Annotated in this window: 50 protein-coding genes (2 of these 50 running past the window's edge); 44 read left to right on the plus strand and 6 right to left on the minus strand. The window is 48.5% G+C overall.

Annotated features, from left to right (window positions below):
• From MKY42_RS16175 to MKY42_RS16280, 22 genes are all read left to right on the plus strand, one after another.
• Nucleotides 1–1237: the 3' portion of a PucR family transcriptional regulator ligand-binding domain-containing protein gene (locus tag MKY42_RS16175; protein WP_339852562.1), read on the plus strand. 386 nt of this gene lie to the left of the window's left edge; the window shows 1237 of its 1623 coding nt (coding positions 387–1623); its start codon lies beyond the left edge, outside the window; it ends in the stop codon at nt 1235–1237.
• A 294-nt stretch (nt 1238–1531) separates the two neighbouring features.
• Nucleotides 1532–3037, plus strand: a complete 1506-nt coding sequence (gene pucL / locus MKY42_RS16180; RefSeq protein ID WP_090898160.1) for a factor-independent urate hydroxylase — start codon at nt 1532–1534, stop codon at nt 3035–3037.
• Nucleotides 3034–3414, plus strand: a complete 381-nt coding sequence (gene uraH / locus MKY42_RS16185; protein WP_339852566.1) for a hydroxyisourate hydrolase — start codon at nt 3034–3036, stop codon at nt 3412–3414. Before pucL ends, uraH begins: the two co-directional genes overlap by 4 nt.
• Nucleotides 3415–3454: 40 nt before the next feature.
• The gene (locus MKY42_RS16190) at nt 3455–4303 is read left to right on the plus strand and encodes an amidohydrolase family protein (RefSeq protein WP_339852568.1); all 849 of its coding nucleotides are present in this window, start codon (nt 3455–3457) and stop codon (nt 4301–4303) included.
• Nucleotides 4304–4330: 27 nt separating this feature from the next.
• Nucleotides 4331–4861, plus strand: a complete 531-nt coding sequence (locus MKY42_RS16195) for an amidohydrolase family protein (protein WP_339852570.1) — start codon at nt 4331–4333, stop codon at nt 4859–4861.
• Nucleotides 4858–6171 carry a Zn-dependent hydrolase gene (locus MKY42_RS16200; protein WP_090898169.1) on the plus strand — a complete coding sequence of 438 codons (1314 nt, stop codon included), beginning with the start codon at nt 4858–4860 and terminating at the stop codon, nt 6169–6171. The genes MKY42_RS16195 and MKY42_RS16200 overlap by 4 nt, the downstream gene beginning before the upstream one ends.
• A gap of 6 nt (nt 6172–6177) precedes the next feature.
• Nucleotides 6178–7419 carry an alanine--glyoxylate aminotransferase family protein gene (locus MKY42_RS16205; protein ID WP_339852575.1) on the plus strand — a complete coding sequence of 414 codons (1242 nt, stop codon included), beginning with the start codon at nt 6178–6180 and terminating at the stop codon, nt 7417–7419.
• Nucleotides 7413–9008 carry a gamma-glutamyltransferase gene (ggt, locus tag MKY42_RS16210; RefSeq protein WP_339852578.1) on the plus strand — a complete coding sequence of 532 codons (1596 nt, stop codon included), beginning with the start codon at nt 7413–7415 and terminating at the stop codon, nt 9006–9008. The genes MKY42_RS16205 and ggt overlap by 7 nt, the downstream gene beginning before the upstream one ends.
• Before the next feature lie 107 nt (nt 9009–9115).
• Nucleotides 9116–10438, plus strand: a complete 1323-nt coding sequence (locus MKY42_RS16215) for a 5'-deoxyadenosine deaminase (RefSeq protein ID WP_090898178.1) — start codon at nt 9116–9118, stop codon at nt 10436–10438.
• Nucleotides 10439–10554: 116 nt separating this feature from the next.
• Nucleotides 10555–11748, plus strand: coding sequence for an XdhC family protein (locus MKY42_RS16220; RefSeq protein ID WP_339852580.1), 1194 nt, complete (start codon nt 10555–10557; stop codon nt 11746–11748).
• Nucleotides 11714–12358: a nucleotidyltransferase family protein gene (locus MKY42_RS16225; protein ID WP_339852583.1), complete on the plus strand. Its 645-nt coding sequence runs from the start codon at nt 11714–11716 to the stop codon at nt 12356–12358. Before MKY42_RS16220 ends, MKY42_RS16225 begins: the two co-directional genes overlap by 35 nt.
• A gap of 310 nt (nt 12359–12668) precedes the next feature.
• Nucleotides 12669–13583 (plus strand): FAD binding domain-containing protein, encoded by a 915-nt coding sequence (locus MKY42_RS16230; RefSeq protein WP_339852586.1) that lies wholly within the window; start codon nt 12669–12671, stop codon nt 13581–13583.
• 81 nt (nt 13584–13664) lie between these two features.
• On the plus strand, nt 13665–15998 hold the full coding sequence (gene pucD / locus MKY42_RS16235) for a xanthine dehydrogenase subunit D (RefSeq protein WP_339852589.1): 2334 nt from the start codon (nt 13665–13667) through the stop codon (nt 15996–15998).
• Complete coding sequence (locus MKY42_RS16240; RefSeq protein ID WP_090898189.1) at nt 15995–16498, plus strand: (2Fe-2S)-binding protein; 504 nt, start codon at nt 15995–15997, stop codon at nt 16496–16498. Before pucD ends, MKY42_RS16240 begins: the two co-directional genes overlap by 4 nt.
• 258 nt (nt 16499–16756) lie before the next feature.
• A complete protein-coding gene (locus tag MKY42_RS16245) occupies nt 16757–17704 on the plus strand; it encodes a YafY family protein (RefSeq protein ID WP_179264824.1) in 948 nt (315 codons plus the stop codon).
• A 66-nt stretch (nt 17705–17770) separates the two neighbouring features.
• Complete coding sequence (locus tag MKY42_RS16250; protein ID WP_090898195.1) at nt 17771–18337, plus strand: DinB family protein; 567 nt, start codon at nt 17771–17773, stop codon at nt 18335–18337.
• 86 nt (nt 18338–18423) lie between these two features.
• Nucleotides 18424–18900 (plus strand): EVE domain-containing protein, encoded by a 477-nt coding sequence (locus MKY42_RS16255; RefSeq protein ID WP_090902330.1) that lies wholly within the window; start codon nt 18424–18426, stop codon nt 18898–18900.
• A gap of 583 nt (nt 18901–19483) precedes the next feature.
• Complete coding sequence (glpX, locus tag MKY42_RS16260; RefSeq protein WP_079695983.1) at nt 19484–20560, plus strand: class II fructose-bisphosphatase; 1077 nt, start codon at nt 19484–19486, stop codon at nt 20558–20560.
• A 259-nt stretch (nt 20561–20819) separates the two neighbouring features.
• Complete coding sequence (locus tag MKY42_RS16265; RefSeq protein ID WP_090898198.1) at nt 20820–21866, plus strand: LacI family DNA-binding transcriptional regulator; 1047 nt, start codon at nt 20820–20822, stop codon at nt 21864–21866.
• 36 nt (nt 21867–21902) lie between these two features.
• On the plus strand, nt 21903–23075 hold the full coding sequence (locus tag MKY42_RS16270) for a Gfo/Idh/MocA family oxidoreductase (protein ID WP_090898201.1): 1173 nt from the start codon (nt 21903–21905) through the stop codon (nt 23073–23075).
• A 166-nt stretch (nt 23076–23241) separates the two neighbouring features.
• Nucleotides 23242–23970 (plus strand): ThuA domain-containing protein, encoded by a 729-nt coding sequence (locus tag MKY42_RS16275; RefSeq protein ID WP_090898204.1) that lies wholly within the window; start codon nt 23242–23244, stop codon nt 23968–23970.
• A 113-nt stretch (nt 23971–24083) separates the two neighbouring features.
• On the plus strand, nt 24084–25190 hold the full coding sequence (locus MKY42_RS16280) for a Gfo/Idh/MocA family oxidoreductase (RefSeq protein WP_090898207.1): 1107 nt from the start codon (nt 24084–24086) through the stop codon (nt 25188–25190).
• Nucleotides 25191–25275: 85 nt separating this feature from the next.
• On the opposite strand, the gene MKY42_RS16285 is transcribed toward MKY42_RS16280, so the two are convergent.
• Entirely contained in the window at nt 25276–26094 is an 819-nt protein-coding gene (locus MKY42_RS16285; protein ID WP_090898210.1) for a radical SAM protein, read from the minus strand.
• Nucleotides 26091–26678 (minus strand): bifunctional transcriptional activator/DNA repair enzyme AdaA, encoded by a 588-nt coding sequence (locus tag MKY42_RS16290; protein WP_090898213.1) that lies wholly within the window; start codon nt 26676–26678, stop codon nt 26091–26093. Before MKY42_RS16290 ends, MKY42_RS16285 begins: the two co-directional genes overlap by 4 nt.
• A gap of 183 nt (nt 26679–26861) precedes the next feature.
• Here MKY42_RS16290 and MKY42_RS16295 point away from each other — a divergent pair, with 183 nt between their 5' ends.
• The 3 genes from MKY42_RS16295 to MKY42_RS16305 all read left to right on the plus strand — a co-directional run bounded on the left by MKY42_RS16295 (nt 26862) and on the right by MKY42_RS16305 (nt 29570).
• On the plus strand, nt 26862–27842 hold the full coding sequence (locus MKY42_RS16295; RefSeq protein WP_339852603.1) for a Gfo/Idh/MocA family oxidoreductase: 981 nt from the start codon (nt 26862–26864) through the stop codon (nt 27840–27842).
• 24 nt (nt 27843–27866) lie between these two features.
• Nucleotides 27867–28583, plus strand: coding sequence for an SAM-dependent methyltransferase (locus MKY42_RS16300; RefSeq protein ID WP_339852606.1), 717 nt, complete (start codon nt 27867–27869; stop codon nt 28581–28583).
• 93 nt (nt 28584–28676) lie between these two features.
• Entirely contained in the window at nt 28677–29570 is an 894-nt protein-coding gene (locus tag MKY42_RS16305; RefSeq protein WP_339852609.1) for an NAD-dependent epimerase/dehydratase family protein, read from the plus strand.
• A gap of 364 nt (nt 29571–29934) precedes the next feature.
• On the opposite strand, the gene MKY42_RS16310 is transcribed toward MKY42_RS16305, so the two are convergent.
• A complete protein-coding gene (locus MKY42_RS16310; RefSeq protein WP_090898225.1) occupies nt 29935–30945 on the minus strand; it encodes a LacI family DNA-binding transcriptional regulator in 1011 nt (336 codons plus the stop codon).
• Between the two features lie 407 nt (nt 30946–31352).
• On the opposite strand from MKY42_RS16310, the gene MKY42_RS16315 reads away from it, so the two are divergent.
• From MKY42_RS16315 to MKY42_RS16375, 13 genes are all read left to right on the plus strand, one after another.
• Nucleotides 31353–33143 carry an L-fucose isomerase gene (locus tag MKY42_RS16315; protein WP_339852612.1) on the plus strand — a complete coding sequence of 597 codons (1791 nt, stop codon included), beginning with the start codon at nt 31353–31355 and terminating at the stop codon, nt 33141–33143.
• 41 nt (nt 33144–33184) lie between these two features.
• Entirely contained in the window at nt 33185–34687 is a 1503-nt protein-coding gene (locus MKY42_RS16320; protein WP_090898231.1) for a rhamnulokinase family protein, read from the plus strand.
• A gap of 53 nt (nt 34688–34740) precedes the next feature.
• Nucleotides 34741–35403, plus strand: coding sequence for a class II aldolase/adducin family protein (locus MKY42_RS16325; protein ID WP_090898235.1), 663 nt, complete (start codon nt 34741–34743; stop codon nt 35401–35403).
• Nucleotides 35404–35664: 261 nt separating this feature from the next.
• On the plus strand, nt 35665–36417 hold the full coding sequence (locus MKY42_RS16330; protein ID WP_090898238.1) for an FCD domain-containing protein: 753 nt from the start codon (nt 35665–35667) through the stop codon (nt 36415–36417).
• Nucleotides 36418–36442: 25 nt separating this feature from the next.
• A complete protein-coding gene (locus tag MKY42_RS16335) occupies nt 36443–38479 on the plus strand; it encodes a hydantoinase/oxoprolinase family protein (protein ID WP_257032053.1) in 2037 nt (678 codons plus the stop codon).
• Complete coding sequence (locus tag MKY42_RS16340; RefSeq protein ID WP_179264813.1) at nt 38476–40449, plus strand: hydantoinase B/oxoprolinase family protein; 1974 nt, start codon at nt 38476–38478, stop codon at nt 40447–40449. The genes MKY42_RS16335 and MKY42_RS16340 overlap by 4 nt, the downstream gene beginning before the upstream one ends.
• 74 nt (nt 40450–40523) lie before the next feature.
• Nucleotides 40524–41654: an extracellular solute-binding protein gene (locus MKY42_RS16345; RefSeq protein ID WP_090898247.1), complete on the plus strand. Its 1131-nt coding sequence runs from the start codon at nt 40524–40526 to the stop codon at nt 41652–41654.
• 70 nt (nt 41655–41724) lie between these two features.
• The gene (locus MKY42_RS16350) at nt 41725–42858 is read left to right on the plus strand and encodes an ABC transporter ATP-binding protein (protein WP_179264812.1); all 1134 of its coding nucleotides are present in this window, start codon (nt 41725–41727) and stop codon (nt 42856–42858) included.
• Entirely contained in the window at nt 42855–43772 is a 918-nt protein-coding gene (locus MKY42_RS16355) for an ABC transporter permease (RefSeq protein ID WP_179264811.1), read from the plus strand. The genes MKY42_RS16350 and MKY42_RS16355 overlap by 4 nt, the downstream gene beginning before the upstream one ends.
• Nucleotides 43765–44604: an ABC transporter permease subunit gene (locus MKY42_RS16360; RefSeq protein ID WP_090898256.1), complete on the plus strand. Its 840-nt coding sequence runs from the start codon at nt 43765–43767 to the stop codon at nt 44602–44604. Before MKY42_RS16355 ends, MKY42_RS16360 begins: the two co-directional genes overlap by 8 nt.
• Complete coding sequence (locus MKY42_RS16365) at nt 44601–45818, plus strand: Xaa-Pro peptidase family protein (protein ID WP_090898259.1); 1218 nt, start codon at nt 44601–44603, stop codon at nt 45816–45818. Before MKY42_RS16360 ends, MKY42_RS16365 begins: the two co-directional genes overlap by 4 nt.
• A 6-nt stretch (nt 45819–45824) precedes the next feature.
• Nucleotides 45825–47093 carry an MFS transporter gene (locus tag MKY42_RS16370; protein WP_339852617.1) on the plus strand — a complete coding sequence of 423 codons (1269 nt, stop codon included), beginning with the start codon at nt 45825–45827 and terminating at the stop codon, nt 47091–47093.
• 165 nt (nt 47094–47258) lie between these two features.
• Complete coding sequence (locus MKY42_RS16375) at nt 47259–47609, plus strand: hypothetical protein (protein WP_090898262.1); 351 nt, start codon at nt 47259–47261, stop codon at nt 47607–47609.
• Between the two features lie 111 nt (nt 47610–47720).
• On the opposite strand, the gene MKY42_RS16380 is transcribed toward MKY42_RS16375, so the two are convergent.
• The gene (locus MKY42_RS16380) at nt 47721–48347 is read right to left on the minus strand and encodes an FMN-dependent NADH-azoreductase (protein ID WP_090898265.1); all 627 of its coding nucleotides are present in this window, start codon (nt 48345–48347) and stop codon (nt 47721–47723) included.
• A 187-nt stretch (nt 48348–48534) separates the two neighbouring features.
• Here MKY42_RS16380 and MKY42_RS16385 point away from each other — a divergent pair, with 187 nt between their 5' ends.
• The 6 genes from MKY42_RS16385 (at nt 48535) to MKY42_RS16410 (ending at nt 55679) form a co-directional block, all read left to right on the plus strand.
• Nucleotides 48535–49473, plus strand: a complete 939-nt coding sequence (locus tag MKY42_RS16385) for a sugar-binding transcriptional regulator (RefSeq protein WP_339852934.1) — start codon at nt 48535–48537, stop codon at nt 49471–49473.
• Nucleotides 49474–49725: 252 nt separating this feature from the next.
• Nucleotides 49726–50376 carry a deoxyribose-phosphate aldolase gene (deoC, locus tag MKY42_RS16390; protein ID WP_063563980.1) on the plus strand — a complete coding sequence of 217 codons (651 nt, stop codon included), beginning with the start codon at nt 49726–49728 and terminating at the stop codon, nt 50374–50376.
• 271 nt (nt 50377–50647) lie between these two features.
• Nucleotides 50648–51838 carry a NupC/NupG family nucleoside CNT transporter gene (locus tag MKY42_RS16395; RefSeq protein ID WP_090898269.1) on the plus strand — a complete coding sequence of 397 codons (1191 nt, stop codon included), beginning with the start codon at nt 50648–50650 and terminating at the stop codon, nt 51836–51838.
• A gap of 30 nt (nt 51839–51868) precedes the next feature.
• Nucleotides 51869–53047, plus strand: coding sequence for a phosphopentomutase (gene deoB / locus MKY42_RS16400; protein WP_339852623.1), 1179 nt, complete (start codon nt 51869–51871; stop codon nt 53045–53047).
• A gap of 146 nt (nt 53048–53193) precedes the next feature.
• Nucleotides 53194–53901: a purine-nucleoside phosphorylase gene (gene deoD / locus MKY42_RS16405; protein WP_090898275.1), complete on the plus strand. Its 708-nt coding sequence runs from the start codon at nt 53194–53196 to the stop codon at nt 53899–53901.
• 476 nt (nt 53902–54377) lie between these two features.
• A complete protein-coding gene (locus tag MKY42_RS16410; protein ID WP_090898278.1) occupies nt 54378–55679 on the plus strand; it encodes a pyrimidine-nucleoside phosphorylase in 1302 nt (433 codons plus the stop codon).
• Nucleotides 55680–55763: 84 nt separating this feature from the next.
• Here the strand turns inward: MKY42_RS16410 and MKY42_RS16415 are convergent, their stop codons facing one another.
• Complete coding sequence (locus MKY42_RS16415) at nt 55764–56747, minus strand: TIGR03943 family protein (protein ID WP_339852627.1); 984 nt, start codon at nt 56745–56747, stop codon at nt 55764–55766.
• 39 nt (nt 56748–56786) lie between these two features.
• Nucleotides 56787–57671, minus strand: the 3' portion of a protein-coding gene (locus MKY42_RS16420; RefSeq protein ID WP_090898285.1) for a permease. It continues 150 nt past the right edge of the window; 885 of the gene's 1035 nt are visible here — the last part of the coding sequence; the start codon falls outside the window, past its right edge — the gene reads right to left on this strand; the stop codon is at nt 56787–56789.

Below are 57671 nucleotides of genomic sequence, written 5' to 3' on the forward strand. Positions count from 1 at the left end.
CAGCAATCGTTTACTGCACGAGGTGGTGCAAAAACAGAAAAAATTGATGCAGTTTGCGTTGCAGCAGCAACAGCATCGGAATGTATTTGCCGAACTAGCTACCGTGTTGAATTATCCGCTTGCGGTTATTGGCTCCCGCGGCCATGTGCTGTATGGCAGCGAAGGCATTGCAGGAGATGCGGTAGTACAGGGTTGGCCCTGGAAATCCGTCATGCACCGTGTGAAATGGAATCAGGGAAGCTGCCACCGGGTACCCATCAAGCAGAATGATGAAGAATACGGATTTTTGCTCGTCTTTACAGACTCGGCGCTATCTCTTAGAGCAGAGGAAGAATTATTTCAGCAGGCTGCGGATGTCTTGGCATTCTATATGGATATGACCTATCGAGAACACATTAATCCCACCGTTCAGGATGAGATGCGTACGCTGCTAACCCAATATCTAGAAAACAAAATGACGGTAGAGGAACTCACCAAGCTCAGCGAGAATAAAGGCGTTCATCTGTTCCAGGGGACTTATCAATGTGTGTTGATCACGCTGGAACCGTCTGTATTTGCAGAAGGGAAGCTGCTGAAGCAGATTCACCGCGAGTTGCAGTACAATCCGCTTATGCAATTCACGGCCTCACAGCATTTTCAGATCGAAGATGGCATACTCTCCATCTATACCTGTCCAACAGGACGGGATTATGGAGAGGAATTATCAGCATTCCTGCTAAATCGGTTCGGGGATGTTCTTGCAGCACAGGAAGCCAAGGGAGCATCTGCACCCCGGTTCTGGATCAGCAAAATGAAGCATGAGCCGAAGTCGCTGCGCGAAGCCTATCAGGAATGTCTGGATACTCGCCAACTGGCTCGCCGTTTCGGGATGAAGGATCGAGCTCTCCAGTTTGAGATGCTGGAATTCGCCTATGTATTCCAACATGTTCCTGATAACATCATGGAGAATTATTGCAATAAAGTACTTGAGCCTTTATTGGCGAGGGACGGCGATCCCAATCAGGTACTGATGAATACGTTGGAATCTTTTATCGAGAATGATGGACTCATTAACGAAGCTGCGAAGCAGCTGTTTGTGCATCGGAACACCGTTACCTATCGGATGGAGAAAGTCGGGAGTTTGCTGCAAATGGACTTTAAGAAGACTAATGATCTGCTGAAATTAAAGCTGGTGTTCACCTTCCGCAAGTTTGTGCGGGATAAAACAGCTGCTAGGCCGTATTCGCATCATCATTAATCTAAAGTTTGACCCCTTAATACGTTAATACTTTTATGGTCATAACCATTATCCAAAACAAGTGTTGTGCAGCATGACAATGAAGCAGGCATGTTAGATAAAACCGTATTTCCCTTGAGGAAGTACGGTTTTTTCGCTTTTCATTACATTTGAACAACCAAATCCCGTGCACTGATAACAAATCACAGAACTGATGTTATGTTATATTACAAAATTGCGTAAATATTGTTGTCGCAGTACAGAGAGACACTTAAAATGAAGAACAACAATCCACAGAAGACCGGAGGTTCTAACATGGGCGACTTCATTAAACTCGTTAACAACTGGTCTATCACACAGTTCGTGCATACGTTTGGCGGACTATTCGAAGAATCACCTTGGGTGGCGGAGCGTTCCTGGCCTTCACGGCCATTCGACTCTTTTGAACACCTGATGAAGGTGATGAAAAACGTAGTGCAATCCTCCGATGAAAAGGTCCAGTTGCAGTTGCTTTGCAATCACCCGGATCTCGGGGCGCGAATCAGCATGAGCAGCAATTCTGTTCAGGAACAGGCTGGGGCAGGGCTTGATTCACTTTCGGCGGAGCAATATAACGAGCTTAGCAAATTGAACAAAGAATATACAAGCCAATTCGGCTTTCCTTTTATATTGGCCGTGAAAGGTCACACAGCTCAGTCCATTCTGGAGTCCATGAGGAAGCGCAATCGGAGAGGAAGAGAGGAAGAATTCCAGACCGCCCTGAAGGAAGTGTTCAAAATTGCTTCCATTCGATTGGAGCAATGGCTGGTGCAGATTGGTCATGAACATGAATTTGAATTAAAGCCAACCGAAGTAAAGCAGCGGACCATGTATTACGGCAAGGGAGATGTATGGATGTACCGTTCATACGCCAAACCGTTGACGGATATTCAGGCCATACCGGAATCTCCATTTACAGGACGTAATAATATCCTGTTCGGAATGAACATTAAAGTAGCCGTTCAAGGCGAGGAATTTCTGCCTTCTTTTGTCGAAGGAGATAATTCTCTCGTCGTTGCAACGGATTCAATGAAGAATTTCATCCTGAAACATGCTGCGGATTACTCCGGAGCTACAGTGGAAGGTTTCCTTGCTTATGTCAGCCGACGTTTTCTGGAGACATATCCGCAGATGACCAAAGTTCAGATGACAGCAGATCAGATTCCTTTTGAAGATGTGCCTGTTCGCAGAGAGGGAAGCCTTCGTGCAAGCGAGCTGGTATTCCGTTATTCCCAGAATGATCGGGCTACGGCTGCAATTGAAGCGCAGCGAAAAGGAAATCAGGTCGAGCTAAGCAATCATTTCAGTGGTGTCGCAGATATCAGGCTTATTAAGGTCAAAGGCAGTGAATTTGCCGGTTTCGTCAAGGATGAGTACACCACCTTACCCGAGACATGGGACCGTCCACTATTCATTTTCCTGAATATCAATTGGCGTTACGAAGACCCGAGAGATGGCATAGACGATCAGTGCGGACGTTATGTAGCGGCGGAGCAGGTAAGAGATGTAGCTGCTGCCGTGTTCCATGCGTGTCGCTCGGCATCCATTCAGCATCTGATTTACCAGATTGGACTTAGGCTCTTGCGTCGATTTGGACAGCTTAGTGAGGTTTCATTTGAATCCAACAATCGGACATGGGAAACGGTGCTGGAGGAAGTCAAAGAAGGAGAAGGCAAGGTATTCACGGAGGGCAGACCTCCTTATGGATTTCAAAGCTTCTCAATGACAAGGGATGATCTTGAGGATGACCATTGGGGCTCGAAGAAAGAAAGGGAGGCATGATGTCGGTGGCTGGAGGACGGATTACTACGCATGTGCTGGATACTTCCAAGGGCGTTCCGGCCGCGGGCGTGCGGGTTGAACTTTTTGTATTGCATGGGGATGGCGAGAAGGAAAGTAGAATGAAAGTTGCTGAATCGGTGACTAATAGCGATGGGCGTCTGGATGCTCCGTTACTTGAAGGCGGGAAGCTTGAGCAAGCGGTCTACGAGCTCCGTTTCAACGTTGAGGGGTATTACGCACAGCGCTCTCTTGAAGAATTGGGGCAGGCGTTATGGAAGGTTGTACCGATTCGGTTTGCTGTATCCGATGCTGCAAGTCACTATCACATTCCTTTGTTGATTGCGCCAGGAGGTTACAGTACATACCGGGGAAGCTGAAATCTATGAATCCGGTTCTGATCAGGGGAGGGTCATCCATATGACAAAGTTAGATATGATCATCCGGGGGGCCCGGGTTGTATTGAGAGATAGCGTGGAGGAACTGGATATTGGGATTACTGGTGAAAAAATATCTGCGATGTCCTCACACCTGGAGGGTGATGAAGACACTGAAATAATAGAAGCAGATGGCCTCACCGTGATGCCAGGGGCGGTGGACATTCATGTCCATTTCAATGAACCTGGACTCGCGAGCTGGGAGGGATTCAAATCTGGATCAGCATCACTGGCTGCTGGTGGAATTACGACGTATGTTGATATGCCGCTTAATGGTGTCCCCCCAACGATAAGACCGGAGGCATGGGAGTTGAAAATGAAAGCAGCCAGCGGTCAATCCTATGTTGATTATGCGTTCTGGGGAGGACTCGTTCCCGCTAATCTGTCTGAGCTTGCGTCTTTGGCCGAAAGAGGTGCGGCGGGATTCAAGGCATTTATGTCCGAACCTGGTGGAGAAGGGGAAGACATCTTCGCCAGAGCGGATGACGATACACTTTTGAATGGCATGTACGAGATTACAAAACTAAACCGTGTGCTGGCGCTTCATGCCGAAGACGAAGCGATGGTTGCTGAGCTTGGAGCAAGAAGTATTGCAGATGGACGAATCGGCCCGATGGATTACGTGCAATCTCGCCCAGCAGAAGCGGAGGTTCGGGCGGTGTCCCGAGCGCTGCAGTATGGGGAGCAAACCGGATGTGCATTGCATTTTGTGCATATCAGTACACGGGAAGCGCTTGATCTGATTGCAGCGGCGAAACAGCGCGGACTGGATGTAACTTCTGAAACATGCCCGCATTACCTGACGCTGACAGATGAAGATGTTGTCCGGTAGGGAGCTGTAGCCAAGTGTGCGCCGCCATTGCGGAGTCAGGCTGAGCAAGATCGGTTATGGGATGCGCTGGAAGCAGGTCTGATTGATGTTATTGCATCTGACCACTCACCCTGTCCGCCATCGATGAAACAATCTGATCATTTCTTTGAAATCTGGGGTGGCATCTCTGGGGCACAAAGCACGCTGCTGCTCATGTTGGAGGAAGGACATCTTCAGCGAAATGTAGCCCTTCCGCTGCTAGGAAGAATCCTGGCTCTGCAACCTGCCAGAAGGCTTGGATTGGAGAGCAAAGGTGAGATTGCCATCGGCAAGGACGCGGATCTGGTACTGATTGATTGGAAGAAGAGTACCACCTTAAATGCGGAAGACCTGCACTACACACATAAACAGAGTCCTTATGTGGGACGCACATTTTCCTCCAGCATTGCAGAGGTGTTCTGCCGGGGCACACGAGTATACAGTTCAAAAACAGGATTATCGGATGAACCTGTGGGACGGTTTATCCGTGCTAACTCATCTGTTCCGGTTGGCGTTGAAGGAATGGAGGGGGGATCATGACGGATTTTGAAGTACACACGCCTTCGTGGACGGAACGTCCCATCCAGCCTTTGCCGCAATTGGAGCAGGTGGAGCTGAAAGGCATGCTTGACTGGTTGTCTACATATGGCGCTGATCCCCAAGGAGGTGTGACACGTCTGTTGTACGACCAAGCATGGTGTAAGGCACAGCATGCGCTTGCGGAAAAAATGCAGGAGAAAGGGTTGGCACCGGAATTCGATCAATCAGGCAACCTGTATGGAACTCTGCACGGTAGAGGTGTGGGTTCAGGAGTGGAAAAAGAAATCGAAGCGGCACCGATTGTTACGGGGTCCCATATCGATACGGTGGTACATGGTGGAAAGTATGATGGCGCATATGGGGTAGTTGCGGGAGTGCTCGCCCTAGAGTATCTACAGAAACATTTTGGGGACCCCAAACGAACACTTCGAGTCGTGTCCTTATGTGAGGAAGAAGGTAGTCGATTCCCCTTCGCTTATTGGGGATCACGAAGTATAACGGGGGTAAGCGGGCTGGAAGACGTTCAGCATTTGAAGGATCAGGAAGGCATTACCTTTGCACAGGCGATACGTGATGCAGGCTTTGGACCAGATAGCAGCTATAGATCGGCTTCACATAACTACGGTGCGTTTATCGAACTTCATATCGAGCAAGGTCAGGTCCTTGAACGATTGGGCCATTCGATCGGTATTGTATCGGATATTGTAGGCCAGAAACGCTTTAGCATTACAGTAAGTGGCGAAGCCAATCATGCCGGAACTACACCGATGACCTGGCGTAAGGATGCACTTGCAGGTGCAGCCGAGATGATTACTGCTGTAAGACACATTGCGCTTGAAGCGGGAGAACCACTTGTAGCTACTGTTGGACGAATAACAGCTGATCCGGGGATCGGTAACGTTGTTGCATCCCGAGCCGTATTCTCGCTCGATATCCGGCATATCAGGCAAGAGAGCATCAACCAATGCTGGCAGCACATGCTACAGGAATTTAGCCGAATCGCAGCGGAGCAACAGCTCGGACTGAACTGGGAGGAGCACTTGTCTGTCACCCCTATTCCGATGAACGAACAGATTACGTCAGACATCCGAGCTATCTGTGAAGTGGAGCAGTTATCCTATATTCACATGCCAAGCGGCGCAGGACATGATTCGCAGATCTTTCAGCCGGCTTGTCCTACGGCGATGATTTTTGTCCCCAGCCAGGATGGAATTAGCCATAATCCCCTTGAATATACAGCTGAAGAGGACCTGATGAAAGGTTTCCGGGTTCTGGTTCAGCTACTCTATAAATACGGTTACGGGAGTTGAGTGAAGATGTCCAACTATAAAGAATTGTCCCCGTCCTTGCGGACGATCATGACACCGGGGCCAGTTGAAGTCGATCCAAGAGTGCTTAGGGCATTGTCCTTCCCGATACTGGGGCAGTTTGATCCGGAGTTCACTTCCCTGATGAATGAGACGATGGCCATGCTGCGTGAACTATACATGACAGATAATGAGTGGTGTTATCCGGTAGATGGAACATCCCGCTCAGGTATTGAAGCTGTGTTGGTCAGTCTGATTCAACCGGGGGACAAGGTGCTGGTTCCCATCTATGGACGCTTCGGACATCTGTTGGTTGAAATTTCGGAACGTTGTGGTGCAGAGGTTGTTTTTTTTGAAACAGAATGGGGAACGGTTTTTGATCCCGAAGAGGTTATCAAGGCGATCCATGCCCATAAGCCGAGTTTGGTCGCGATGGTTCACGGCGAGACATCAACCGGGCAAATGCAGCCTCTCGCCGAGATTGGAAAAACCTGCCGCGAACTTGATATTTTACTCGTCGTTGATGCTGTTGCCACAATCGGCGGTACACCTGTGGAGACGGATGCCTGGTATCTGGATGCGGTGATGGGTGGAACGCAGAAGTGTTTGTCCGTTCCATCCGGGATGGCGCCATTAACGTATAACAGTCGTGTGGAGAAGAAGCTGATGAGTCGCAAAACCGTCGAACGGGGACTCCGGAATGCGACAAGTGCTCGGGCTGAAGGCCGTACAATTGCCAGCAATTATTTTGACCTAAGCCAGTTGCAGGACTACTGGAGCTCGGCGCGGTTAAACCATCATACAGAGGCAACTTCGATGCTCTACGGTCTTCACGAGGGGCTGCGGATTTTGCTTCAGGAAGGTCTGGATACGCGTTTCCAGAGACATCGGATCAATGAACGTGCGTTAGTCGCGGGCATTCAGGGCATGGGGCTCAAACTGTATGGAGACATGTCCAGTAAACTTCCAATGGTCACCTGTATCGAAGTTCCGGAAGGCATAGACGGAGAGTCGGTACGCAGCATGCTTCTGAACGATTTCAGTATTGAAATTGCCAGTTCGTTTGGACCATTGAAAGGCAAGATTTGGCGTATTGGTACAATGGGATTCAGCTGCCAGCGCAAAAATGTACTGCATGTGCTGGGTGCCCTGGAGGCTGTCCTGTTGCGTCATCGCCACACCTTGCCAGCAGGGGAAGCCGTGCAGGCAGCTCTGGATGTGTATGCCGGGAAGGAGGGTGTCTTATGTTGAACCAGATGCCGATATCCAGGGAGGTGATGGTCACCTCCCCGCATTATTTGGCGAGTGCGGTTGGCAGCGCAATCCTTCAGCAAGGGGGTAACGCTTATGATGCTGCTGTCGCTGTAAGTGCCGCACTGGGCGTAGTCTACCCCCACATGACAGGACTTGGCGGAGATGCTTTCTTTTTGATTCATGATGGAGCAAGTGGTGACATAACTGCTTACAACGGAAGCGGTCGTTCAGCAGCAGGCATTCATGCAGACACATTCAAAGCGATGGGGATGAGCGCCATTCCTCAACGAGGCGTGCTTAGTGCGATTACCGTTCCTGGAATGGTAGATGCATGGTGGGAAGTCTGGTCCCGCTATGGGAAGTTAAAGTGGGAACAGTTACTTGAACCAGCTGCGCAATATGCAGAAAAAGGATGCCCTGTATCCCGAAATCTGCGCCTGTGGCTGGAACGTGATGAGGATTTCATTATGGGGCATACACCGCTGCGAGCGGTATTTGCCCCTTTTGGTACACTTTTGCAGGAAGGGGACCTGCTCCAGCAGGCTGATCTTGCCACCTCTATTCGCCTGATTCAGGCAGGCGGACGCGATGTTTTTTATACCGGGGAACTGGCGGAGCAGCTAACTTCGGCTATTCGTGAGGATGGCGGCATGCTTGCTCCAGCGGATTTCGCAGCTCACAAGGGAGAGTGGGTGAAGCCGATCACTACCGATTACCGTGGCTATCAAGTCCATCAGATGCCGCCCAATTCACAGGGCTTCTCGATGCTGATGATGTTGAATATGCTGGAACATATTGATCTATCGTCCGTGGCGCGTACGTCACCCGAGTTTTATCACCTGATGGCTGAAGTGGTCAAAAAGGCTTTTCGTGACCGTGATCGGTATCTCACAGACCCGGAATTCAGGGATATTCCGCTGGAAAATCTGTTGTCCAAGGCTTATGGAGATGAATTATGGAATGAGATCCAGTCCGCTCCACCTGTGGCACAGCCTTTTCTGTCCAAAATGATGGGTCAGGATACGGCTTATGCGGCGGTTGTGGACAATGAAGGCAATGCCGTCTCGTTTATTCAGAGCCTGTACTTTGATTTTGGCGCTGCTTATGTGCCGGGAGATACAGGTGTGATCATGCAGAACCGCGGGTCCTTTTTCTCGCTTGATCCGAAGGACGCCAACGTACTGGAACCCAGTAAACGCTCATTCCACACCCTAATGCCGGGTCTTGTCACTCGTAACGGGAAACCATATATGCTCGTAGGCACGCAGGGCGGTGAGGGTCAACCTCAGACACAGCTATCGGTTCTTACGGGGGTGCTGGACTATGGTCTGAACATTCAGGAAGCCATTGGGCTGCCGCGTTGGGTGTATGGGCGTACCTGGGGCGAGGAAGGTGACACGATGCGAGTGGAGAACCGCTATCATGACGACGTGTGTGACACGCTTGCCCGATGGGGGCATAACGTCGAAGCCAGAGCGCCGTGGGACGGGATTATGGGGCAGTCGCAAGGGATTGTCATCCGTGAAGATGGCATGATCAGTGGAGCAGCAGACCCCAGAGGAGATGGCATGGCTATCGGGTGGTAACGTGATTTATGTACTGGATCAAGTATAGATCCAAAGAAGATTATCTTCATTGTGCAGGATCAGAATAAGTAAATTTACGCAGATAGATACGGATGGGGGAGATTATCATGGGAACGATCCTGCTAAAAGGTGCACAACTCGTCACAATGAATGCAGAAGAGGATGTATTTACGGGAGATCTGATAATTGAGGATAACAAAATCAAAGAGATTGCAGAACATATCGATGTTCAGGCAGATCAGGTCATTGATGCTCGAGGCAAAGTGCTGCTGCCAGGTTTTATCCAGACGCATATTCATCTGTGTCAGACTTTGTTCCGTGGACGTGCGGACGACCTGGAATTGATGGATTGGCTTCGTCAACGCATTTGGCCGCTTGAGGCGGCGCATGATGAAGAGTCAGTCTATTACTCGGCAATGCTCGGCTTGGGCGAATTGATTTCCAGCGGGACAACGACGATTTTGGATATGGAGACCGTGCATCATACCGATTCGGCTTTTCAGGCGATGGCACAGAGCGGCATTCGGGTGATTTCCGGTAAAGTGATGATGGATCACGGGGATGAAGTTCCTGAACCGCTGCGTGAAAATACGGCTACCTCGCTGCAACAAAGTGTCGATTTGCTGGAGAAATGGAACGGATTCGGCGGTGGCCGCATTCAGTATGCATTTTGTCCACGCTTTGTCGTCTCGTGCACCGAAGAATTGTTGGTTGAGGTACGTGACCTGTCGAATAAGTACCATGTGAAAGTGCACACCCATGCCTCCGAAAATCGTGGCGAGATCGAACTGGTAGAACACGAACGTGGCATGCGCAACATTGTCTATCTGGATCATATCGGTCTGGCTACTCCAAGACTGGTGCTTGCCCACTGTGTGTGGCTGAGTGAGGAAGAGAAGGAGATTATTCGCAAACGCGGGGTAAAAGTCACCCACTGCCCTGGATCGAATATGAAACTGTCCTCGGGTATAGCAGATATTCCCGATCTGCTGAATCGTCAGATTGCGGTAGGCATTGGTGCCGATGGTGCGCCGTGCAACAACAATCTGGATATGTTCCAGGAGATGCGCCTGACCGCGCTCATTCAAAAGGTGCCTCATGGTCCAACAGTGATGGACGCTCGGACAGTGCTGCGCATGGCGACGATGGGTGGAGCGGAAGTACTCGGAATGTCCAAGGAAATCGGCAGTCTGGAAGTGGGTAAAAAAGCAGATATGTTACTGCTGGATCTGGATGATTTTCATACGTACCCTTCCTATGAGACTGATGTGTACTCCCGTGTGGTCTATTCCGCAACTCGCAGCTGTGTAGACACCGTTATTATTGATGGAAGTATCGTGCTCAAAAACCGGAAGATTCAAACAATTGATCGCGGCATCGTGCTTCGTGAATCGGATAAAAGCATTGCAAGATTGATGAAACGTATCTAATCAACAGCAACCAGACGAAACTCATCCAATAACTATCTGAGCAGAAGTTGGACATTCAATCTTCGCTAAGAAGTACTGAGTCGCTTCTTCGGATTCGGATTCAAATCCCTGAAAGGATGGAGACAACGATGGAAATGCATGATCTGTGTGCAATTGCAGCGGGGGAGCCGCGCTGCGTTCTCGCAACAGCGGTCAAGGTAGAAGGTCATGCTTACCGTAAGCAGGGTGTCTCTATGCTTTTGACCGAAGATGGTGCGATGTATGGCAGTATCAGTCCGGGTTGTCTGGAGAGTGATCTGCAGGCTAGGGTGGACCGTGTGCTGTCTACACAGCAGTTGGAGTTCGTGGAGTATGATATGCGTCCGGAAGATGATCTGTCCTGGGGGGAAACGATTGGCTGCGGCGGGTTGATTATAGTGCTGCTAGAGCCGGTATGTGGTGAACTCTGGTCGATCTTGTCCCGTATGCATACGTATTTTCAATCTGGATCAGCTGTGGAGCTAACCCGTTCATTCTACGATCAATACACACGGATTCATTATGTGATTCAGCCTGCTGAGGATGCAGAAAGCAAGACATCATTATACCCTTCTCCAGTTGCCAAAGGAGCTTCTCTAGGTCCAATAAATACAATGATTATAGAGGAAACACCGATACCGCGACTATCGTTGGTCGTTATTCATTCGTCAGAAGCTGATGCTACTGCATCTAATTCTGGAGAGAGTAATCTTCAGAAGGATGGATTGACTGAGGCAGAGCGGTGGGATGTCCCTCTACAGATCTCTGCAAGATATGAGCCCAAACCCCGTCTGATTATCATTGGAGCCGGAAATGATGTAATTCCGGTCGCCCGTCTGGGCAAATCAGCAGGATTTCATGTGTTCGTAGCAGATTGGCGAGAAACCTTATGCACCGCTGAACGCTTTCCGGGGGTTGAACTTATTCATGGTTTCCCTCGTGAGATCATGCATGTACTGGATATCCAAAGCGGGGATTATATCGTATTGATGAGTCATCAATTTCCGAGAGAACGGGAGTTTCTTGAATTACTTGAGGATCGGAATTATGCATACCTTGGTATTATGGGCTCCAGAACACGGACAGCACGTTTGCTTAACGATCTCCCCCCGCTAAAACATTTGCATTCACCCGTCGGCTTGACCATTGGTGCTGATGGACCGGAAGAGATCGCAATCAGTATCGCAGCAGAACTTATTTCCTGTAAACGTACAGTAGTTGCCGCAGAGTGTCGCAACGCACAGAGGGGGATTGCACATGCGACTGACGGGCATCGTGCTAGCGGCAGGTAAGAGCAGCCGAATGGGGCGGGATAAACTGTCTATCGTCATGCCTGACGGAAGATGTTTGGCCGCATGGACATTGGAAGCCGCCTTGAATTCCGATTTGGAGAGAGTCATTTGTGTGGTCAAACCCGAGGATTCATTGGCATGGATCCCCTCCATGTGGCTCAATGAAGCGTCATATGGCTGTACTCCAGATACGAGGACGAAGCTACAGATTGCAATCTGTACCGATTATGCATACGGTATGGCCATGTCCCTTCACTGCGGCATTCTGTCTGCTATGGCATACAGGCCAGAAGGTGTGATGATGATTTTGGCAGATCAGCCGTTATTGCAGACACAAGATATTAACAGGGTTGCTCAGTCGTTAGCCGCCAACAAACTATGTGATTATGCAGCAGCTACGGATGGCGGTGGAGGCAAGCCTCCGGTAGCCTTTCGTGAGCATATGCTGGGGCCTCTTTTGTCGCTCAGCGGAGATGAGGGGGCGAGAAAAATCATGCGCAATGCCAAGTATGCAGGCACGCATGTATCGTTGTCTGATTTTAGCTTTTGGGATGCGGATACCGAACCAGAGCTGCAGCGCATTTTGGATTATGTGAATGGGATAAGATAAATGAAAATTAAGGCAGAAGGAGCGATTCCTTGTGTATTATTTCTGGAAGTAATGAGGTCAGCCAGAGCATCTGGTTGGCCTCTTTATTGTTTTTTTATCTAACGGGTTATGAAGTGGCTTGTGTTAGCTTTGGAGAGCTAATCATGCATCAGGCACAAATCAAAGAGTCTATTTATACATTTATCCAAAATGATGTAAAGATAATTGACCTTATTGTTGTAGTCCCATATGATTTGAAGAATTATTTGGATCATTCGTTCATATCCAACACCCCGCAGACAGATTCCAGGTAGAGAAGGGAGATGGAAGGATGGTCATGCCGGCATATGGGTCTGGAGCGCAGCCAACCGTTTGGCAGCCCGTTAATCTGGATGAACTTCAAGCTTTAAAGAATGAACTGTCCGGAAAGTATTGTTATGCAGCAGGGGCCACATTATTGCGTACTCAGTGGGAGGGCGGCCTTGTTCCTGTACCTGAGCATATGATCAGCCTTGCTCGTATTCCAGGTGCAAGTGGTGTATATGTAGATGGAGAGGAACTGGTCATTGGAGCAGTGACGCGATTAAGTCATTGTGCCACAGACGTTCTTCTGCAAAAGCTGCCCATTTTACAATCTGCAATGAACGCTATCGCCGCTCCTTCTATTCGGAATATGGCGACAATTGGCGGAAACATTGTATCGGGAGTAGGCGACTCCATTCCCGCACTGCTTGTCTACGATGCACAGCTGTACTGGATGACGGACAATGGCATGGAGACGCGCAGTCTTTCCTCCTGGCTGAACGGCGGTCGTGAAAGCAGTCGCAACCCGAATGATGTGTTAATCGCCATTCATATTCCGATGAAACATACGTCTTTCCTTGAAGTCGCGAGCGAACGGACATCTGTAACGCGTGAAATTTCATTTTACCGCAAGCTGGGTCGGCGGGAGACCTTTACAGCATCGCTGGTGACGATTGCATTTCACGGAGAATTGGGCGCAGATGGTCGTTGGAATAAGATTGCAATCGCAGCAGGTGGAGGTTCAGGCATGGCCATGAGACTTCCTGAGTCGGAAAAACTGCTTCTTGGCGTGGAGGCTTCTGTTATGCAAGCTTCATCTCTAGCTGCCACAGTGATGGCGGAATTCGAAACGTATAGTGATGCATTCGCTACAGAACAGTATCGCAAACAAACGGCAGGTAATTTGCTCGGTGCCGGACTCTGGGAAGCACTTCGCTTATAGAAGAAAACCATTTTGAAGAAGCTTGAAGAAGCAAAGCGTGAGCCTAAAAGATTTTGGAAAGTGAGAAAGGGGAGAGAGAGCATGCTGTTGAATCGGGATAGTAGTGGGAAACGCTGGCATCTGCGGCCAGATGGGGCAGGCAAAGTAACAGGACAGCTTCAATATCTGACAGACATGACGCTGCCCGATATGATCCACGGAAGGGTCCTTCGAAGCTCTTACCCTTATGCCCGCATATTGTCTATCGATATTACCGGAGCGGAGGCTATGGAGGGGGTATTTGCTGCACTCACCTCCAAAGATGTGCCCGGTTTGAACCTGTTTGGCATTGCAACTCCGGATCAGCCTGTATTTTGCGAGGATGTTGTTCGTTATATCGGTGATGCCATTGCCGCGGTTGCTGCGGATTCCCCGGAACGTGCAGCGCTCGCTCTGGATGCCATCCGGATTGAGTATGAGGAATGGACTCCACTGGACAGCCCAGAAGCTGCACTGGCACCTGGTGCACCAGAGCTCCACGAACATGGCGCAGGCAATGTGTTACACCGTACCGAAATCAAACGAGGCAATATAAATGAGGGCTTTGCTGCATGCGAACATGTTGTGAGTGAGACTTATTATACCCCTCGTCAGATGCACGCCTATATGGAGACAGAAGGCGGTTTATTTGTTCCTGATGAGAATGGCAGACTCCATGTCTACGCGGCTACACAGCATGGTTACAAGGACAGAATGCAGCTTGCCCGAATCATTGGGTGTTCCGAAGAGGATATCCGGGTGATCTCCTCTCCGATAGGCGGTTCTTTTGGCGGGAAAGATGAGCTGAATGTACAGCCTTATGGAGCACTGCTTGCTTTAAGGTGCGGACGTCCTGTGAAAATGCACAATTCACGCAAAGAATCCGTACGTGCAGGCTTGAAGCGCCATCCGATGAAAATTGAGATGCAGACCGGAATCAGCCGTGAAGGCATGATCCAGGCTCACCGAGTCCGCATTACCGCAGACACCGGAGCATATGCAACGCTGGGAGCACCTGTCCTGAATTTTTGCACAGAACACTGTCTCGGGCCTTATTCGATTCCCAACGTAGATGTGGAGGGTGTCTCGGTGTATACGAATAATGGCGTGTCGGGAGAGTTCAGGGGATTTGGCGGTAATCAGGCGATCTTTGCAATAGAGGGTCAGATGGATCGACTCGCAGAGATTATGAATATGGACCCTTGGGAGTTTCGGAGACGCAACATGAGGGAAAAGTCCGATCCTGGGCCATTGAATCAACGGATTCTGGTCACGGATGGACTATCGCAAGTATGGGAGGCGATGGATCGTTCGGAATTATGGCAAAAGCATCTGCATCCCCCGGTAGAACCTTCTCTGCCTACCTGGATTAAACGTGGTGTGGGTGCAGCCATCGCCATGCACGGGGCAGGGTTGGGTTATGGCATACCCGATCCGGCGGGCGGTCGTCTATCCCTGAATGCCGAAGGTAAGATTGAAGTGGCATTCAGCTACGAAGAATTCGGTCAGGGACTCATCGCCACGCTTGAAATGATGCTCTGCGATCTGTTCCACTGCTCAACCTCCGATCTGAGCATCATCATTGGGGATACGGATCGAGTGCCGCACAGTGGTTCAAGCACCGCTTCGCGTTCAACGACGATGGCCTGGATGGCTCTTCAGCGATTACAGGCACCATTCCGCTCCAAAATCTTGTCGGTAGCCTCTACCTTGTCAGGAATTCCGGCTGACGAACTGATTACTGGAATAGAGGGAGTATGGCGCAAGGATCAGCTTTCTCCAGAAGTTACAGCGAATGAACCGACGATGAATTCCAAAGTTCTTGTTTCTTACGTTGATCTGGCGAAGCATGGAGAAGCGGAAGAATGGATTTTTGATACTCAATTTGAATACCCGACCACGCCGGACAATGTTGTAGGTGGGCATTATTTATATACGTATGCTGCGGTAGCAGCAGAGGTGGAGGTAAACACGCTAACCGGGGAAGCCAAATTGCTGGATACGAGGCATGTGGTAGCTGCTGGCCCTGTCATCAATCCAATGGGATTCATTGGACAGATCGAAGGCGGGAGCGTAATGGCGTTGGGTTTTACATTGACCGAGGATGCTGTGATGCAAGACAGCCGCTACATGACAACCAATCTGGACACCTACTTGATTCCGACGATTCGCGACATTCACACCAACCTGGAAGTGGAGGCAATTGAAGATCTGCCCGAGGGCGATCCTTTTGGACCGCGGGGCATTGGCGAGATTGGTTCGGTGGCGCTTGCTCCGGCCATCACCGCTGCAATTCATCAGGCTACCGGGGTGTGGGTTAATCGTTTACCGGTTCCACGAGATCAACTAATCAAACCACTTAGCGTCTCGCTTCAGGAAGGAGTGAGCTCATCATGACTGAGCCTTTGAGCAACTTCTGGACAGCCGTTGTGAATGGGGAAAAGAAACAATTGCACATCGCCCAAACGACCCGTCTAGTGGACGTACTGCGCTCGCATTTGAATCTGACGGGAACAAAAGTTTCCTGCGAAGTTGGCCGCTGCGGTGCATGTATGGTTCTGATGAATGGAGAGCCTGTCAATTCCTGTCTCGTAATGGCTTATCAATGTGCTGGCAGTGAGATAACAACAATAGAAGGGTTGCTCGGTGAAAAGGAAGGCGAGTTACATCCAATTCAACAGGCTTTTGTGGAAGAGGGCGGCTTCCAATGCGGGTATTGTACACCCGGAATGGTCATTTCCACCAAGGCTCTCTTGGACCGCAATCCGCAGCCAAGTCAGGAACAGATTGAAACGGGATTATGCGGCAACCTGTGCCGCTGCACTGGATATGGAGGAATACTACGAGCGGTAAACAAGGTGATCGATGAGCGCGATAGGGTGGGTTCTACCCCATGATCATGGAAGAAGTGAGGTCAGAGCTTTCTCTGAATTTCAATATCATAAGAGTTTTTATAGACCAACCTATGTTCTGGGGGTTGGTCTTTGCTGTTGTTGTTGTTGTTGTTGTTTGATGAAACAACATACGAAAATGGTTCGATGCGGGCATTGCGAAAACTTGTTCGTTAGTATACTTTTCATTTGACCATATGTTACTTATAATAAATGTCCTATGAAGATGGTGTAATTGATATTACACACAAGGAGGGATGATTCGTGAACAAATCGGATCGTATGCTGGCCATTGTACTTGAGCTGCAGCGGGGGAAGGTTCAACGTGCGGAAGATTTGGCCCTCTTGTTTGAAACAAGTGTCCGAACCATATACAGAGACATTCAGGCGTTATGTGAGGCAGGAGTTCCTGTGGTGGGAGAACCCGGAGTAGGATATTCGCTTATGGAAGGATACTTTTTGCCTCCGATCAGCTTCACAGCTGAAGAAGCGGTAACACTTCTCATCGGACTTGATTTTGTGGAGCAGCGCTTCGATAACTACTACAAAAGTACATCTCTTACGTCCCGTTCCAAAATTGAAGCCATCCTGCCCGTGCCTCTTCGGGAAGAGGTGGGGCAGATACAACAGGGTATCCGTTTACTTCGTTCACCTGACAGTGATGCACGCGAGCGAGAGATCGAACATATGGGAATCATCCGCAAGGCAATGCAGCTTAAGCTCAAAATTCGTTTTCATTACCATAAACCTGGAACTATGAATGAAACCGTGCAAAAGACCATTCGTTTGGCCTCCCCTTACGGGGTGCTTTGGATGCAAGGTTCATGGATGCTGATTGCCCGATGTGATTTGCGACAGGAGATTCGTCATTTTCGTATATCCCGGATGAGCGATCTGGAGATTAGTACAGATTCATTCGATCTTCCTCCTGATTTTAATATTCATAGCTACTCACCACCTGACAACCGTGATGTTCATGTCCGTGTATGGTTTCATGGTCGAATTGCAGATCGAGTGATTGAAGCGAATAATTACTACATGGAGAAAGCAGAGCTGCAAACAGATGGATTATACGCAGATTTTCGTGTAAGGCATCCAGAAGATGTACTGCGTTGGATACTTGGCTGGGGAGCCTCGGCTCTGGTTTTGGAGCCTGAATCGTTGAGAATCCGTATTCGCGAGGAAGCAAGCAATCTCCTTAAACACTACTGACATAACGTTGTCAGTAGTGTTTGTGTATGATCGGTTTATAACCGATTGAAGGAGCTGTGTATTGGTATGGAAACGAAAATAACAAGGAACAACGATGAGATTCGACGAGATTTTGAACTGACGCTGGAACGTTATTTGCAGGAACTGGAGCAGATGAGCGATGCTCAGTTAAGCTACAAACCCAGTGAGACTGAGTGGTCGGTGGGCCAGATGTACCAGCATTTAATTCAGTCTGCGATGAAAATGCATTTAGCCAATGTTCAACTTTGTATAAGCCCAGACGAGAACTCGGGTAAGAAGAAAAACCAGGGGAAAACAGAAACAGGGGAAGTTGTTTTTGCGCAAGCAAGTTTTCCACCAATACGTATCCACGTTCCTGCTTCTCCTGAGTATACTCCACTACAACCGGATGGAAGAGAAACAATAATTCAAGGATTTAATGAGGTCAGGGATGAAATTCGGAGATTAGAAGTGCTGTTGGAAGGAACAACGCTGGAATCTACGTTGCCACATCCTAGGTTCGGTGGTTTAAATGCTGAGGAATGGTTTGCATTGGTGGAGATGCATTATCGTCATCATTTCTTGCAGCTTGAGCGTTTGAAAAAGGCATGGGAAGAACAGGTGCAGAGATGAATGAACAGGCAAAGCATGATTTGATGGCAAATAATACAGAAATTCAGCAGACTCATACGAGAGAATTTCTGTCCCATCAGTTAGATATAGAAGCAGAATCTGATGAAGGAAACCGCTACTGGATCGGGGTCGTGTCTGCATCCCATGTGGAAAAAGGGGTGGAAGGGGGCTTCGCCCAGCTCTGTCACGGCAAGGTAGCTTCACTGCGAAGAATGAATGCAGGAGACTGGCTGATCTATTATTCGCCCCGAACAAGCATGCAAGGAGGCAAGGTACTTCAAGCATTTACCGCCATAGGGCGTATAATAGACGATCAGGTGTACACGTACCATGTGTCGGATTCCTTTGTACCGCATCGGAGGAATGTTCACTATTATCCTTGTCAGCAGGTGAAGATCGCTGATTTACTGGATCAACTGATCCTTACTAGGGGACAGGCGCGATGGGGATATCCTTTTAGATATGGTCATTTGCAGATTCAAAGAGAGGATTTTCTGAAAATTGCAGTTGCCATGTTGGGGACTGAGGCAGAAAACCTTTTGACGGGAAATAAAAAGAATTGAATTTTTAACAACGTAATAATTATTATGTAAACTTATTATTTTCGATGACATCCATAAGCTGTATCTATATTGTTAACCATGTTTAAGGGGTGGATAGAGCAGGATTTAGGTGGATTTTCAGTTCGAATTTTTGAATGATAAACCTCACTTATAAGGTCTTCAATATTGTTTCGTTGAAAGTGCAGAATGGTTGTAGCAACCTTAATTAAATCGTTTTCGAGGAACGTGGGAATGGATGATAATTCTCTTTGGCAATGTAAGTTTAATTACATAAATAACGTTGTTATATGAATTATTATTGCACTAATCTGTTCCTGAGACACACTCAACGCAATGAATATGGAGTATCGAAAAAAAAGATGAAGACACTGCTACAAACCAGATATAATCCGGTGGAGTAGACCTGTAACATGGCATGTTCATTCGTGTGTAAATGTGTTCATTTATCGACGAGGGACAGAATGGTCTCATTTCTCAAAATCGGGCTATTACGCCCGTTTTAGATCAATTTCATATGGATTTGCGATGGATTTAGTACCGCTTTCAATGTATGCTTTTGGAAACTGGAAAGGAAGTGGGAAAAATGGAACGCGAACTGGCGTTGGAAATTGTCCGAGTAACAGAATTGGCTGCGTTAGCTTCAGCACCCTGGATGGGGCGGGGCGACAAGAACAGTGCAGATGAGGCGGCTACTTTGGCTATGCGCGCCATGTTCGATTCCGTGTCCATTCGCGGCACGGTGGTAATCGGTGAAGGAGAAATGGATGAAGCACCCATGTTGTATATCGGCGAGGAAGTCGGGAACGCTGAGGGACCCGAGGTTGATGTGGCTGTAGATCCTTTGGAAGGTACAGAGATCGTAGCCAAGGGCCTGAACAACGCTTTATCGGTTATTGCAGTGGCGGGAAAAGGCAACCTGCTCCACGCACCGGATATGTATATGGAGAAGCTGGCTGTAGGGCCGGCTCTGGTGGGCAAGGTCAGTATCGAAGACCCGGTTGAAGTGACGTTGGAGAAAGCTGCTGAAGCATTGAACAAAAACATTTCTGATCTAACTGTCATGATTCTGGACCGTGTACGACATGAGAGCACAATCAAGACATTACGCAAGGTTGGTGTGCGAATCAAGTTCCTCAGTGATGGTGACGTTGCTGGTGCGATGGCACCTGCTTTTCCAGAGGCAGGAATTGATCTGTATGTTGGATCAGGCGGAGCACCGGAAGGTGTACTTGCAGCAGCAGCCTTGTCCTGTCTGGGGGGCGAGATTCAAGGTCGCCTAATGCCTGCGAACGCAGATGAATTCCAGCGCTGCTTGCAAATGGGGATCGATAATCCCTACAAAGTATTAACGATGCAGGATATGATCGGCACGGAAGACGTCATTTTTGCAGCAACTGGTGTTACCCCAGGTGAGATTCTTGGAGGAGTGCGTTACCTCGCAGATGACCGGGCAGAGACCGATTCCATTGTCATGCGTGCCAAAACCAAAACCATTCGTTTCATCCGTTCTCAGCATTTCCTTCCTAATAAGGAAGTGTTGCACAAAGTGCGGCAGCTTCAATCGACACCTGAGCCTTCGGATCGCATTCAAAGTCATGTCACTATTTTGGAACAGGCTGAGTTCAGTCAATCATCCGTCGGTAACGGCGTGACGACCTGATGCAGGTATGGGCTCTAGTTAGTTGGGCCAATAAATAACAATTTGTAGACAGTTGAATCATTAGGGAATGTAGGACAAGTTACAAGAAAATATAGTAAGCAAAAGGTGGGGAATTTGTTTACACAAATCCCCATCTTTTTTTGTGTTAAAAGCATTGACAACGGTTACAACACATGAGAAGATGTACGCGCGTACATAATTAATTGATACATGGCACCGGTTTTGCATGTGTTCAGGAAACATGAAGGAGGTGAGATCCATGGCATCCCGTAAAGAAGTGGCTGATCTTGCCGGTGTTTCGGAAGCTACAGTATCCCGAGTTCTTAATGGCGTTGGTCCTATTAAAGAGGAAACCCGCCGCAAGGTTATTGAAGCTTCCGATCAATTGGGTTACGTGCCCAGCGCACTGGCCCGCAGCTTTGCGAGAAGTAAAAGTGGTAACCTTGGCGTGGTGCTGCCCTATGTTCCGAAGGCGCACTTGTTCTCGGCGTATTTCTTCTCGGAAATGCTGAGCGGCATTGGGAGCAAAGCCAGGGACAACGGCATGGACCTGCTAGTCATGTTCAGGACACCGGGTGAAGTGATGAATTATACGGATCTGTTCCGCCGTCAGAAAGTGGATGCTTGCATCATTCTCGGCGCGCGAGATGATCATGGGGAACTGGCTGCCATGCAGCAGCTTAAGCAGGAAGGACATCCCTTTTGCATTATGAGCCAGCACTTTGCAGGCGAATCATTCATGGAAGTGGATGCCGATCATGTGGAGGGCAGCAGGCAGGCAATCCGTCACCTTACCGATCAAGGGTATCGGAACATTGCTTTTCTCAATGGACCAGACAGCTATTCCAACAGTCAGGAGCGGCTTCGGGGCGTCCAGATCGGGCTGAATGAAGCCGGAATGCAGGTGGATTCCAGTCTATTGCTGGAGGGAAATTACAGCAGACGAAGCGGTGTGGAGGCAGCTGCCACCATCGCAACCCGACTTGACGAGATTGACGCTGTATTTGCTGCGAATGATCGGATGGCGATCGGTGTTATGCATGGTTTACGTGAGCGTGGGATCAAGGTTCAGGATTTCCCCGCGTTTGTGGGTTACGATGACTCCGATGCAGCCGAGATGGCGGTTCCGCCGCTGAGCAGCGTCAGGGTTCCCTTTTATGAAATGGGTGAACTGGCTGCATCCAAGCTTATTCATGCATCATTGGGGGCAGCAGCTGCATCAGTGAATTCCGAAGTTCCCTCAGAAACTGCAAGGCAGTTATTGCCTACGGAACTGATTATCCGTACCTCTTCAATCCGTAATTAATACATTGCTAGTTATATTCCAAAGGAGGAAATGACCATGTCAAATCGTCTTCGTGTCGGAATGGTTGGATACAAATTTATGGGGAAAGCCCATAGCAATGCTTATCGCAGTCTGCCGATGTTTTTCCCGTCTGCACCGCTGCAGCCCGATATGTCGGTAATCTGTGGACGTAACGAGCAGGGAGTTCAGGAGGCTGCCAATCAGTTCGGCTGGTCTGAAAGTGTAACGGATTGGCGCGAGCTGGTGCGACGTGATGACATCGATCTGATCGATATTAACGCTCCAAGTGATGCCCATAAGGAAATTGCGCTGGAAGCCGCTCGCCAAGGTAAACATCTGTTCTGTGAAAAACCGCTGGCACTGTCGCTCGCTGATTCACGTGAAATGCTTCAGGCTGTGGAAGAAGCAGGGGTTGCTCACATGGTCGGATTCAACTACCGTTTCTCTCCTGCTGTGCAGCTGGCCAAAGAATTGGTGCAAAGCGGACGTCTGGGCAAAATCTATCATTTCCGTGCGTTTTTCCTTCAGGACTGGATTATGGACCCTTCGTTCCCGCTGGTGTGGCGTCTGCAAAAAGAAGTGGCCGGCTCCGGTTCGCATGGCGATCTTGGCGCACATCTAATTGATCTGGCACGTTTCCTGGTGGGTGAATTCAAGGAAGTGATCGGGATGAGCGAAACGTTCATTAAAGAGCGGCCGCTGGCTTCGGAAATGACCGGACTTAGTGCCAAAGGCGGTTCGAACGCAGATGCTCCGAAGGGCGAAGTGACGGTAGATGATGCCACTTTGTTCCTGGCACGATTTGCAGATGGTGCGTTGGGAAGCTTCGAGGCTACACGCTTTGCAGCAGGTCATCGCAGTACCAACTCCTTTGAGATCAACGGCAGTCTGGGCAGCGTTCGGTTTGATTTTGAACGGATGAATGAACTGGAAGTGTATTTTACGAATGACGATGAAGATGTGCAGGGCTTCCGCCGTGTTCTGGCGACTGATCCGGCACACAAATATGCTGAGGCGTGGTGGCCTGCAGGACATACGATTGGATTCGAGCACACGTTCACACATGAAATGCTGGAACTGGTGACTGCGATCTCCGAAGGACGGCAGCCTGAGCCAAGTTTCCATGATGGGGTTGCCTGTCAAGCAGTATTGGAAGCCGTTGAACGTTCCGTTACAGAGCGCCGCTGGGTGTCGCTAGAAGAAATGTAAGTATTGAGCCACTCACTGAATTGCGAAGTGGACATCATGGTGGCACTCATTTGAAATAAATAAACTAGATTTTAGCTAGGATGTTGACCTCGGAGAGGTCTTGAGTTTGCGTAAGGTCCGATAGAGAATGACAATAACTTAACTTCCGGAAAGCGAGTGATCAGTGATGAGCAAAGCACTAATCGTATGGGGCGGCTGGGATGGACATGAACCAGAGCAGGTAGCAGCAATTTTTGAACGCATTTTGAAGGAAGAACAATTTGAGGTTGAAGTCTCAGATACATTGGAAGCTTATGCGGATGCAGAGAAACTGCTGGGTCTGGACCTAATCATTCCGCTGTGGACGATGGGGCAGATTGAACAGGAACTGGTCAATAATGTATCTGCGGCTGTCCAGAGTGGCGTGGGTCTTGCGGGTCTTCATGGCGGGATGTGTGATGCGTTCCGCAACAACGTCGACTGGCAGTTCATGACGGGTGGACAGTGGGTTGCGCATCCAGGGAACGACGGCGTGGAGTACACGGTAAACATGAAGCGTGGTTCCAGTCCGCTCTTGGATCATATTGAAGATTTCCAGGTGAAAAGTGAACAGTACTACCTGCATGTGGACCCTGCAGTGGAAGTGCTGGCAACAACACGTTTCCCAATTGTTAACGGTCCTCACGCAGCCAATGGCCCAGTAGATATGCCAGTCGTTTGGACCAAGCGCTGGGGTGCAGGCCGTGTGTTCTACAATTCGCTCGGACACCATGCAGATATTGTGGAGATGAAACAAGTTACTGAAATGATGCGTAGTGGTTTCAAATGGACTGCCGCAGGTAAAGCACTTGCGCATAGCCGTACGAACGAATTGGCGGAAGTTTACACAGGAATGGCTGATAACCAAAGTCACTAAATTATATTCAATCTAATTCACATCCGTTGAGAAAAAATATTGCCCCACATCACAGCCATCTAGAGTTTTTATGGAAGCGCTATATCCAGTGGGAACAGAAAGGGAGTCCAAGCATGAAAACAATGAAAGTAGGCATTATTGGCTGCGGTAAAATCAGCGGTATTTATATGGAGAACTGTCACCGATTTGAGGTGCTCGATCTTGTTGCGGTTGCGGATCTTGACCGGAGCAGAGCAGAGGAGCAAGCAGCTGCTTATTCTGTTCCTAACGTATATACGGTAGATGAAATTTTGGCAGACCCTGAGATCGACCTGATTATCAATCTGACAATCCCTGCCGTTCATGCGGATGTATGCTTGAGAGCGCTCGAAGCAGGCAAACATGTATATGTGGAAAAACCACTCGCCGTTACACGCGAAGAAGGTCAGACGGTTCTGGAAACGGCTAAGCGTAAAGGTCTGCTGGTAGGCTGTGCACCAGAGACGTTCTTTGGTTCAGGCATACAGACTGCACTCAAAGTGGTAGAGGATGGTGTCATTGGCAAACCTGTGGCAGCTACCGCATTTATGATGAGCCGTGGGCATGAGCACTGGCATCCCGATCCGGAGTTCTACTATGCAGCCGGTGGTGGGCCGATGTTTGATATGGGGCCTTACTACCTGACTGCGCTAGTACAATTACTTGGGCCAATCAAGTCCATTGCTGGCATGACGGGCAAAGCGATGGAGCAGCGGACGATCACGAGTGAGAAAAAGCGGGGTCAGAGCATCCCTGTAGAAATTCCGACGCATGTAGCTGGATTGCTGCAATTTGAGCAGGGAGCTATCGGCACGCTGATTACGAGTTTTGACGTATTTGGCGGAAGTGTATTGCCACCGATTGAAGTATACGGCACCCATGGAACCCTACAGGTTCCTGATCCAAACACATTCGGCGGTCCGGTTCGTTACCGGTTGATGGGAGATCAGGAGTGGACTGAGGTGCCTCTTCTTCCAGGATATCAGGAAAATACACGTGGCATCGGTGTTGCAGATATGGCTTATGCAGTGGGCAGCGGTCGCGCTCACAGAGCAAGTGGAGAGCTGGCCTATCATGTACTTGAAGCCATGTGGGCATTCCATGATTCTTCGGATGAGCAGACTTTTTATAAAATGGAAAGCACATGTCAGCGCCCAGCTGCACTGCCGGCAGATCTTCCATTGTACACACTTGATCAATAATCGATTAAGTTAGAAGAATAGCCCTGACTCCCGATGCGAGGGAAGCAGGGCTATTTTCATTTTATATCAAGGCATGATCAGGGTTTCAGGGTTCGAATCCGGCCTGGCTAATCCAAATTTCATCTTCCTCAAAATGTGCCTTCATTCGCTCGACTACCATTTTGTATGCCTCAGGACTGTACCAATCTTCCTTGCCCACTTGTTCGTAAAGTGGCTTCATGCCAAGTCTCCGGGTTCGTTTGCCCTCACTGCCATCTCCCATAAAGTAATCATCAACGCAAATACGATCAACAAGCGGCCTCAGGATGGCTGCAAAATTTTCGCTGCTGGGTAATACTGGCGCAATAGCAGCCTGTGTGGGGATACCGGCATCTCGGAGTTGTTCCAGTGCACGCAATCTGCCAGCGATTGGCGGAGCTGAAGGACTGAACTGCTTGCGGATATCATCCAGATCCGTTTCCACGGTCATGCTAACCCGGACCCGGTCACCCAACTTTTGCAGCAGATCGATATCTCGGGTCACCAATGGACTTCGGGTCTGTACCAATATAAAATCAGGTGGATGCTGGACCATGACTTCTAGCAAAGACCGCGTGATTTGCTCCTTATATTCTATGGGTTGATACGGGTCTGTACTGGATGACATAAAAAGAGTGACTTTACCTTTTGATTTCGCACGCTTCAGCTCTTTGGCAAACACATTGGCGGCTTCCTGTTTCACATCAACCCAGCTGCCCCATGGTTCATTACGAAATAAAGAGACGGGCATTTGCCTTACATAACAGTAGGAACAGCCAAAAGCGCAGCCTGTGTAGGGATTCAGCGTATGCGTATAACCATTAAGGAACCCGGTTCCCTTGTTCAGCAATGTTTTAGGTACTTTGTATACCAAATTGGTCTTCATGATGGATCACGCCTTTGTTCACGATAATTGGCAGGTGTGCTGCCTGTATGTTTTCGAAATACAGTAATAAAATACGCCGGATTGGCTATGCCAACCTGTCGACCGATATCTGAAACAGTGAGCCGGGTGCTTTCAAGCAATTTCCGGGCTTCGGTGACTCTTTTTTCCTGAATATACTCCACCGGAGTTAGACCTGTAATCCGTTTGAACACCCGATGCAGATGATATGGACTCCCGTGACTCACATTTGCAAGAATATCTAGTGTTAGAGGCTCGGCAAAATGATGTTCAATATAGTCTGTTACAACAGAAATCCATTCCTGATCAGGGATTCGCTCGCCCGTTGGTTTGCACCGTTTGCATGGACGGAAATGTAGAGCTAATGCTTCTTCAGGGTTGTTAAATATAGAGACATTCTCATATTTGGGTGCTTTCGACTTGCAGGAAGGTCGGCAAAAGATGCCGGTTGTTTTGACACCGTAATAGAATTTACCATCAAAGCTGCTGTCGTTGTGGATAATGGCATTCCACTGCTTGTCATCTATAGGAACGGAATCTGTTTGATAGGAATTGTGACTTTCCAAAAGAATCACCTCAAGTCTCATTATACCCCTGATTTATGGAGATCGACGAAGTTTCAAACAAAAAAGCAAGATATCAATATGTTGGAAATGGACATCCCTTCAATCTGGTTGGAATATAGGCTACAATGTACAGGATGGCAAGCTGTTTAATTGTGAAATTTATTTACGAAAGAGGTAGATTGAATGGTTCGTTTTGGCGTGGTAGGTACCAACTGGATTACAGAGAGGCTTCTTGAGGCCGCTGCACAAGTCGAAGGATTCGAATTGACTGCCGTGTACTCAAGAACTGAAGATAAAGCTAATGCATTTGCAGATCAATATCAGGCTGCACTTCGATTCACCAATCTCGAAGAGATGGCGACGAGTGATGGTCTTGATGCCGTGTACATTGCTACACCGAATACCTTTCATGCCGAGCAGGCAGAGTTGTTTCTGAGAAATGGAAAACATGTACTATGCGAGAAACCTTTGGCTGCCAATGGGGCAGAGGTCCGTCGTATGATTGATACAGCGAAAGAACATGGAGTTCTGCTCATGGAGGCCATGAAATCGACCCTTGTTCCCTCGTTCAAAATGGTACAATCTCACCTACATAAAATTGGCCCGGTACGTAAATATGTGGCGAGCTATTGCCAGTACTCTTCCCGGTACGACAAGTATAAGGAAGGAATCGTCTTGAATGCGTTCAAACCCGATCTTGCTAATGGAGCGTTAATGGATCTTGGTGTGTATTGTCTCTATCCATTGATTACGTTGTTTGGCGAGCCTAAACAAGTTCAATCCCAGGCATTAATGCTGGAATCCGGGGTAGATGGACAAGGCAGTGTCATTCTAAATTATGATGAGATGGAGGCGGTAGTGACGTACTCCAAAATCTCCAATTCTCATGTTCCAAGTGAAATTATGGGCGAACGCGGCAGCATCCTCATTGACAAAATTGGTTCACCCGAACATGCGGAGATACGCTACAATGATGGTACGGTGGAAAAACTCACTGCCGAGCAAATTTACCCGTCGATGTATTATGAAGTGGAGGAGTTTGTCAATCTGATTCAGCAGGGCAAAAAGGAATCGGACATGAACACGTATGAACGCTCCTATGTTACCATGCAGGTGATGGATCAGATCCGGCAGCAGATTGGTCTTGTTTTTCCTAACGATTAATTCTGGAAAGTGAGCTGAGACGAGATGAGCAGAGATGAGCAGAAGAGCAGAGTAGCCGGCCTGGAGCTGGCACAGATTATTTTTATCGGGCGAACCTTCGAGGAATATATGAAGATGTTCAACCTGACCGTGGAAGAAATTAAAGGTAAGTCTATTCTCGATTGTCCAGGTGGGGCTTGTTCATTCAGCAGCCATTCGCGAAAGTGGGGTGCAGATCCCATGGCAGCGGATATTGCCTATGAACATGAGATCGGCCAACTGGAAGTGAAGGGACTTCAGGATATTGAACATACGATGAAACAAATGGAACAAGTACAAGACAAATATAGATGGGATGATTTCGGTTCGATCCATGGCTTGGAAGAAGAACGTAGACGTGCAATCACCGATTGTGTAGCGGATATGAGACGTTTCCCTGACCGTTATGTGGCTTCTGTACTGCCGGAGTTACCTTTTGCCGATGAACAATTCGACCTGACGTTGTCTGCGCATTTCCTGTTTACGTATGCAGATCGTCTGGATGCCGAATTCCATCTTCAGACGATCCTTGAGCTGTTGCGTGTGAGCAAACGGGATCTGCGTATTTTTCCTACGGTAGACTTGTCTGGCAAGCGTTATGAGCATATGGATCAATTAAAGGCTATACTGGAAGAACGCGGATATATTACATCTGAAGAGAAAACTTTATACGAATTCCAGCGTGGAGCACACACGATGCTCCATATTGTGAAATCCCGGTAAACATACCTGAATTGCAACAGCACAGACAGCACTTCATTCATGAAGGTTTTAATAAGATACGCATGACCAGAACAGGTTAGGAGGTTTTATCGGATGAAAAAAGTACTTATACTTGGTGGGACACGGTTCTTCGGCAAACGTCTGGTTGATCATTTACTGTGGGAAGGAAAGTCTCAAATCACCGTCGCAACTCGCGGCAAAACGAATGTAGACTTTGGACCCGAGGTCAATCGGATTAAAATGGATCGAGAGGACCCGAAATCTCTTGCCGAGGTTGCGCAGACCGACATGTGGGATATTGTCTATGACAACATCTGTTACTCGCCGGATGCGGCGAAGTCGGCTTGCGAAGCTTTTGCGGGGCGTACCCAAAGATACATTTTGACATCAACGCTCTCCGTATATGGAGATCCTCGACCTGGATTTACGGAAGCCGATTTTGATCCGTACACCTACCCGGTGCAATATGGAAGCCATGAAGATTTCTCGTATGGAGAGGGTAAACGCTTAGCGGAAGCTGTGTTTTTCCAGGAAGCGGATTTCCCGGTGGCGGCGATGCGCATTCCGATTGTACTCGGAATTGATGACTACACGCGAAGACTCCATTTTCATATTGAACATGTGCAAAAAGGAAAACCTATCGGCATGCCCAATTCGAACGCCGAGATTGGTTTTATCAACTCCACCGAAGCCGCGAGATTTCTCACTTGGCTTGGACATTCATCCATGACTGGACCTGTGAATGCAGCTTCCAAAGGAGCGATAACCCTTTCCGCGATGATGCATCTGATCGAAACGGTAACAGGCATGCAATCCCAGGTACTGACCGAAACGATCGAAGAAGACATGTCACCCTTTGGAATTTCGGAATCCTGGACTATGGATACGTCCAAAGCAGAGCAGGCGGGATATACGTTCGAAGCATTAATGGATTGGTTCCCGGGTCTGGTTCGGGAAGTCGCTCTGGCACTTCAATCCGAGGGATAAATTGAACTAAAGAATATTTACGCTTGCCACTCCGATGCCAGAACAACCTTCCGATCGCTGTTATCCCCAGATTTTTTGGATTCCCTTTTTCAAAGGGGAAAATCCGGGGATAAAGGCGAAGCGTATGCTTCCGATGCAGCTTTCTTTCAGAAAGCTTTTAGCTTCGCTTCTTCAGGTTATTTCTGCCTCTACGTTCTTGTGTAAATGCTTAGTTCAATTTATATAAATTCCATATATATAAGAGGTACAATTAATAAAAAACAGGACGCGGTCAGAGAGATACTCTCCGATGCGTCCTGTTTTTATTTGCTTCAACAAAACAGTTTCTCTCAAGTCAGAGTTGATCTTCAATTGATTTTCCTCTTTATTGGGAAGGTATAGAGGCCGAAGCGCGAATACGCAGCTCAGATGGCATAATAACGGTCTGCGGTTCTTCGGGAGCCTTCCCTTCAATTCGGTCGATCAGCATCTGCATGCCGATGGCACCGAAATCATAGGCAGGCTGTGCAGCAACCGTGAGAAAGGGATCAAAGGCAGAAGCCAGATCGAGATCATCAAAACAGACGACCGAGATATCTTCGGGAACACGCAGCCCCCGTTTACGTAAAAGTCGAATGACGCCAATGGCAAGCATATTATTTGCTGCAAATATGGCTGTAGGTTTGTGTGGATGTGCAAGCAAACTGTCGATACCTACTTCATCGCTGAAATCCCGATAGCCCGTTCGAAGGATTAAGTCTTCATCAAAGGGCAGCTCGGCTTCCCGGAGCCCCTCCATGTATCCTTCTTCTCGCAGCCGCGCAGTCGAAACCTCGGAAGAACCATTAACCAGAGCAATGCAGCGATGTTCCAGATTCGTCAGATATCGAATCAATTGAAGCGCACCATCCCGGCTGTCTCCAGCGATAACGTCAGATGTGATTCCCGGGACAGTGCGGTCCAAAATAACAAACGGAATATTGCGTTCCTGAAGCTGCTTCAGGTGATTCAGAGAGCGGTCCCCTGCAGGTGCAAACAGTACACCATCGACGCGGGTAGACAGAATGGTTTCCACATAATTTTTCTCCTTGTCGTAGTCCTCGTCGCTATTGCTGAACAAGAGACGGTACCCACGCAGATTGGCAGCATCTTCAGCCCCCCGGGCCAGCGTTGTATAGAAGGGATTCGTAATATCTGTAATCAACAATGACAGCATCTGAGTCCGTTGCAGCACAAGACTGCGCGCATTCGAGTTGGGTATGTAACCAAGTTCTTCGATGACCTGTTGTACACGCTCACGTGTCGCCTGACTGATGCGACCTGTTTGATTAATGACTTTGGAGACGGTCATGGCGGAGACGTTGGCTTTTTTGGCAATATCATAAATGGTAATCAATAGGATCTAACCTTTCCGCAACATAGTCTTTCCATTCTATAGGATAATGCCGATTGACAGCAACATAGGCTCATGCTATCTTAGGGTTACCGATAACCCTAATTATAAAAAAATTGATGTATTTCAGTCTAACCGTTCTTCATTTTTGCTCATATCGCTTCCTTCATACTCCATCACAGGACAGCAGAACGGAGTCAATAATATAGAGCGGTTTATTTAATCAAGTATTTGTAAACGCATTCATAATAAGAAAACAACTGACCGTTGACATGCAATCGTGGTGTATTACCTCGGGTATCGGTGAAGAGAAGGAACAGAATCTTAATTGGCCCCATCAAACTACAAACAGACAAGTCACAAGTAATTCGTACCTATTCTATGAAACCATTGAAGGAGGACGTTTTCGTATGACACATCAGGACTATCGTTATAAACAGGCATTTCCCAAGATTGGTATTCGTCCCACAATTGACGGCAGACGCAAGGGTGTTCGTGAATCCTTGGAAGAGCAGACGATGCGCATGGCAACTTCCGTTGCCGAACTGCTCGCAGCAGAACTTCGGTATCCCGATGGATCACCGGTAGAATGCGTCGTTGCCGAATCCTGTATTGGCGGCGTGAACGAGGCAGCGGCTGCAGCGGAACTATTCAGTCGCTCCAACGTGGGCGTGACCATTACCGTTACACCTTGCTGGTGTTATGGAACAGAAACGATGGATATGTCTGCTTCCATTCCTACGGCGATCTGGGGCTTTAACGGAACCGAACGTCCGGGCGCAGTATATCTGGCAGCAGTACTCTCTGCCCATGCACAGAAGGGAATTCCGGCTTTTGGTATCTATGGCGAGGATGTTCAGGACGGAGGAGATACGACGATTCCTGATGACGTTCGTGAGAAATTGCTGCGCTTCAGCCGTGCGGGTCTTGCCGCTGCAACCATGAAGGGACGTGCTTATCTGTCCATCGGCTCGGTATCCATGGGTATTGCCGGCTCCATCGTGAACGATTCCTTTTTCCAGGAGTATCTGGGCATGCGGAACGAATATGTGGATATGAGTGAACTTACTCGTCGTATAGAAGAAGAAATCTACGATCCTGAGGAGTATAAGCTGGCACTGGCTTGGGTGAAGGAGAACTGTAGTGAAGGACCTGACAACAATCCTGCCCATCTGCAAACAGATCGCAAACGTAAAGAGTATGAATGGGAAACGGTTGTGAAAATGACGCAGATCGTACGTGACCTGATGGCTGGCAATCCGAAGCTGACGGAGCTGGGATTCACTGAAGAATCCATGGGCCACCACGCAATTGTATCCGGGTTTCAGGGACAACGACAGTGGACGGATCATTCACCCAACGGTGATTTTCTGGAGTCCATCCTGAATTCTTCCTTTGACTGGAATGGCAAACGCTCCCCTTATCTGGTGGCAACAGAGAACGACAGCCTGAATGGTGTGTCGATGTTATTTGGTTCCCTGCTTACCCATACCGCGCAAATCTTCGCAGATGTACGCACCTATTGGAGCCCGGATTCGGTAAAACGCGTGACAGGGCACCAGTTGGAAGGAAAGGCAAAGGACGGTATTCTGCATCTGATCAACTCCGGTTCTGCGGCATTGGACGGTACAGGGCAACAATCAAGAGCGGGTGAGCCTGTGCTCAAGCCTTTCTGGGAAATTACAGACGAAGAAGTTCAGGACTGCCTGAAAGCCACTTCGTGGCGTCCGGCATCTGTAGAATATTTCCGGGGCGGCGGCTATTCGGCTGATTTCCTGACAAAGGGCGGTATGCCTGTTACGATGACGCGTCTCAATTTGGTGAAAGGACTTGGTCCGGTACTGCAAGTGGCTCAAGGTTACACGGTCGATCTGCCTGAGGATGTGCATGATACGCTGGATCAGCGGACAGATCCGACTTGGCCATCCACCTGGTTTGCACCTGTTCTGACGGGCTCAGGAGCTTTTACTTCGGTTTATGAAGTAATGAATCAATGGGGCGCGAACCATGGCTCCATCTCTTATGGACATATCGGAGCAGATCTCCTGACACTGGCCTCCATGCTTCGTATCCCGGTGAGTATGCATAATGTACCGGAATCCGAGATTTTCCGTCCACGTGCCTGGGGACTGTTCGGCACAAGTGAACCGGAAAGTGCCGATTACCGGGCATGCAGCGTCTTTGGACCGTTATATCGTTAACATCCAAACGGCTTGTCGCGGAAGCGAAGGAGGCATGAGAGATGGGAACTCAAGCAACGCATGTGCTTGCTGCCGATTACGGCGCCGGAAGCGGCCGAGTGGTTCGTGGGACTTTTGACGGGAGCAAGCTTTCTTTAGTGGAAGTGCATCGATTCAGTAACGATCCTGTACACCTGGGAGATGGATTGTACTGGGATTTCCTGCGACTTTTCCACGAACTGAAACAAGGGATTGTAAAAGGCATGCAAGGCATCTCCCAACCGGTCCGTTCCATCGCTGTGGATACATGGGGAGTCGACTATGGATTAGTGGACAGGGAGGGAAGATTATGTTTCAACCCACGCCATTACCGGGAATCGCGTAATGCGAAGTGGATGGAAGAAGCCCTGCGCATGGTGAATGAAGAAGAGTTATATTCCATGTCCGGCGTCCTGCCACAACAGATCAATACGGTATTTCAACTGCTTGGAAGTGTGCGCGAGCACTCGGAAGTTCTGCGGCCAGATGTGCGCATGTTATTAATGCCGGATTTATTTAACTATTATCTATCTGGTCAGCAGGCCAGCGAGTACACAATTGCAAGTACAAGCGGACTATTGCATGCCGGAGATGCCCGTTGGAATGAACAATTGATGGGCCGACTGGGTATTCCGGATACGTTATTCCCACCTCTCGTACAGCCAGGCACGGTGCTGGGGCAGTTAACGGATGACTTGTGCGCAGAGCTGAAGATTGAACCAATGAAAGTGATATCGGTAGGTTCACATGATACAGCATCTGCATTGGCAGCCATTCCTGCAACAGATTCGGAATTTGCCTTTATCAGCTGTGGCACCTGGTCACTCATGGGCGTGGAACGCGACAATCCTGTATTGGATCATCATAGCCGGCAACTGGGATTCACCAATGAGGGCACGGTAAATGGCAAAGTGCGAACCTTGAAGAATCGCTCAGGCCTGTGGTTATTGCAGGAATGCAAACGGCAGTGGGAACGGGAGAATCAACGTTTTACCCATGAGGAGCTGGTCCAGCTCGCTGCTTCGGCAACCGCTCATCAAAGTTTTGTATCGCCTGGTGATGGAGTGTATTTGGCACCAGGCGACATGCCAGAGCGAATCCGGCAGCAGTGCAGTGCCAGCGGGCAAGCAATACCCGAAACGACCGGAGCCATTGTGCGTTGTATTCTCGAAAGTTTGGCACTGGAGTTCAGACAGACTCTGGATGAACTGGAGCTAATTACAGGCACCCGGCCACGAGTGATTCATATGGTCGGTGGCGGTGTGCATAATCGCTTATTGTGTCAATTTACAGCGAATGCAGCAGGAATTCCGGTGATAGCGGGTCCTGCCGAGGCAACTTCAGCCGGAAATTGCATGCTGCAATTCCTGGCACATGGCGAAGTGAGCAGCTTGTCCGAGGTGAGAGAAGTTATGGCTTCTTCCTTTTCTCCCGAAACCTATGAGCCAGAAGACACCGCAAGGTGGCAGGAAGCCTACGTAAGATACCAAAATCTGAATCAAACATTGGCGAGCAAATCCAATTAGATGAGCATTTGGTAAAATGCTCAAAAAGAAAAGTCAAAGGAGTGGAGCAGAACATGTCTGAACAACAGGTAAGGGAAGAATTGACCAAATATGCCCGCAGAGCGGTTGCTCAGGGGCTGGTGGTAGGACCAGGGGGCAATCTGAGCGCTCGTTCCGAAGGAACGATGCTGCTTTCGCCGAGTGGTTACGCACTAGAGGATCTGGAGCCTGACGAATGGATCGCGATTGATATTGCGACAGGAGAGACACGTGCCGGATCGACACGCCCTTCCTCCGAGGTGTTGATGCATCTGTATAGCTATCGGGTCAATCCTGATATTCAAGCCATTGTGCATACACATCCGGCATACACCATCGCTCTGAGTCTTGTTTTCGATGAATTGCCTCATTTGTTCCCTGATCAGTCTGCACTGGTGGGAGATATTGGCTTTGTTCCTTATGTTCTGCCCACGACCAAACTTCTTGCTGATGCGGTGGCTGCCAAGGTTGAAGATCACACAGCGCTTATTCTGGTTAACCACGGATTGGTCACGACAGGTAAAAACCTGCGCGAAGCCTACTACCGCACCCAGGTGGTGGAGGAAAGCGCCAAGGTGTACATGATCGCCAAGGCAGCAGGGGAGCCAAAAGTGCTTACTGCGGAAGAATACAAAGAGATCCAATCTCTTGAAAGTGAAGCCTACCGCGTACAGCTGCTGCAACAACTCAAGTCATAATTGAATATTTATAATTAAACGAAGTATATAGAAGGTTATCTCAATAAGAGCAGATTACGTCCTCCAGAAAAATCTGGAATACAGGATGTGAATTGCTCTTTTTTTATTTTGGATCAAACGGGTAGTACATGGTCGAAAAAAAATACATAGTAATTGGGTAAGAATTATTGAAAATATTGACAATTGAAGGTATACTGTCGTTAATCATCAGTGAGTAACAATAAAAGAAATACAAATATTTATATATGAGGAGTGAATTTAGTGGGTCCTGAACTAAACGAATTGGAGTTGGAATACGAACTGCTGAAGCAGCTTCGGGACGCGAGCGCTCCCATCGGGGCCAGCACGTTGGTTCATACCCTGGGCAAAACGTACGGTCTAAGTCAGGCTACAATCGGAAGAAGACTTATGGAGATGGACGTTGAAGGTTTCACGATACTGGAGGGACGGAAGGGAAGGATTCTGACCGAACAGGGGCTGGAGCAAATCAAGATTCTGGAGAAGGATTTACAGCAAAAGAGTGTGAATTCCCAGCTCATTCAGATGCTGAACCATTCCGGTGAAAAGGCTCTGCTCGATGTCCTTGTAGCCAGAAGGGCTCTGGAACGGGAGATTGCTTCCCTGGCAGCACAAAGAGCCTCAAAAGAATACATAGTGCTGCTGGAAGCCTCCATTGCTACCCAGCATCAATTGCTTTCCCAGAATATTATTCCTTATGAGGAGGACCGGGAATTTCACAGGCTGTTGGCTTATGCGGCTCAAAACCAGATTTTGCTGCATGCCGTTGAACTGGTCTGGGAGACAAGCCGTGATTTCCTGGAAACAGCTTATATTAGGCAAAGAGTAGGAAGCGAACTGGTTGTGGACCATCAGCGGATTCTGGAGGCTGTAGCAGCGGGCTCCCCGGAACAGGCTGAAGCGGCCATGGTGAATCATATTAACCAGATGATTGAGGATGTCAAACGATATTTTGCCATGCAGAACCTTAATATAACTTCGGATGAGACCCGGTGATAAAGGAGTTGAGCTTGTGAGAACAATGTATCGATTGGGGATAGATATCGGAGGCACATTCACGGATGCCCTGATTATGGACAATCATGGCAGGGTGATTGCGGCACTAAAGACGCCATCGATTGCAGCAGCTCCGGAACAGGCGATCTTTAATGCACTTGATCAGCTCAAGGAAAGCGGAATCGATCTTCATGAGATCGATTTGTTTGTACACGGAACAACGCTTGGTGTTAACACCCTAATTGAGCGTAACGGCGCAGTTACAGGTCTGTTGGTCACCAAAGGTTTCCGGGATATTCTCGAGATTCGAAGGCTGCGACTCGAGGATACTACCAATCTGTATGGTGACAAGACCGATGCGCTTGTTCCGAGACATCTCGTTAAGGAAGTGGATGAGCGAGCGCTTGCGAGCGGCAGCATACTTCAACCACTGGATCAGGAGCAACTTCTTCAAGCAGTAGACGAGCTGGTGGAAGAGGGGGTTACAGCCTTGGCGATCAGTTTCTTGCACGCTTATGTCAATCCTGATCATGAGCAACTCGCGGAAGAGTTAATCAGGGAACGTCATCCGCACCTGTTTCTCTGCAGAAGCAGTGCCATTTGGCCGCAGCAGCGTGAATTCGAACGCACACTCGCCACGGCCATGAATGCATATGTCGGGGAACGTATGGGATCATACTTTCTTCGTCTGCAAGAAGGAATTGGCGCTTACGGTCTGAAAGCCAATTTGCTGTCCACGATGTCCAATGGTGGAATCATGACGGCGGCCAGAGCGGCCAAAGAGCCTGTACGTACTCTTCTGTCCGGACCTGCTTCCGGCGTAATCGCCGCAACCCATATTGCCGAGCAGGCCGGCATTCATCAAGTCATCACGTTCGACATGGGCGGGACAAGCGTTGATGTTGCCCTCATCGATAAAGAGCCTGCCTATTCTACCGAGAATAAGGTTGGGGATTTTCCAGTCATCATTCCCGCTGTGGATGTAACCGCGATTGGAGCGGGTGGGGGCTCCATTGCCTGGCTCGATTCCGTAGGTGTACTCAAGGTAGGACCACAAAGCGCAGGAGCCAATCCGGGTCCAGCCTCCTATCATCGTGGGGGAGAAGAGCCAACAACAACGGACGCTTATTTGCAAATGGGCATTTTGCAGGCTGATCGATTCCTTGGCGGACAGATGCGTCTCTACCCCGAGCTTGCAGAACGTGCTCTTGGCAATCTTGGCGAACGACTTGGACTAAGTCCCACGCAAACTGCACAGGCCATTCTTGATGTGGCCACCGCCAATATGTATGCCCAGTTCTCGCCGCTCATGGCACGCAAGGGTGTTGATCCCCGTGACTTTACGCTGCTCGCCTATGGTGGAGCTGGGCCGATGCATGCTTTTCTCATGGCGCGTGAAGTGGGCATTCGCCGAGTGCTGATCCCACCATCTCCAGGAACACTTTGTGCCATGGGCTGTACGGTTGCCAACCTTCGCAATGATTTCGTTCATACCTTGCACAAAAGCAGTCAGACGCTTGAGCCTGGCGAGTTATCGAATCTATACACCAGACTGGAGGATCAGGGGCGTAGTTGGGTTGAGGAGGAAGCACGCGGCGGAGTGAAACTGGAACATATCTATTGCTTATATAGCGCTGACATGCGTTATGAAGGTCAGGCCTTTGATTTGGAGGTTGCGCTCACATCCGAAGAAATCGCCGATCCTGAGAAAGCAAGGAACAATTTCGATATGTACTACCAAAATGTGTTTGGCATCAGCCAGCCGGAAGCTGATGTGATGTTCGTCAGTCTGAGAGCGACCATTGTTGGCATTCTGCCCACCCAAAGCACAGCATCTCCGGCAGAGTTGCCTTTCGATGAGAGTGAAGCAGAAGAACGGATTATCACTTTTGACCAAGAACAGCGAACAGCAAAAGTTCTAAAGAGGGGACAGATCCCACTGGATATGCCCATTCACGGGCCCATAATTGTGGAGGAATATGATACAACCATTTTCATCCCGCCTGGCTTTACGGTATATCGGGATGGTTACGGGAATGTGATTGGGGAGATGGAGCAATGATTGGCGACAAGGTTTTTCTTGAAATTTTCAACAACCGGATTCAAGCTGCGGTGGAGGAAATGGCCAATGTCGTGCTGCGCACGGGATTCACCGCTTTTGTTAAAGAAACGGGCGATTTTGGAACCTACCTCTTGTCACCATCCGGGGAAACGTTTGGGTCGCCATTGGAGACGGGTTACAATCTGTCCCTTGGCATCCCCGCAGCGGCGACCATAAACAGCATTACAGACTGGAAGGAAGGGGATCTGGTCATCTGCAATGATCCTTATTCCACCAAAGGCATGGTGACACATCTACCGGATGTTCATCTGATCAAGCCCTATTTTCACAAAGGGAAAATCGTCGCATACGGCATGTGCTTCGTTCATTCCTCCGATGTAGGTGGTAAGGTACCGGGGAGCGTATCTCCTAGCGCCTACGATATTCATATGGAAGGCATTCGAATTGCTCCAGTCAAGCTGTATGAAGCAGGCGTGCTTAATGAGCAAATACTTCGTATGTTTCTGGACAATAGCCGCATTCCGGAGCAAAACCTCGGTGATCTCAAGGCACTGATGGCAGCCTTGAATCGGGGGGAGCAGCGACTAGAAGAGCTTATCGGCCGCTACGGTGTAGAGCGAATTCAGCAGGGTATTGAGCATTTGCTGGAATACGCTGAGTTGAAGGCACGCGCCATCGTACAGGAGATCCCGGATGGTTCGTATGAGTTCTGGGACTATCTTGAGAAAGGCCCTGGCGGTTATCCCATCCGATTGCGCTGCAAAATGACAATTGCGGGCAGTGATATTCATCTGGACTTTAGCGGAACCGACCCTCAGGTCAGAGCTTCGTTCAATATTCCTACCCACAATCAACAGGGGCATTACATGTTGGTTCCCGCACTCATTCGTTATTTCCGTACGCTCGATCCAACGATTCCATGGAATTCGGGCATGATTCGCATGGTTCGAAATTACGCACCACCGGCTTCAGTTCTCAACCCGGAGCCGATGGCAGCGGTTGGCGCACGAGCAGCTACCTTTATTCGGCTAATGGATGTCATCACAGGTGCTCTTGGCAAAGCCCAGGCCAGCAAGGTCCCCGCTGCAGGAGCCGGACAGGCATGCATCGTAATGATGGCGATGACAGATGCATCAGATGGCAAGAAAAAGGTTGGTGTGATCCAGCCGATATGTGGCGGTTCAGGAGCAAGACCGATGAAAGACGGCATTGATGGCATGGATTTTGCAGTGGGTCATCTTCGAAATATTCCTGCGGAAACAGTAGAATCCGAGATGCCTGTGCTCATAGAGCATTATGGCCTTCGTGCGGATTCTGCTGGTGCTGGAACCTTCCGTGGTGGAAGCGGAATCGACCTGTGTGTCAAAATTCTTACACCAGATACCGTAATGACCGCCAGAAATATGGAGCGTATGGAGTTTCATCCGTGGGGTAGGCTTGGCGGAGGTGTAGGTACCCATGGGGAAGCGATTCTCAACGCTGGACGTGCAAGTGAACATCATCTGGGAAGAATTGATGAGTTGCTGCTCCAACCCGGAGAGACGGTGACGTTTCTTTCACAGGGTGGAGGTGGTTATGGTGATCCATTTGATCGGGATCCATTGCTGGTTCTGGAGGATGTTAGAAGAGGGCTGGTATCTACCGAAAAGGCTCTTGAACTGTATGGTGTAGTCATAGAAGGCCGGAACCTGAACGAGAGTGAGACCAGACAGTTGCGGGCTAAGTGGGAACGACAGCAGGAAGAATTCGATTATGGCTGGACAAGGAAACAGTTCGAGGCCATATGGACTGACGAGATGCAGGTATCGCTGAATCAGGCACTGCTGAATGTTCCGCTGGCACTCAGAGACTACCTGAAGCGTCAAACTATGGGAGTCGTGGAAGAGAAGCAAACAGCGGCCGTTTCCGTAGCACCACATGAGATATCCGGCATTATGGAAGGGTTGCGTCAGAAAATAGGTTTGCAGTGATCAGTTACATGAAGGAAAACGATCTAATTTTGTCACATCCATAAAACCAACTAAATCGATGGGGGGAATTTTGCATGTTTAAATCAAACAAGAAACGCTTTCTCAGCCTCGCCTCACTGACACTGGCCGGTACACTGGTGCTTTCAGCATGCGGTGGAGCAAGCAGCTCCAGCAATACAGCAGGAGAGTCCGACGGAGGAAGCGGAGACAAGGTTAAACTGACCATGTTTATCTGGGCTGGCTCCAATCAGGATGTCGTTCCAAAAGAAGTGGTTGCAAATTACGTCAAAGAGCATCCAAACGTCGAGGTTACCTTTGAGGAATCATCCAACGCAGTCATGTATCCGAAAATGGTCGCTGGCAAGCAGGCAGATCCCAACAATCCGGTTGTCAACTTTGGTTACTTTAACGCAGATGCGACGGCAAAAGGCTTGAACGATGATATGTGGGAGCCACTGGATACAAGCATCGTGACCAATATCAAGGATATCCCGGATCAGTTCCACAAGCCTGACAATAAGGGTGTCGTGTGGGGAGTTTCGAGCTTCGCTCTCGTCTATAACAAAGACCTTGTAAAAACACCACCAACAAGTTGGAACGATCTGTGGGATAACGAGGAATTCAAAGGCAAAACCGCACTCTGGGACTACATGTTCTATTCCTATATTTCTCCACTTCTTGCAGTCAAAGGACAGGAGCTTGGCGCATCGTATGAGAATCCTGAGCCAGCATTCCAATTCTGGGCAGATCACAGTGACCAGATCGGCACATTGGTTACATCCAATGACCAGTTGAAGGCTCTCCTGGAGTCGGGCGATGCTCTGATTGCTCCTTTCAGTGCACAGGTTGCACAGACATGGATTGATGGCGGTTCTCCACTCGCTGTAGCGTATCCGAGCGAAGGAGCCATTTCTTTCCCGTACACACTTCAGGTTGTGAAGGGGTCAACACCTGAGCAGACACGTGTAGCCAACGAAATTATTAATGAGCTGCTGAGCGCAGACGCGCTGTCACAATACGCTGAAGCAACAGGTACACCGGTAACCAGCACAACTGCTGCCGTTCCGGATAAGTACAAGGACGATCTTTCCTTCTCCGTGGAAACACAGAGTAACGGGATCAATCCGGACTGGGATGTTCTTGCTCAGAACAGCTCTTCCTGGAAGGAACTATGGGACCGACTCGTCAAAACCAAACTTCAATAAATGATGGTCTCAGACAAACCACGATAACGGGTTCTATTTCGAACCCGTTATGGACGGGAGGGAAACAAAAATGAGTAGTGAACAAGAACCCGTTTCCATTGAAACAAGAGGAGTCTCAAAGACCTACGGAGAGCGAGCCGCGGTTAACCATGTATCACTGCAGGTGAAGAAGGGAGAATTCGTTTCCCTGTTAGGTCCGAGTGGCTGCGGCAAAACAACACTTCTGCGGATGCTTGGCGGACTTGAGCAACCGGATCAGGGGAGCATTTTGCTGGGAGGTCGTGATGTAACCGGCATTCCGGCCTATGGTCGTAACAGCAACATGATTTTTCAACAGCTTGCGCTATTCCCGCATATGGACGTATTCAACAACATCGCTTATGGGCTAAAGGTGAAGAAGTTACCGAAAGCCGATATCAGGAGACAGGTACACGAAATGTTAGAGCTGGTACAACTCGGGGATTATGGCAGACGAGCTGTTTCCCAGTTGTCCGGGGGGCAGGCTCAACGCGTAGCCATTGCTCGCGCATTAATCAACAGACCCGAAGTTTTGCTGCTCGATGAGCCACTTTCCGCACTGGACATGCAGCTGCGTCTGGATATGCAGCGCGAACTGAAACGCATACAACGAGAGTTCGGCGGTACGTTCATCTTTGTAACGCATGATCAGAATGAAGCCATGAATATGTCAGACCGGATCGGTGTCATGCGCGCTGGCAAGCTGCTGCAATATGCTACACCTGATGAAATCTATGAAAGACCGGCAGACAGCTTCGTGGCCAAGTTCATCGGCGATACCAACCTTCTGGCTACAACGGTGCTTGGACAGGAGGAGAATGGAATCCAGGTTGAATGCTTCGGGTATTCGCTGCTGGTGAAGACAAGTGAGGGCACCCCGGTTGCCCTAGTAGGTGCCCAGCACTCGTTGTCCATTCGCAACGAATATATTCGTCTTGGAGAGGATGCAAACTCTTGCCTGAACAAGCTGGATGGTCGTGTCATAGAAGCAGTATACGGCGGGGCAAATATCCGTTACACGATCCAGATTGCTGAGGGGTTTCTGGTTCAGGCCAGTGTACTGCACCAGCGGGGAGCCTCTCGTTATAGCCCGGGGGAGCCGATTCGGATTGGCTTTGATCCGGAGGACGCGCTCTTGTTATCCGAACCGTTGCTGCATGATCGGGTACAGGAGGAAGGGATATGAATCGGATTGCGGATCGGATCGTGAATCTGTATTCATCCAAAAACCGTCGGTGGATTACCCAGTTGCTGCTTCTGCTGCCTGCTCTCGTCCTGATGGGCATCGTGTATCTAGGTGGTCTGCTTATTTTTGGCAGGTACAGTTTTGATATCTATGAAAATGGCAAGCTCATCCGGGGCTGGGAGTGGGATGCCTATCGGGCTTTTCTGTCCGATCCTTACTATTGGAAGCTGATAGGCACCACATTTCGCGTTGCCTTCAAAGTTACACTATGGAGCCTGCTGCTTGCATACCCGCTAGCCTATTGTATTGCCAGCCTGAAGAAACCGGGCATGAAGCAATTGCTGCTGCTGCTTACGTTTCTTCCGCTGCTGGTCAGCGCGGTTGTTCGATCTTATGGTTGGCAGCTGTTGCTATCCAAACAGGGCTTCATGAACTGGATATTCATACGACTTGGAATCACGGATGAAGGCTTCAGTATGATAAATAACGAGACTGGTGTAATAGTCGCACTTGTTCATATTTTTCTGCCATTCATGGTCTTTCCGATCCTGAATGTATTGTCACAAAGTGACGCTTCGCTGAAAGCGGCTGCTCAGGATCTGGGAGCAGGAAGCTGGCGGACATTCCTGACGATTACCCTGCCTTTATCAGCGAGAGGTATTGCTAGCGGGGTCCAAATTGTATTCACGCTATGCCTCACGGCCTTTACAACGCCTCAACTGATTGGTGGAGGCAGAGTCATGACACTCCCGGTATTTATTTACCAGCGAACACTGGATACCAACTGGCCGATGGCTGCGGTAGCAAGTATATTCTTGCTCGTTTCTTCCATCATCGTTTCACTTTTGGTCAATAAAGGAGCGGAAATGATGATGTTCCGTCGTTCCCGGAAGGGAGGGCAGGCTTATGGTTAAATCGAACAGGTTCACCAAGCTGCTGCTCTATATATTTGCAGGGGCCGTGGCGGTTTACCTACTATTACCATTGCTTATGATCCTATTGACATCGGTAGGTTCCGGATCGGCCAGTACATTCCCGCCGGAAGGTCTTACCCTGAAGTGGTATGCGAATCTGGGAGAGCAGACTCAATTTCTGGTTGCATTCAAGAACAGTTTGATCGCCTCCACAGGAGCGGTACTGCTGGCGCTGATTACCGGAACACTTGTGGCGCTGGCTATCGTGCATTACCCTTTCCCGGGTGCTGGCATCTTGAGAGCCTTTTTTGTATCCCCAATGGTTATGCCAAAAATCACGCTCGGTATTGCGTACCTAATTTTGTTCTCCAAAATGCATATTGCAGGTGGATTGTTAGCTCTTATTTTGGGTGAAGCGGTCATCGTGCTTCCATTCGTGCTAACGCTTGTAGGCAGTGCATTGGCCAACCTGCAGCCCGCACACCGAGAGGCGGCTGCAGACCTTGGAGCAGGTCCACTGCGTATCTTTTTTACAATCACATTGCCACAGCTTAGGCTATCTCTGCTCCTTTCAGGGTCAATCGCATTTGTCTTCACTTTTGACCAGGTAGAGGCTGCATTACTGCTGCTTCGTCAGGACAGCTACACCTTGCCAATACAACTGTTCCTGTACATGGAGAAGTGGCAGGACCCAACGATCGCGGTTGTATCTGTCGTACTTATCGCTTTTGCACTGGCCTTGTTCATGATCATCAAGCTGGTATTGCGCTCAGTACCCGGACTTGAGAGTTTGTTTGGGGGCAGGAAAAACAAAAGGAGGTCTGGATTATGAACAATTCACATCATATATCCCATAGCTCGGGTCTAAACCGGGACCGGGCGGAAGACGTGATGAAAGCCCAGGGGCTTAGTGCCCTGATCGCAACAACTCCGGAAAATATTCACTATGTCATCGGCTCCCAGCTACGCGCAAGCAATTGGACAATGCAGATTTACGCCATTCTGCCTGCCGATCGATCCGCTCGACCATGCATCGTCATTCCGACGAATCGTTTGGGCGTTGTGGCTCAATTTGGTATCACGGGAGTAGATATATTTGCCTACAGTGACTTCTTCGTGGAAGGTACGATCGAAGGCAAACCTTCTACGGATGATATTGATCTGTTCTACTCTCTGCTACAAACGACAGTCATTCATCCGGGGCCTATAGAAGCGCTTAAGGCTGCACTGAAACAGCTCGACATCGAGAATCAACCGATTGGAATCGATGAGATGCGAATTGCTCCTGAACTTTTGGCACGGGTCAAGGAGGATGCTCCTCAAGGAGCGGTTGTTCACGCGTACAAGCTATTTCGTCAAATCCGCTTGGTTAAGACACCTTTCGAGATTGAGCAGCTCCGACAGGCTGCCCAAGTAAATGAGAGAATTGAGCAAGAGCTGATTGATCTGATCGCAGCCGGTGTTCATGAGAAGCAGCTTGCCGACCATTATCGGCTGGCTGTGATGAGAGCAGGCGGGACACCTGCAATGACTGCGGTAGGGGCGGGTCCGCGCAGTGCGCTGCCGCTCATCGAAAATTATTTTCATACCATCGAGTCAGGAGATCAGATCCGCTTTGATCTGTGCTTGCAGTTGGAAGGATACTGGGGAGATACAGGACGTACCGTTGTAGCAGGAGAGCCAACTCCCTGGATGACAAAGCATTTTAATGCTGTGAAAAGCGGATGGGAGACGGCACTTGAAACCGTGCGCCCTGGCGTCAAGGCTTCCGACGTATTTCATGCGGCTGTGTCTCGCGTGCAGCGTGAGGGAATTCCGCATTACCGACGTCAGCATGTTGGTCATGCCATTGGCTTGGAACTGTACGACGATATGACCCTCTCTCCTGGTGACCAGCGTATACTGGAGCCCGGCATGGTACTGTGTGTGGAGGTACCTTATTATGAGCTCGGCGCTGGTGGCTTCCAGATTGAGGATACGGTTGTTGTAACTGCGGATGGATATGAGTTTTTGACCCATATGGAGCGAAAACTGTTTATCAAATAATGATTAATGGAAGGCTTCAGCCAAGCGATCAGTCAGCAGCCGATTATGGAGCATTCCTGTCGAGAAAGTTGGAGTATCATGATTCAGCAGGGAACTAAGACGTTTCGTAACATTAGCCTTGCGCTGTTTGCCGGAGGTTTTGTGACTTTTGGATTACTATACACCCTCCAGCCCCTGATGCCTGAGATTAGCGAGGCATTTGCGATCTCGCCAGCACATTCCAGTCTTACCCTCTCAGTTACAACAATTGCCATGGCGCTGACCATGTTGTTCATCGGTTCCTTGTCCGATTCATTGGGAAGACGCTTTATTATGACAGCAGCGTTAATAGTCTCATCTATTATTGCTATAATTAGCGCGTTTAGCCCTGGATATACCGAGCTGCTTCTGCTTCGCATTCTCCAGGGAATTGCACTTGCCGGACTGCCCGCGACAGCTATGACATATCTTTCCGAAGAGATTGAGCCTGGCAGTCTAGGATATGCTATGGGCCTCTATATCAGCGGAAATTCGATTGGAGGTATGGCTGGTCGTTTTATCAGCGGCGTGATCACTGACTGGCTCAGTTGGCGTGCTGCAATTGGTTTTATCGGTATTCTTGGCCTATGTGCGGCCGTTATCTTCTGGCTTGTTATCCCGCCATCCCGCCATTTTGTCAAAGCGACTCCTGGATTCAAAAAAATCATTCCGCTTTTGTGGTCACAGTGTCGGAATCCAAGGCTACTATGCCTATATGGACTGGGCTTTCTTCTGATGGGGGGCTTCGTGACGTTGTTCAACTACATCGGATTTGAATTGACAGGAGAACCTTACGATTTAAGCCAGTCCGTTGTCGGCAGCCTTTTTGTTGTGTACCTTATGGGTACGTTGAGCAGCACCTGGATGGGTAGGCTTGCAGATCGGTATGGAAGATCCAATGTCCTTGGAATCGCGCTGGGTATTATACTGGCCGGTGCAGTTTGTACCATTCACCATGAGCTGTGGGTCAAAATCATTGGACTTGCCCTGTTTGCCTTTGGTTTCTTTGGCGGACATTCCATCGCAAGCAGCTGGGTTGGTCTCGTGGCGGATCAGCACAAATCCCAGGCCAATGCCTTGTATTTGTTTTTCTACTACGTGGGATCAAGTGTCAGTGGAACTGGAGGGGGACTACTTTACAACCATCTGGGTTGGATTGGCATTGTGGGCATGATTGGTGTGTATGTGGTAATCGGCTTTATTCTGTGTCGGTTGCTTGTAGAAAGGGTACAGGAACATAGCAAGCTTAATTTTTAACAAAATGAAACATAGATCAAAAGTTTGTTAATAAAGCACTCATTTTGGCCCATAATCATCTAATAGTCCCTGATAAAATAACTAACTTTTTTCGACAAGTCTTGCATATCCCGAAATACCGAGTATAATACTGGGTAAATAGATGCAAAGGGGATGCAATAAACGATGAAAACACATGCTGAATTGAACTCACTTCTTGTTGACGATTATCTGGATCTCCTGAACATAGCGAAACAGCTGGGTGATGTGGAGTGGAAAGAGGCCATTCTGCAAGCACTGCAAGAAGAAGTGGATGCTAATCGTCATCTGGATTCAACCGAGGTCAGACAGGATCTTTGGAGTCAATTTGAAGATATTAACGAACAGATGCACGATCTGTTACTGCAACTGAAAAATGCCGATGGTCCCGAAGAAAAAGAACAGATTATTGAAGCCATTTGGGGACTGAAAGTAGACCGCCATGCCATTACTCGTAAACTTGAAACGATGAGCCGTGCCAGCGCTGGACATCAATAAAGCTCTATTGTTTAACATAAAAAAATAAAACCCGCATGCCGCCCTATGGAATTAATAATTCAGGGGTTGTCATGCGGGTTTTGTGTTGTTGCTGTATTTTTGTAATGAAGATTAAAACTGTTTGGCGAGTGTACGTGCCTCTTCTATGGCTTGCCGTTTGATCTCGTCTGCCCGTTCCTTGTACTGGTTATGTCCTTCCACAAATATGCCTTCAAGCTTCGGAACACCCAGGAAAGACATAATAATGCTCAAATACCGATGTCCGGATTCCATTTGGGCAGCAGGTCCTTCGGAATAAATGCCGCCACGGGCCTGAATATGCAACGCTTTTTTGTTGGACAGCAGTCCGACCGGGCCCTGTTCCGTATAACGGAACGTTTTACCAGCCACGCAGATAGAGTCGATGTAAGCTTTCATAATTGGAGGAAAAGAGAAGTTCCACATCGGAGTTACAAAAACATATTTGTCAGCCGCGGCAAATTGATCGGATATTTCATTCAATCGTTGGACCTTGGCCTGTTCTCCAGAAGTCAATTCGCTGCCGGATTGAAGCTTACCCCAACCACTGAACACATCTGCATCAATATGAGGAATATCTGAGCGATACAAATCCAGATGAATAATCTCATCTGAGGGGTGGCTTTCACGATATGCATCCACAAACGCTTTGCCTGCAGCCATGCTGAAGGATGTTTCATGATCATGAGGATGGGCAGTAATATACAATAATGTAGACATAACGGTTCTTCCTCTCTATGATGTTTTTTTGTCAAAAAGGGCCGACATTAATAAGCGACCGATGTAGTATGCATCGTTTGTAACGTTTTATACCTGGATAGTGACCTGGTACTCAATCATGTATAATACAATGGTGTACGGTGAATTCGAACGATAATAGGAATGAGTGAGATGAGCGCATATGGGAATGGATCTGGAGAAGCAACGATTAAGCATTGAAGCAGCGAAATTGTATTATCAGTCGGATTACAGCCAGCAGGATATTGCGGTCAGGCTGGGCGTGTCACGTCCAACGGTATCTCGGTTACTTCAATTTGCGAAAGATCGCGGTTACGTTCGCATTGAAATCATGGATCCGCTGGAGGATATCGACATTATCTCAGGGGAGCTCAAGGCCAAATATAATTTGGATACTGCGCTTGTATGTTTTGCCCCGTTGAAGAGTGATGAAGAAATTTTGAAGCATATTAGCAAAAGAGCAGCAGATTACTTACAGGATACGGTGCAGGATGCGGACATTATTGGCGTAACCTGGGGGACAACGATGAACGCCGTAGCCCGTCAGCTTCGTCCCAAGCAGGTCAAAGGCGTAGAAGTGGTTCAACTTAAGGGAGGCGTAAGCCATTCCCATGTGAATACGTATGCAGCAGAAATTGTTCATTTATTTGCGGAAGCTTTCCATACGGTTCCACGATATTTGCCTTTGCCCGTGATCTTCGACAACATTGAAGTCAAAAAAATGGTGGAAGCAGACCGACATATTGGCCGGATCGTGGAGCTTGGCCGACAGGCGAACATTGCCATGTTTACCGTAGGTACAGTGAAGGAAGATGCACTTTTGTTCAGACTGGGGTACTTTAATGAAGAAGAACAGCAATTGCTGATGCATTCAGGTGCGGGTGACATTTGTTCACGTTTTTTTGATGCCGAGGGCCGATTGATCAGTGAAGAAATTAACAACAGAACCGTCGGAATTGATCTGGCCGAGCTGCGAAATAAGGAAAAATCGATTCTCGTGGCCGGGGGCAAACGTAAAATAGAAGCGATTCATGCTGCGCTCAAAGGTCATTACGCCAACATTTTGGTAACAGACCAATACACAGCCCAGGCTTTGCTCCGATTATAATTCAATGGATGACAACATCTGCCACGCGACATGGGCGGATGTTTTGCTTTCTTAGGCAGAAGCTATATTATACGATTCATCCCAGTGAGCGAAGTCACATGTTTAATGAAGTTTCTATGGAATGTGTTTAAATCTCAAGATTGAACAAAAGTTCATATTGATTTTTACATATGTTCATGTTAGGGTAGGGATATAGAAAATAACTAGTTCAGATAAGGGGAGATTTAATTGACTACACCACAATTAGCCAAAATGATCGATCATACCTTGCTTCGTGCAGATGCAACACAAAGTGAAATGGCCAAATTGACCGAAGAAGCGAAACAATATCAATTTGCTTCTGTATGTGTTAACCCGGGCTGGGTTGCTTATGCTGCTGAACAGCTTCAAGGGACTGGCGTAGATATTTGTACCGTGATTGGTTTCCCTTTGGGAGCTTCCACTTCCGAGACCAAAGCATTCGAAACCAAAGACGCCATCGCTAAAGGTGCTACTGAGGTGGATATGGTCATCAACATTAGCGCTCTGAAAGACGGTAAAGATGACGTTGTTGAACAAGATATCCGTGCAGTTGTTGAAGCCGCAGCGGGTAAAGCTTTGGTGAAAGTCATTATTGAAACTTGTCTGTTGACGGATGAAGAGAAAGTACGTGCATGTCAGGCAGCAGTAAAAGCTGGAGCTGATTTTGTCAAAACGTCCACAGGTTTCTCTACAGGTGGAGCAACACCTGAAGATATCGCTTTGATGCGCCGTACCGTAGGTCCGGATGTAGGCGTTAAAGCTTCTGGCGGCGTGCGTAGTCTGGAAGATATGCAAAAAATGATCGATGCAGGAGCAACTCGGATTGGCGCCAGCTCTGGTGTGAAAATCATGCAAGGCGAACAATCTACATCTAATTATTAATTCGTGAGTAACTTCGCTCGATAAATTTCGCTAGATGGAATGCTTGGATGCTTTAAAAGGGTTTAACTTGTTCTTCATATCTCTCGATGGATGTGGAGAACAAGTTTTAAAGCTGATCCCAATTTTCTATATTTTAATTAAAACAGGATCATAAAAACCGAATTTATTGTAAGCGCTTCAACCGTTTTCTGAAAGGTTAATTCATCACATAAATGGGAAACCTTTGAGCTGAATGAACATCCGGCTTAACTACCTTCAAAGGAGAGATAGAATGAAATTCCTAATTGCCCTTCTTGGTATACTTGTTGTATTTGGACTAGCCTATCTGGTCAGCAACGGTAAGAAGAAGATCCGATATCGTCCACTAATCATCATGATTGTTCTTCAACTTATATTGGGATACGCTTTGTTGAACACAGAAGTAGGTACATTTTTGATTGGCGGTTTCGCGACCGTATTTGAAAGTTTGCTTGGCTATGCGAATGACGGTATCTCATTTGTATTCGGTGGCTTGACTACCGTTGGTGCAGACAGTGGGGGCGCCCCGTTCTTCCTCAGTGTATTGATGCCGATCGTCGTCATCTCAGCGCTCATTGGGATATTGCAGTATATCCGAATCTTGCCTTTTGTTATAAAATATATTGGTCTGGTATTAAGCAAAGTCAACGGAATGGGCAAACTGGAATCATATAACGCGGTTGCTTCGGCTGTATTGGGGCAATCTGAAGTGTTCATTTCTGTAAAAAAACAAATTGGGTTGCTGCCTAAACATCGGCTGTACACCTTGTGTGCCTCGGCGATGTCCACGGTATCGATGTCGATTGTCGGTGCCTATATGTCCATGATTGATCCGAAATATGTGGTTACGGCGCTTGTGCTGAACCTGTTTGGCGGTTTTATCATTGCTTCCATCGTGAATCCTTATGAGGTTTCCCCGGAAGAAGATATATTGGAAGTACAGGAAGAGGAAAAACAATCCTTCTTCGAAATGCTGGGCGAGTACATTATGGATGGTTTCAAAGTTGCGATCGTCGTAGCTGCAATGTTAATCGGTTTTGTTGCTTTGATCGCACTCGTTAACGGGATCTTCAGTGCAGTGCTCGGCATTTCGTTCCAGGAACTGCTTGGTTATGTGTTTGCACCATTTGCCTTCATTATGGGTGTTCCATGGAAAGAAGCGATTCAAGCGGGAAGTATTATGGCTACCAAAATGGTATCCAACGAATTCGTTGCCATGCTTGATCTGACCAAACAGACTACATTGTCTGCCAGAACAACAGGGATCGTATCTGTCTTCCTCGTATCGTTCGCCAACTTCTCCTCGATCGGTATTATTGCCGGTGCGGTGAAGGGACTTCATGAGAAACAAGGTAATGTGGTGGCCCGCTTCGGTCTGAAACTGCTTTACGGTGCATCGCTTGTCAGCGTGCTGTCTGCGATCATCGCCGGACTGTTCTTGTAAAGCCGGATTATTGGAAGGAGTGCTTAAGTTATGTCAACATTCAAAAGAGTACATCTGATCGTTATGGATTCAGTGGGAATTGGTGAAGCGCCGGATGCAGCGGAATTCGATGATTTCGACGTCGACACCTTTGGTCACATTGCACGTGAACGCGGAGGTCTGAACATGCCGCATATGGCCAGTCTTGGACTGTCCAATATTAAAGAAGTTGAAGGTGTCCCTGTAGCGGACGCGCCAAAAGCCTTTTATACCAAGATGCAGGAAGCATCCAGAGGCAAAGACACCATGACGGGTCACTGGGAACTGATGGGCCTGTACATTGATACGCCATTCCGTGTGTTCGCAGACGGGTTCCCGGATGAGTTGATTCAACGCATTGAGGAAAAAACAGGCCGTAAAGTGATCGGGAACAAACCGGCCAGCGGCACGGAAATCATTGATGAATTGGGCGAAGAGCATGTGAAAACAGGAGCCCTGATTATATACACATCCGCAGATTCGGTTCTGCAAATTGCAGCCCATGAGGATGTTGTTCCACTGAAAGAACTGTATGAAATCTGTGAGTTTTGCCGCGAGATTACTCTCGACGATCCTTACATGCTGGGCCGTATTATTGCCCGTCCGTTTGTAGGGGAAGTGGGTAACTTCAAGCGTACAGCTAACCGTCATGACTACGCGCTCAAACCTTTTGGCCGTACCGTGATGAATGAACTTAAAGATGGTGGATTTGATGTGATTGCTTTGGGTAAAATCGCAGATATCTACGATGGGGAAGGGGTAACCAAGTCTGTACGTACCGTCTCCAACATGGATGGCATGGACAAACTGTCCGAAACGATGGATGAGGCGTTCACTGGACTCAGCTTCCTAAACCTGGTTGACTTCGATGCCCTGTTCGGTCACCGTCGTGATCCACAAGGCTACGCTCAGGCGCTTGAAGAGTATGATGCTCGTCTGCCGGAAATCTTCAGCAAAATGACGGACGACGATCTGCTGCTCATCACAGCTGACCATGGTAATGACCCAACCTACCGTGGCACGGACCATACACGTGAGTATGTGCCACTGCTTGTGTACTCCCCACGCTTCAGCGAGGGTAAAAAGCTTGAACTGCGCAGCACGTTTGCGGATGTGGGTGCAACAGTAGCTGAGAACTTCGGCGTGAAACTGCCGGAATATGGTACAAGCTTCCTGAAGGATTTGAAATAGTCAACATTTTTATCTTCAACTGAACATGGGGAAAGCTGTTATTTTCTTGAAACATAACTTCGGACAGGATAACCTATGGGGCAGCTTCGGCTGCTCCGGTTCCTGCCCTTCATTCAATCATATGGATAACTGGAGGAGATTTAATTATGAGTACACATATTGGAGCTAAACCCGGAGAGATCGCAGAAACAATCCTTTTGCCAGGAGATCCATTGCGTGCAAAATTTATTGCAGATACGTACCTTGAAGATGTTGTTTGTTACAACGAAGTTCGCGGAATGCTCGGATTTACGGGTACATATCAAGGACACCGTATCTCGGTTCAAGGCTCGGGCATGGGGATTCCATCTTTCAGCATCTATGCAAATGAACTGATCAGCGAATACGGTGTGAAAAACCTGATTCGTGTAGGAACTTGCGGAGGTATGCAAGAACACGTTCGTGTTCGTGATGTTATCCTTGCTCAAGCTTCATGTACCGATTCCAGCATGAACAAGCTCGTATTTGGTGGATATGATTTCTCCCCGATTGCGACTTTCTCCCTGCTGAAAGAAGCCTATGACCGCGCAACTGCCAAAGGCATGAAAATTCACGTCGGTAATGTATTCAGCTCCGATTCCTTCTATCGTGACGACCGTTCCGTGACTGAGAAATTGATGCAGCACGGCGTACTGGGCGTGGAGATGGAAACAACAGCACTGTACACACTCGCAGCCAAATTTGGCGTGAACGCACTGACGATCCTGACTGTAAGTGACCACTTGCTGACAGGTGAAGAGACTTCCGCAGAAGAGCGCCAAAAAACGTTCAACGACATGATGGTCGTAGCACTGGAAACAGCAATCACGCTGTAATTGTTGCATTCTATATTCAATAATCCATTGATTTCGATCGAAACTTTTGTTTGAAGCACGTAGTGAAGGACCCGGAATCGATTCTGAAGAAGCGAAGCGTTCGCCTTTGTCTCCGAATTTCAACCTTATCGAAGGTTATTCAAAGAAATTTGGAGACAACAGCGATCAAAAGAACGATCCGGAGCCGGAACGAATGCCGCACAAAGTGTTCTATAAGATGACAACATGATATTGTTGCATATTATATTCAATAATCCATTGATTTCGATCGAAACTTTTGTTTGAAGCACGTAGTGAAGGACCCGGAATCGATTCTGAAGAAGCGAAGCGTTCGCCTTTGTCTCTGAATTTCAACCTTATCGAAGGTTATTCAAAGAAATTTGGAGACAACAGCGATCGAAAGAACGATCCGGAGCCGGAACGAATGCTGCACAAAGTGTTCTATACAAATCACCCACAACGAAGGAGAGATCATCATGAGAATGGTAGACATTATTGCTAAGAAACGCGACGGAAAAGAACTGACAACAGCTGAGATTGATTTTGTTGTTCAAGGATATACACAAGGCGAAATTCCGGATTATCAAGTCAGTGCTTGGGCGATGGCCGTATTCTTCAAGGATATGACCGATAAGGAACGCGCAGATTTGACGATGTCGATGGTGAACTCGGGCGAGACCATTGATCTGTCCGCAATCGAAGGCATCAAGGTAGACAAGCACTCCACAGGAGGCGTTGGTGATACTACAACGCTGGTACTGGCACCGCTCGTTGCTGCTCTGGATGTTCCTGTTGCCAAAATGTCCGGACGTGGATTGGGTCATACTGGTGGTACAACAGACAAACTGGAATCTGTTGCAGGTTTCCACGTTGAGTTGGAGAAAGAAGAGTTCATCCGTCTCGTTAACGAACATAAAGTTGCCGTTATTGGTCAAAGTGGCAACCTCACGCCGGCAGACAAAAAGCTCTATGCATTGCGTGACGTTACAGCTACCGTCAACTCCATCCCACTGATCGCCAGCTCCATCATGAGTAAGAAAATTGCAGCAGGTGCAGATGCGATCGTATTGGATGTCAAAACGGGTGCTGGTGCATTCATGAAGACAACAGAAGATGCAAAAGAACTGGCACATGCCATGGTAAGCATCGGTAACAATGTTGGACGTAAAACAATGGCTGTTATTTCCGATATGTCCCAACCACTGGGTCTCGCTATCGGTAACGCGCTTGAAGTGAAAGAAGCCATTCTTACGCTGCAAGGTAAAGGACCGAAGGATCTGGAAGAACTCTGTCTGGCGCTTGGACGTCAAATGGTATTCCTTGCTGGCAAAGCAGACTCCCTGGAGCATGCTGAGGAGAAATTGAAAGAAGTGATCCAGAACGGTAAAGCACTGGATAAATTCAAGGACTTTCTGGCAAATCAAGGCGGAGACGCTTCAGTTGTAGATCACCCGGATCGCTTGCCACAAGCGAAATATCTGGTTGAAGTACCAGCGGATAAAGACGGATATGTAGCTGGTATCGTCGCTGACGAAATCGGTACTGCTGCAATGCTGCTCGGCGCAGGCCGTGCAACGAAAGAATCCGAGATCGATCTGGCTGTAGGTTTGATGCTCAACAAAAAAGTGGGGGACCCGGTTAAAGCTGGCGAATCCCTCGTAACCATCCATGCCAATCGTGAAGACGTAGCAGACGTAATCGCGAAGATCAAAGAAAACATTACGATTGCAGATCATGCGGATGCTCCTGTATTGGTGCATGATATCGTAACTGAATAATATATCAGGCAAACAAGGTTAAACTTATGCCTGAATTGAATTTAAAGCCCCGAAGTTATGCATTCCATAGCTTCGGGGCTTTTCTTATTTATTCTGTAACTTATCATACGCCTTCACCGAATCTGCGCTGGTATAAATGTAAGGAGTGGCTGGCTGATCCACCGGAGTTATTTTCGACGCCTGAATCTCAATGGTATCCTCTCCATTCACTTGAGCCGATCCAATGGTGCCATCAATTTGTACCCAACTGTCTGTAGGATAGCTGTCTGCATTTGGGACATGAATCATCACGCCAAAGGGCGCCGCGTCTGCCGGGCAGCACATCACAAGAAATCGCCCTAATGCAAAATGAGATTTGTGATCCATGCTTTTGTCTCGATACACAAACCCGGTAAGGCTGATGGCCTTGCCTGCAAATTGTCGTTGGAACATATCGATCGAACCCAATGTCTCGGAGAAAATTTCAGGATATACCTTAATGACCGATTCCGCATATAACTTATCTGCGAGTTCGGCAAATTCACGACTGTACTCATCCGGGGGGACAAATTGTACTTTCGTGGCAGGCACAGATGATCCGACAGGTGCAGTTTTTTTGGATAGATCTTTAATGTCCAGTTCTGCTGTATCAGGTAAGGGTTCTTTTCGACGAATCTCCGGAGGTCCATAGGATAGAGACATGCCTTTCTGACTGGCCATGGAACTGCCTAGTGCCTGGTCGGGCATAAGAAAACCCAGTACTAAAGGAATGGCAATCAATCCATACATCAGCGAGCTGCGTACCCATCCTGAAGGAGGTGGATGCTCACAGTCGCAATGGAGCTGGTTATTACCGAATAGTCCGTGCCAGCCCATGATGGCGGCAATAAACAAAAAGGGAACAGGGCAGCAGAGAAGCAGTCGCTGCATCGTCGGAGCCAGGTAATAATGAAGAGAATCCGTTGTATTCAAATGAATGATGTATACAGCGAGCCCGCCGATCCACAGCGCACGAATCAGGTTATGCCATTGGATAGGGTGAGATTTGGTAACCGGAGATTTGGTCACTGTATAACCCGGATGGTTCATGTAATCACCTCTTTGATCATTAAATACATTCATAAATGCTCATGCTAAAAGGTTAATCAACCATGACCCTGTGAAAACTAAAGCAATAATGGCCAGGCTCAAGCCAATAACAAACCGGGTGCGGAAGGTGGAGAGCAGCATTAATGTGCTTTTGAAATCAAGCATTGGACCGAGAACAAGAAAGGATAATAGCGGCCCTAACGCAAACGTGTGAGAGAAGGCTGAGGCTACGAACGCATCGGATGTCGAACAGAGAGACAATACATACGCAAAGCCCATCATGAAGGCATAGGAGGCGACAGGCCCGTTACCCAGAGAAATGAGATCACTGCGGCTGATAAAGGTTTGAATGCAGGCTGTTATTAGCGCACCAATCACCAAATATTTGCTCATATCGACAAATTCGTCACCCGCATGGATGAAAAAGCTGCGCCAGTTTTTATCATGCGCGTGATCATGATCGGCAGAATGGGAATGAGGCTGTGCCATTTTAAATCCGGGATGTGTCTTGACCTCCGTCACTGTAGCCTTCGGTTTACGCAAAGGATTCTGACGGACGAACATATACACCAGACCACCGATGGCAGCTGCTACAGCAAAGGCCAGTCCCATACGGGCGATCGTAATTTCGGGATGGGAAGGAAAAGCGAGCAGGGTCGCGGTAAAGACAATTGGATTTACAACAGGGCCGCTAAGAATAAAGGTCACCGCGATATAGGGCGGCATGCCTTTATGCATCAGCCGTCGCACGACCGGGATCATGCCACATTCGCAGATCGGGAAAATGATTCCCAGCAGACCGGCTACCAGCACACCTCCGACGGGGTTCTTGGGCGTTAGTTTCCGAATCATTTCCTCAGAAACAAACCACTGCATTAGCGAAGATAACAGCACCCCTATGAGCAGAAATGGAGCGGCTTCGAG

The sequence above is a fragment of the Paenibacillus sp. FSL W7-1088 genome (genome assembly GCF_037969855.1).
In the GTDB taxonomy this organism is placed as follows: domain Bacteria; phylum Bacillota; class Bacilli; order Paenibacillales; family Paenibacillaceae; genus Paenibacillus.

What these genes read in the sequence shown, in the direction of transcription:
- pucL (WP_090898160.1), top strand. Translation starts at nt 1,532, where the DNA reads ATGGGCGACTTCATTAAACTCGTTAACAACTGGTCTATCACACAGTTC.
- uraH (WP_339852566.1), top strand. Translation starts at nt 3,034, where the DNA reads ATGATGTCGGTGGCTGGAGGACGGATTACTACGCATGTGCTGGATACT.
- MKY42_RS16190 (WP_339852568.1), top strand. Translation starts at nt 3,455, where the DNA reads ATGACAAAGTTAGATATGATCATCCGGGGGGCCCGGGTTGTATTGAGA.
- MKY42_RS16200 (WP_090898169.1), top strand. Translation starts at nt 4,858, where the DNA reads ATGACGGATTTTGAAGTACACACGCCTTCGTGGACGGAACGTCCCATC.
- MKY42_RS16205 (WP_339852575.1), top strand. Translation starts at nt 6,178, where the DNA reads ATGTCCAACTATAAAGAATTGTCCCCGTCCTTGCGGACGATCATGACA.
- ggt (WP_339852578.1), top strand. Translation starts at nt 7,413, where the DNA reads ATGTTGAACCAGATGCCGATATCCAGGGAGGTGATGGTCACCTCCCCG.
- MKY42_RS16215 (WP_090898178.1), top strand. Translation starts at nt 9,116, where the DNA reads ATGGGAACGATCCTGCTAAAAGGTGCACAACTCGTCACAATGAATGCA.
- MKY42_RS16220 (WP_339852580.1), top strand. Translation starts at nt 10,555, where the DNA reads ATGGAGACAACGATGGAAATGCATGATCTGTGTGCAATTGCAGCGGGG.
- MKY42_RS16225 (WP_339852583.1), top strand. Translation starts at nt 11,714, where the DNA reads ATGCGACTGACGGGCATCGTGCTAGCGGCAGGTAAGAGCAGCCGAATG.
- MKY42_RS16230 (WP_339852586.1), top strand. Translation starts at nt 12,669, where the DNA reads ATGGTCATGCCGGCATATGGGTCTGGAGCGCAGCCAACCGTTTGGCAG.
- pucD (WP_339852589.1), top strand. Translation starts at nt 13,665, where the DNA reads ATGCTGTTGAATCGGGATAGTAGTGGGAAACGCTGGCATCTGCGGCCA.
- MKY42_RS16240 (WP_090898189.1), top strand. Translation starts at nt 15,995, where the DNA reads ATGACTGAGCCTTTGAGCAACTTCTGGACAGCCGTTGTGAATGGGGAA.
- MKY42_RS16250 (WP_090898195.1), top strand. Translation starts at nt 17,771, where the DNA reads ATGGAAACGAAAATAACAAGGAACAACGATGAGATTCGACGAGATTTT.
- glpX (WP_079695983.1), top strand. Translation starts at nt 19,484, where the DNA reads ATGGAACGCGAACTGGCGTTGGAAATTGTCCGAGTAACAGAATTGGCT.
- MKY42_RS16265 (WP_090898198.1), top strand. Translation starts at nt 20,820, where the DNA reads ATGGCATCCCGTAAAGAAGTGGCTGATCTTGCCGGTGTTTCGGAAGCT.
- MKY42_RS16270 (WP_090898201.1), top strand. Translation starts at nt 21,903, where the DNA reads ATGTCAAATCGTCTTCGTGTCGGAATGGTTGGATACAAATTTATGGGG.
- MKY42_RS16275 (WP_090898204.1), top strand. Translation starts at nt 23,242, where the DNA reads ATGAGCAAAGCACTAATCGTATGGGGCGGCTGGGATGGACATGAACCA.
- MKY42_RS16280 (WP_090898207.1), top strand. Translation starts at nt 24,084, where the DNA reads ATGAAAACAATGAAAGTAGGCATTATTGGCTGCGGTAAAATCAGCGGT.
- MKY42_RS16285 (WP_090898210.1), bottom strand. Translation starts at nt 26,094, where the DNA reads ATGAAGACCAATTTGGTATACAAAGTACCTAAAACATTGCTGAACAAG.
- MKY42_RS16295 (WP_339852603.1), top strand. Translation starts at nt 26,862, where the DNA reads ATGGTTCGTTTTGGCGTGGTAGGTACCAACTGGATTACAGAGAGGCTT.
- MKY42_RS16300 (WP_339852606.1), top strand. Translation starts at nt 27,867, where the DNA reads ATGAGCAGAGATGAGCAGAAGAGCAGAGTAGCCGGCCTGGAGCTGGCA.
- MKY42_RS16305 (WP_339852609.1), top strand. Translation starts at nt 28,677, where the DNA reads ATGAAAAAAGTACTTATACTTGGTGGGACACGGTTCTTCGGCAAACGT.
- MKY42_RS16315 (WP_339852612.1), top strand. Translation starts at nt 31,353, where the DNA reads ATGACACATCAGGACTATCGTTATAAACAGGCATTTCCCAAGATTGGT.
- MKY42_RS16320 (WP_090898231.1), top strand. Translation starts at nt 33,185, where the DNA reads ATGGGAACTCAAGCAACGCATGTGCTTGCTGCCGATTACGGCGCCGGA.
- MKY42_RS16325 (WP_090898235.1), top strand. Translation starts at nt 34,741, where the DNA reads ATGTCTGAACAACAGGTAAGGGAAGAATTGACCAAATATGCCCGCAGA.
- MKY42_RS16335 (WP_257032053.1), top strand. Translation starts at nt 36,443, where the DNA reads ATGTATCGATTGGGGATAGATATCGGAGGCACATTCACGGATGCCCTG.
- MKY42_RS16340 (WP_179264813.1), top strand. Translation starts at nt 38,476, where the DNA reads ATGATTGGCGACAAGGTTTTTCTTGAAATTTTCAACAACCGGATTCAA.
- MKY42_RS16345 (WP_090898247.1), top strand. Translation starts at nt 40,524, where the DNA reads ATGTTTAAATCAAACAAGAAACGCTTTCTCAGCCTCGCCTCACTGACA.
- MKY42_RS16350 (WP_179264812.1), top strand. Translation starts at nt 41,725, where the DNA reads ATGAGTAGTGAACAAGAACCCGTTTCCATTGAAACAAGAGGAGTCTCA.
- MKY42_RS16355 (WP_179264811.1), top strand. Translation starts at nt 42,855, where the DNA reads ATGAATCGGATTGCGGATCGGATCGTGAATCTGTATTCATCCAAAAAC.
- MKY42_RS16360 (WP_090898256.1), top strand. Translation starts at nt 43,765, where the DNA reads ATGGTTAAATCGAACAGGTTCACCAAGCTGCTGCTCTATATATTTGCA.
- MKY42_RS16365 (WP_090898259.1), top strand. Translation starts at nt 44,601, where the DNA reads ATGAACAATTCACATCATATATCCCATAGCTCGGGTCTAAACCGGGAC.
- MKY42_RS16370 (WP_339852617.1), top strand. Translation starts at nt 45,825, where the DNA reads ATGGAAGGCTTCAGCCAAGCGATCAGTCAGCAGCCGATTATGGAGCAT.
- MKY42_RS16375 (WP_090898262.1), top strand. Translation starts at nt 47,259, where the DNA reads ATGAAAACACATGCTGAATTGAACTCACTTCTTGTTGACGATTATCTG.
- MKY42_RS16380 (WP_090898265.1), bottom strand. Translation starts at nt 48,347, where the DNA reads ATGTCTACATTATTGTATATTACTGCCCATCCTCATGATCATGAAACA.
- MKY42_RS16385 (WP_339852934.1), top strand. Translation starts at nt 48,535, where the DNA reads ATGGATCTGGAGAAGCAACGATTAAGCATTGAAGCAGCGAAATTGTAT.
- deoC (WP_063563980.1), top strand. Translation starts at nt 49,726, where the DNA reads ATGATCGATCATACCTTGCTTCGTGCAGATGCAACACAAAGTGAAATG.
- MKY42_RS16395 (WP_090898269.1), top strand. Translation starts at nt 50,648, where the DNA reads ATGAAATTCCTAATTGCCCTTCTTGGTATACTTGTTGTATTTGGACTA.
- deoB (WP_339852623.1), top strand. Translation starts at nt 51,869, where the DNA reads ATGTCAACATTCAAAAGAGTACATCTGATCGTTATGGATTCAGTGGGA.
- deoD (WP_090898275.1), top strand. Translation starts at nt 53,194, where the DNA reads ATGAGTACACATATTGGAGCTAAACCCGGAGAGATCGCAGAAACAATC.
- MKY42_RS16410 (WP_090898278.1), top strand. Translation starts at nt 54,378, where the DNA reads ATGAGAATGGTAGACATTATTGCTAAGAAACGCGACGGAAAAGAACTG.
- MKY42_RS16415 (WP_339852627.1), bottom strand. Translation starts at nt 56,747, where the DNA reads ATGAACCATCCGGGTTATACAGTGACCAAATCTCCGGTTACCAAATCT.